Origin of the sequence: Bacteroides sp. AF20-13LB (assembly GCF_003603065.1) — a bacterium.
In the GTDB taxonomy this organism is placed as follows: Bacteria; Bacteroidota; Bacteroidia; order Bacteroidales; family Bacteroidaceae; genus Bacteroides; species Bacteroides uniformis.
The window spans coordinates 57,672-115,342 of record NZ_QTMH01000009.1 but is presented as its reverse complement, the minus strand read 5'-3'; the positions used below and the strand labels follow the sequence as shown (position 1 = coordinate 115,342).

General features: G+C 44.2%; 58 protein-coding genes and 4 pseudogenes (2 of these 62 cut by a window edge). 24 read left to right on the top strand and 38 right to left on the bottom strand.

What is annotated here, in order from left to right; translation table 11 throughout:
- The 4 genes and pseudogenes from DWX62_RS12165 to DWX62_RS22270 all read right to left on the bottom strand — a co-directional run.
- Positions 1-168, bottom strand: the start of a protein-coding gene (locus DWX62_RS12165; RefSeq protein ID WP_120172870.1) for a hypothetical protein. 330 nt of this gene lie to the left of the window's left edge; the window shows 168 of its 498 coding nt (coding positions 1-168); its start codon is at positions 166-168; its stop codon lies off the left edge, out of view.
- Complete coding sequence (locus DWX62_RS12160; protein ID WP_120172869.1) at positions 168-392, bottom strand: hypothetical protein; 225 nt, start codon at positions 390-392, stop codon at positions 168-170. Before DWX62_RS12160 ends, DWX62_RS12165 begins: the two co-directional genes overlap by 1 nt.
- Before the next feature lie 20 nt (positions 393-412).
- Positions 413-1,171, bottom strand: a complete 759-nt coding sequence (locus DWX62_RS12155; protein ID WP_279387161.1) for an AAA family ATPase — start codon at positions 1,169-1,171, stop codon at positions 413-415.
- Positions 1,172-1,318: 147 nt separating this feature from the next.
- A pseudogene (locus DWX62_RS22270) lies at positions 1,319-1,558 on the bottom strand (IS66 family transposase); the annotation flags it as partial.
- Positions 1,559-1,704: 146 nt separating this feature from the next.
- Here DWX62_RS22270 and DWX62_RS12145 point away from each other — a divergent pair.
- Genes DWX62_RS12145 through DWX62_RS12135 form a run of 3 tightly spaced genes read left to right on the top strand, consistent with a single transcriptional unit; the run spans position 1,705 to position 5,016 of the window.
- The gene (locus DWX62_RS12145; protein ID WP_120172867.1) at positions 1,705-2,949 is read left to right on the top strand and encodes a site-specific integrase; all 1,245 of its coding nucleotides are present in this window, start codon (positions 1,705-1,707) and stop codon (positions 2,947-2,949) included.
- Positions 2,950-2,961: 12 nt separating this feature from the next.
- Positions 2,962-3,945 (top strand): tyrosine-type recombinase/integrase, encoded by a 984-nt coding sequence (locus DWX62_RS12140; protein WP_120172866.1) that lies wholly within the window; start codon positions 2,962-2,964, stop codon positions 3,943-3,945.
- Between the two features lie 3 nt (positions 3,946-3,948).
- Complete coding sequence (locus DWX62_RS12135) at positions 3,949-5,016, top strand: tyrosine-type recombinase/integrase (RefSeq protein ID WP_120172865.1); 1,068 nt, start codon at positions 3,949-3,951, stop codon at positions 5,014-5,016.
- Positions 5,017-5,060: 44 nt separating this feature from the next.
- Here DWX62_RS12135 and DWX62_RS12130 read toward each other — a convergent pair whose 3' ends face one another.
- The 4 genes from DWX62_RS12130 to DWX62_RS12110 all read right to left on the bottom strand — a co-directional run bounded on the left by DWX62_RS12130 (position 5,061) and on the right by DWX62_RS12110 (position 8,092).
- Positions 5,061-6,698 carry a transposase gene (locus DWX62_RS12130; protein ID WP_120172864.1) on the bottom strand — a complete coding sequence of 546 codons (1,638 nt, stop codon included), beginning with the start codon at positions 6,696-6,698 and terminating at the stop codon, positions 5,061-5,063.
- A 72-nt stretch (positions 6,699-6,770) separates the two neighbouring features.
- The gene (tnpB, locus tag DWX62_RS21995; RefSeq protein ID WP_120172863.1) at positions 6,771-7,106 is read right to left on the bottom strand and encodes an IS66 family insertion sequence element accessory protein TnpB; all 336 of its coding nucleotides are present in this window, start codon (positions 7,104-7,106) and stop codon (positions 6,771-6,773) included.
- The gene (locus DWX62_RS21990) at positions 7,100-7,462 is read right to left on the bottom strand and encodes a hypothetical protein (RefSeq protein ID WP_120172862.1); all 363 of its coding nucleotides are present in this window, start codon (positions 7,460-7,462) and stop codon (positions 7,100-7,102) included. Before DWX62_RS21990 ends, tnpB begins: the two co-directional genes overlap by 7 nt.
- A gap of 306 nt (positions 7,463-7,768) precedes the next feature.
- Positions 7,769-8,092: an AAA family ATPase gene (locus DWX62_RS12110; RefSeq protein ID WP_120172860.1), complete on the bottom strand. Its 324-nt coding sequence runs from the start codon at positions 8,090-8,092 to the stop codon at positions 7,769-7,771.
- 706 nt (positions 8,093-8,798) lie between these two features.
- Between DWX62_RS12110 and DWX62_RS21980 the strand changes: the two genes are divergently transcribed.
- From DWX62_RS21980 to DWX62_RS12035, 15 genes are all read left to right on the top strand, one after another.
- Positions 8,799-9,968, top strand: a complete 1,170-nt coding sequence (locus DWX62_RS21980) for a hypothetical protein (RefSeq protein WP_165859015.1) — start codon at positions 8,799-8,801, stop codon at positions 9,966-9,968.
- Positions 9,969-9,971: 3 nt separating this feature from the next.
- Complete coding sequence (locus tag DWX62_RS12100) at positions 9,972-10,850, top strand: hypothetical protein (protein WP_120172859.1); 879 nt, start codon at positions 9,972-9,974, stop codon at positions 10,848-10,850.
- Positions 10,851-10,906: 56 nt separating this feature from the next.
- Complete coding sequence (locus DWX62_RS12095) at positions 10,907-11,524, top strand: DUF4313 domain-containing protein (protein ID WP_243636268.1); 618 nt, start codon at positions 10,907-10,909, stop codon at positions 11,522-11,524.
- Positions 11,525-11,539: 15 nt separating this feature from the next.
- Positions 11,540-11,695, top strand: coding sequence for a hypothetical protein (locus DWX62_RS21975; RefSeq protein ID WP_004326287.1), 156 nt, complete (start codon positions 11,540-11,542; stop codon positions 11,693-11,695).
- 15 nt (positions 11,696-11,710) lie between these two features.
- Entirely contained in the window at positions 11,711-12,055 is a 345-nt protein-coding gene (locus DWX62_RS12090; RefSeq protein ID WP_009121407.1) for a hypothetical protein, read from the top strand.
- 18 nt (positions 12,056-12,073) lie between these two features.
- Positions 12,074-13,051: a hypothetical protein gene (locus DWX62_RS12085; protein ID WP_120172857.1), complete on the top strand. Its 978-nt coding sequence runs from the start codon at positions 12,074-12,076 to the stop codon at positions 13,049-13,051.
- Between the two features lie 33 nt (positions 13,052-13,084).
- Positions 13,085-13,378, top strand: coding sequence for a DUF4120 family protein (locus DWX62_RS12080; RefSeq protein WP_117678447.1), 294 nt, complete (start codon positions 13,085-13,087; stop codon positions 13,376-13,378).
- A gap of 299 nt (positions 13,379-13,677) precedes the next feature.
- Positions 13,678-14,616 (top strand): hypothetical protein, encoded by a 939-nt coding sequence (locus DWX62_RS12070; RefSeq protein WP_120172856.1) that lies wholly within the window; start codon positions 13,678-13,680, stop codon positions 14,614-14,616.
- A complete protein-coding gene (locus DWX62_RS12065; protein WP_120172855.1) occupies positions 14,613-14,882 on the top strand; it encodes a hypothetical protein in 270 nt (89 codons plus the stop codon). Before DWX62_RS12070 ends, DWX62_RS12065 begins: the two co-directional genes overlap by 4 nt.
- Positions 14,879-15,691 carry a DUF4121 family protein gene (locus DWX62_RS12060; protein WP_120172854.1) on the top strand — a complete coding sequence of 271 codons (813 nt, stop codon included), beginning with the start codon at positions 14,879-14,881 and terminating at the stop codon, positions 15,689-15,691. Before DWX62_RS12065 ends, DWX62_RS12060 begins: the two co-directional genes overlap by 4 nt.
- A gap of 21 nt (positions 15,692-15,712) precedes the next feature.
- Complete coding sequence (locus DWX62_RS12055) at positions 15,713-16,432, top strand: N-6 DNA methylase (protein WP_120172853.1); 720 nt, start codon at positions 15,713-15,715, stop codon at positions 16,430-16,432.
- A gap of 26 nt (positions 16,433-16,458) precedes the next feature.
- Positions 16,459-17,349 (top strand): hypothetical protein, encoded by an 891-nt coding sequence (locus DWX62_RS12050; protein ID WP_004326295.1) that lies wholly within the window; start codon positions 16,459-16,461, stop codon positions 17,347-17,349.
- An 86-nt stretch (positions 17,350-17,435) separates the two neighbouring features.
- Positions 17,436-17,702, top strand: a complete 267-nt coding sequence (locus tag DWX62_RS12045; RefSeq protein ID WP_120172852.1) for a hypothetical protein — start codon at positions 17,436-17,438, stop codon at positions 17,700-17,702.
- A 44-nt stretch (positions 17,703-17,746) separates the two neighbouring features.
- Positions 17,747-18,511, top strand: coding sequence for a hypothetical protein (locus DWX62_RS12040; RefSeq protein WP_120172923.1), 765 nt, complete (start codon positions 17,747-17,749; stop codon positions 18,509-18,511).
- A 91-nt stretch (positions 18,512-18,602) separates the two neighbouring features.
- Positions 18,603-18,950: a hypothetical protein gene (locus DWX62_RS12035; RefSeq protein ID WP_120172922.1), complete on the top strand. Its 348-nt coding sequence runs from the start codon at positions 18,603-18,605 to the stop codon at positions 18,948-18,950.
- A gap of 47 nt (positions 18,951-18,997) precedes the next feature.
- Here DWX62_RS12035 and DWX62_RS12030 read toward each other — a convergent pair whose 3' ends face one another.
- From DWX62_RS12030 to DWX62_RS21970, 21 genes and pseudogenes are all read right to left on the bottom strand, one after another.
- Positions 18,998-19,453: a glycoside hydrolase gene (locus DWX62_RS12030; RefSeq protein WP_120172921.1), complete on the bottom strand. Its 456-nt coding sequence runs from the start codon at positions 19,451-19,453 to the stop codon at positions 18,998-19,000.
- A 47-nt stretch (positions 19,454-19,500) separates the two neighbouring features.
- Positions 19,501-20,004, bottom strand: coding sequence for a DUF3872 domain-containing protein (locus DWX62_RS12025; RefSeq protein ID WP_117652441.1), 504 nt, complete (start codon positions 20,002-20,004; stop codon positions 19,501-19,503).
- A complete protein-coding gene (locus tag DWX62_RS12020; protein ID WP_117652440.1) occupies positions 20,001-20,861 on the bottom strand; it encodes a toprim domain-containing protein in 861 nt (286 codons plus the stop codon). Before DWX62_RS12020 ends, DWX62_RS12025 begins: the two co-directional genes overlap by 4 nt.
- A gap of 6 nt (positions 20,862-20,867) precedes the next feature.
- Positions 20,868-21,425 carry a conjugal transfer protein TraO gene (locus DWX62_RS12015; protein WP_117892286.1) on the bottom strand — a complete coding sequence of 186 codons (558 nt, stop codon included), beginning with the start codon at positions 21,423-21,425 and terminating at the stop codon, positions 20,868-20,870.
- Positions 21,422-22,336 (bottom strand): conjugative transposon protein TraN, encoded by a 915-nt coding sequence (gene traN, locus DWX62_RS12010; protein WP_120172920.1) that lies wholly within the window; start codon positions 22,334-22,336, stop codon positions 21,422-21,424. Before traN ends, DWX62_RS12015 begins: the two co-directional genes overlap by 4 nt.
- Positions 22,337-22,382: 46 nt before the next feature.
- Entirely contained in the window at positions 22,383-23,687 is a 1,305-nt protein-coding gene (traM, locus tag DWX62_RS12005; RefSeq protein WP_118163688.1) for a conjugative transposon protein TraM, read from the bottom strand.
- A 252-nt stretch (positions 23,688-23,939) separates the two neighbouring features.
- Positions 23,940-24,563: a conjugative transposon protein TraK gene (traK, locus tag DWX62_RS11995; RefSeq protein WP_004326315.1), complete on the bottom strand. Its 624-nt coding sequence runs from the start codon at positions 24,561-24,563 to the stop codon at positions 23,940-23,942.
- 32 nt (positions 24,564-24,595) lie between these two features.
- Positions 24,596-25,609, bottom strand: a complete 1,014-nt coding sequence (gene traJ / locus DWX62_RS11990) for a conjugative transposon protein TraJ (RefSeq protein ID WP_117652432.1) — start codon at positions 25,607-25,609, stop codon at positions 24,596-24,598.
- 3 nt (positions 25,610-25,612) lie between these two features.
- On the bottom strand, positions 25,613-26,242 hold the full coding sequence (locus tag DWX62_RS11985; protein ID WP_009121388.1) for a DUF4141 domain-containing protein: 630 nt from the start codon (positions 26,240-26,242) through the stop codon (positions 25,613-25,615).
- Positions 26,239-26,598 carry a DUF3876 domain-containing protein gene (locus DWX62_RS11980; RefSeq protein ID WP_004294975.1) on the bottom strand — a complete coding sequence of 120 codons (360 nt, stop codon included), beginning with the start codon at positions 26,596-26,598 and terminating at the stop codon, positions 26,239-26,241. Before DWX62_RS11980 ends, DWX62_RS11985 begins: the two co-directional genes overlap by 4 nt.
- 43 nt (positions 26,599-26,641) lie before the next feature.
- Positions 26,642-27,256: a hypothetical protein gene (locus tag DWX62_RS11975; RefSeq protein ID WP_181986296.1), complete on the bottom strand. Its 615-nt coding sequence runs from the start codon at positions 27,254-27,256 to the stop codon at positions 26,642-26,644.
- A 5-nt stretch (positions 27,257-27,261) separates the two neighbouring features.
- Positions 27,262-27,708, bottom strand: a pseudogene (locus DWX62_RS11970) (conjugal transfer protein TraG); the annotation flags it as partial.
- 107 nt (positions 27,709-27,815) lie between these two features.
- A complete protein-coding gene (locus DWX62_RS11965; protein ID WP_117652430.1) occupies positions 27,816-29,630 on the bottom strand; it encodes a reverse transcriptase/maturase family protein in 1,815 nt (604 codons plus the stop codon).
- 574 nt (positions 29,631-30,204) lie between these two features.
- A pseudogene (locus tag DWX62_RS11960) lies at positions 30,205-32,274 on the bottom strand (TraG family conjugative transposon ATPase); the annotation flags it as partial.
- Positions 32,271-32,594 carry a DUF4133 domain-containing protein gene (locus DWX62_RS11955; RefSeq protein WP_117652429.1) on the bottom strand — a complete coding sequence of 108 codons (324 nt, stop codon included), beginning with the start codon at positions 32,592-32,594 and terminating at the stop codon, positions 32,271-32,273. The pseudogene DWX62_RS11960 and the gene DWX62_RS11955, both read right to left, overlap by 4 nt.
- Positions 32,595-32,597: 3 nt before the next feature.
- Complete coding sequence (locus tag DWX62_RS11950; RefSeq protein ID WP_009121384.1) at positions 32,598-32,990, bottom strand: DUF4134 domain-containing protein; 393 nt, start codon at positions 32,988-32,990, stop codon at positions 32,598-32,600.
- A gap of 88 nt (positions 32,991-33,078) precedes the next feature.
- Positions 33,079-33,738 (bottom strand): DUF4122 family protein, encoded by a 660-nt coding sequence (locus tag DWX62_RS11945; protein ID WP_117877796.1) that lies wholly within the window; start codon positions 33,736-33,738, stop codon positions 33,079-33,081.
- A complete protein-coding gene (locus DWX62_RS11940; protein ID WP_117652427.1) occupies positions 33,726-34,100 on the bottom strand; it encodes a DUF3408 domain-containing protein in 375 nt (124 codons plus the stop codon). The genes DWX62_RS11945 and DWX62_RS11940 overlap by 13 nt, the downstream gene beginning before the upstream one ends.
- Before the next feature lie 2 nt (positions 34,101-34,102).
- Positions 34,103-34,540 carry a DUF3408 domain-containing protein gene (locus DWX62_RS11935; protein WP_117652470.1) on the bottom strand — a complete coding sequence of 146 codons (438 nt, stop codon included), beginning with the start codon at positions 34,538-34,540 and terminating at the stop codon, positions 34,103-34,105.
- Positions 34,541-34,545: 5 nt separating this feature from the next.
- Positions 34,546-35,298, bottom strand: coding sequence for a ParA family protein (locus DWX62_RS11930; protein ID WP_004326326.1), 753 nt, complete (start codon positions 35,296-35,298; stop codon positions 34,546-34,548).
- Positions 35,299-35,783: 485 nt separating this feature from the next.
- Positions 35,784-35,942, bottom strand: a complete 159-nt coding sequence (locus DWX62_RS21970) for a hypothetical protein (protein WP_158561364.1) — start codon at positions 35,940-35,942, stop codon at positions 35,784-35,786.
- A gap of 96 nt (positions 35,943-36,038) precedes the next feature.
- Here DWX62_RS21970 and mobA point away from each other — a divergent pair, with 96 nt between their 5' ends.
- The 6 genes and pseudogenes from mobA (at position 36,039) to DWX62_RS11900 (ending at position 42,931) form a co-directional block, all read left to right on the top strand.
- Entirely contained in the window at positions 36,039-36,461 is a 423-nt protein-coding gene (mobA, locus tag DWX62_RS11925) for a conjugal transfer protein MobA (protein WP_040312737.1), read from the top strand.
- Positions 36,446-37,708, top strand: coding sequence for a conjugal transfer protein MobB (mobB, locus tag DWX62_RS11920; RefSeq protein ID WP_120172851.1), 1,263 nt, complete (start codon positions 36,446-36,448; stop codon positions 37,706-37,708). Before mobA ends, mobB begins: the two co-directional genes overlap by 16 nt.
- A gap of 62 nt (positions 37,709-37,770) precedes the next feature.
- Positions 37,771-38,691, top strand: a pseudogene (locus tag DWX62_RS11915) (YWFCY domain-containing protein); the annotation flags it as partial.
- 639 nt (positions 38,692-39,330) lie between these two features.
- The gene (ltrA, locus tag DWX62_RS11910; protein ID WP_120172850.1) at positions 39,331-40,983 is read left to right on the top strand and encodes a group II intron reverse transcriptase/maturase; all 1,653 of its coding nucleotides are present in this window, start codon (positions 39,331-39,333) and stop codon (positions 40,981-40,983) included.
- Positions 40,984-40,987: 4 nt separating this feature from the next.
- Positions 40,988-42,223 carry a TraM recognition domain-containing protein gene (locus tag DWX62_RS11905; protein ID WP_007560906.1) on the top strand — a complete coding sequence of 412 codons (1,236 nt, stop codon included), beginning with the start codon at positions 40,988-40,990 and terminating at the stop codon, positions 42,221-42,223.
- 294 nt (positions 42,224-42,517) lie between these two features.
- Complete coding sequence (locus DWX62_RS11900) at positions 42,518-42,931, top strand: hypothetical protein (protein WP_025018816.1); 414 nt, start codon at positions 42,518-42,520, stop codon at positions 42,929-42,931.
- A gap of 3 nt (positions 42,932-42,934) precedes the next feature.
- Here the strand turns inward: DWX62_RS11900 and DWX62_RS11895 are convergent, their stop codons facing one another.
- The 9 genes from DWX62_RS11895 to DWX62_RS11855 all read right to left on the bottom strand — a co-directional run.
- A complete protein-coding gene (locus DWX62_RS11895; protein WP_007560909.1) occupies positions 42,935-44,218 on the bottom strand; it encodes a sigma-54 dependent transcriptional regulator in 1,284 nt (427 codons plus the stop codon).
- Positions 44,199-46,526: a hybrid sensor histidine kinase/response regulator gene (locus tag DWX62_RS11890; protein ID WP_120172849.1), complete on the bottom strand. Its 2,328-nt coding sequence runs from the start codon at positions 46,524-46,526 to the stop codon at positions 44,199-44,201. The genes DWX62_RS11895 and DWX62_RS11890 overlap by 20 nt, the downstream gene beginning before the upstream one ends.
- Positions 46,527-46,706: 180 nt before the next feature.
- Complete coding sequence (locus tag DWX62_RS11885; protein WP_007560915.1) at positions 46,707-47,657, bottom strand: family 16 glycosylhydrolase; 951 nt, start codon at positions 47,655-47,657, stop codon at positions 46,707-46,709.
- Positions 47,658-47,683: 26 nt separating this feature from the next.
- Positions 47,684-48,892: a family 43 glycosylhydrolase gene (locus tag DWX62_RS11880; protein ID WP_007560917.1), complete on the bottom strand. Its 1,209-nt coding sequence runs from the start codon at positions 48,890-48,892 to the stop codon at positions 47,684-47,686.
- 8 nt (positions 48,893-48,900) lie between these two features.
- Positions 48,901-51,423, bottom strand: a complete 2,523-nt coding sequence (locus DWX62_RS11875; RefSeq protein WP_040312738.1) for a glycoside hydrolase family 2 — start codon at positions 51,421-51,423, stop codon at positions 48,901-48,903.
- Between the two features lie 71 nt (positions 51,424-51,494).
- Entirely contained in the window at positions 51,495-54,050 is a 2,556-nt protein-coding gene (locus DWX62_RS11870) for a glycoside hydrolase family 2 TIM barrel-domain containing protein (protein WP_007560921.1), read from the bottom strand.
- A 120-nt stretch (positions 54,051-54,170) separates the two neighbouring features.
- Entirely contained in the window at positions 54,171-55,658 is a 1,488-nt protein-coding gene (locus DWX62_RS11865) for an altronate dehydratase family protein (protein ID WP_007560923.1), read from the bottom strand.
- A gap of 42 nt (positions 55,659-55,700) precedes the next feature.
- Positions 55,701-57,143, bottom strand: a complete 1,443-nt coding sequence (locus tag DWX62_RS11860) for a tagaturonate reductase (RefSeq protein WP_007560925.1) — start codon at positions 57,141-57,143, stop codon at positions 55,701-55,703.
- 29 nt (positions 57,144-57,172) lie between these two features.
- Positions 57,173-57,671: the 3' portion of a zinc-binding alcohol dehydrogenase family protein gene (locus DWX62_RS11855; protein WP_007560927.1), read on the bottom strand. The gene runs 518 nt beyond the window's last position; the window shows 499 of its 1,017 coding nt (coding positions 519-1,017); its start codon lies off the right edge, out of view; it ends in the stop codon at positions 57,173-57,175.

Genomic DNA, 57,671 nt, shown 5'->3' with positions numbered 1-57,671 from the left:
CTCCAATGCAATCTTATTATATTCAGCTAATGCTATATTTGAAGAGTCTAAACATAATCTAAACTCATTATCCTGAATAAATACCATTAGTACATTAAACAGTAAATCAAAGTTCTCTTTCATACCTGCAAAAGATATAAAATCTACGTCAATAGTAAATCTATTCATTATTTCGCTTTTTTTGCTAAATTCTGAAAATAAGTCATATCATCCTCAAATTCTGTAATATAAAAATCTTTAGGCCACTCAAAAGAACCATCTTTTGATATCTTTATATTTTTAATTATAGCTGAATCATTATTTTCTTGATTTCTAGGTTCGATAAAATAAATAGCAACATCTTTACTGCTTAAAGCACCTTCAGAGATTCTCCTTCGCAAACGCTTTAACAAATACTCACTATGCGTTTCTATTAATAAACTTTTTTTACTTTCCCCTTCTTGTCCGCTGCTAATTTAAGTATATCAATAAATAAATCTGCCAAATCTGCTTGCATTTTGGGATGCAAATGTATTTCAGGTTGTTCAATTAATGTTAACGATTTATTATTTGACATAAAACCTTGGACTAAAATTGGTAATACCTGTGAAATTCCAAATCCCACATCGGTAATGTCTAAATCCAAATTATTTTGATTAATCTTTATATTATGAATAATATCTTTAAATTCCTTTACAGTTACTCGCAATCCAAATTTCTTAAGCCAAGCATTTACCCTTGAATTTACCTGAGTATTTTTTTTAAGCACTTCTGCTAAACTTGTACCACTTTGAGTATTCAAAGTGGTATTTATATTAGCTTCGTCTAAAAGATAATATCTTTGCGGGTAAGCTCGCAATGGACTAACATAATTTATATTTTTATTTTCAAAAGTTTCAGCAATAATATCATATGCTTCATTAAAAAATAAAGCAATATATCTAGACACTAAATTTTTAGATTTTTCATTGAGTTTTAATGAATCGTATTCAAAGGCATCCTTTAAAAAGTGTAAATGTTCTTTTATTACATCAACGTCTAAGATGTCGCTACTAATTCCTTTAGAATCAAGATGAATAAATCTTTTATTTCCAATTTCTACATATTGATCTTCAACTTTTATTTTCTTTGTTTGTGGATTATACTTTAAATTATACCCTAAAACTCCCGATACTGAATATAAGTCTTTAATAGGTTTTAAAAATGTAAAGAAATCACTATATATTGAAAACTTTTGGTGTATAGTCAGTTTGTACTCAATTTAGGGCATAACCCATTGTATGGGCACTTTTGCAAGTGCCTATATATTGAGATGTTAAAAATTTCACTTGTTTATTAACTATTGGCATATTGCCAATCCAATTTTGTCAGGTCGCATACTGAAAAAATCCCTGCAACCGTTAAAGATGTTAACAAAAAACTTTCCAAGGTAATCCCACGCCGACCGACCCTGCAGCTTCACCGTACTTATTATACTGTGATAAGTGGCCGCCATCTTCGCTCCCTCATCACTGCCAAAGTGGAGCATGCTATTTCGTTGGGTTGTCAGAGGACGGACTGCACGCTCGGCCAGGTTATCAAAACTTTTGGATAATCTGGCTTATCCAAACTTTTTAGTTATCCAAACTTATTGTTGTAATCACTTGATAATCCACTAATAATGGATTTAAAGTTTGGATAATATTTATAACTTATGGGCTAATATTAACCAAAACATATCAGCCTATGGACATATCTTACCTAAAATCCAATTTCCCAAAGTTAATTGAGCATCTGGAGACAAACAACTATCACAGGGATGCTTTCCGGCTCACAAGGCGATGCGTCAATCTAGTTTTAAGCTTAGGGCCAACATCTGAAAGTTATGAGGAAATCTTCTGGAATGAAGTCAAACGAAGAGGTTATAAACCAAACGAGCCCCGATTCAAAGCCTTCATGGTTTATCTGGGCAACGTGAAACGCTTCCATATAGAAGGGAAGTTGCCGGATCGTAAAGTCCATGGGTGTCTTTTCCCCAGGAAACCGCTTGAAACCCAACTTACAGAAGAGTACCAGGCACTTGTTCGCTTCCATAAAGAAGAACAGTTGAGCCATCAGTTCATCAGTGATAAATCAATATATATCAGAACACGTGCGCTTATAGGTTTTCTGTCCTATCTCCAGAATTCTGATATTTTCTCTTTGAATGATATTTCTGAGTCAAGTGTGTTGGCGTTCTTCCATGATGGAGAAAAGCAGAAACGCGGAAAAGATTTCTGTTCCCTTTTGAAACGTGCTTTTGAATTTATCAAGACTTATCATCAGGAAGAATATGTCAAGACCAATGTCACGAAAATCATCAATTGGCTTCCGCATATTAAGTCAGGTGAGAAACCTTATCCTTATCTTGAGAAGGAAGAATTTGAAAAAATCCGAGCAGTCCTTCTGGACGAGGGAAACAAACTTACTCATAGAGACAGACTTGTTGGTTGGATTCTTTTCTTCTGGGGACTGCGTGGAACTGATATCATATCGCTGACTACTGGAAATGTTGATTGGAGAAATGAGGCTGTAAGCCTGATTCAATCAAAGACCGGAGAACCTTTGTCTCTTCCAATGAATGTCCACATCGGTAATGAACTTTTCGATTATCTGACGTTGGAAAGGGCCAATGCCGAATTAGAAGGACCTATTCTCCTCCAGCAGAGATCAACGGACAGATCTTTGGGTACGGTTGCCGGGATTTTATCCAAGATTTTTAAGATAGCAGGTGTCCGACAAAATACGGTCGGAGGGTTACGGTTAATGAGGCACAACCTTGTAACCACTCTTTTGGGGCAAAGTACAGCATGTGAGGTCGTGTCTTCAATCGTAGGTCATAGATCTCCGGAATCACTCAAACACTATGCAGACTCCGGCATTGATCATCTGAGGGCTTGTGCTTTATCCATTGAGGATTACCCTATGCCTCCAAATTATTTTTCAATCTAATTATATCTGTGTATGGAAAGACCGTTTAAATCCTTCCTGGCTCTGGATATGGAGAATTTTATCGCAAGGAAGAAAGCAGAAAACAGCTGGAGCAATACATATTATGAGAATCTGCACTACTTCGACAATTATATCCACTCTCATTATCCCACATCCACAGAACTGACGCAAGTGATGATGGAGTGGTGCAAGCCACGTTCCACAGAAAAGGGGAACTCCTGCCGATACCGCACTACTCCCATATGGAATTTTGTATCCTATCTTCGTGACCGTGGTAAAACAGGTGTAACCATCTTACGATGCTACGCAAATGTGCCGGTTGAACTGGTACCACACTTCTTCTCGAAAGACGAATTATCGCGTTTCTTCAGAGAATGCGATATATTCTGGTATGAATATTACAAGAGTAAACGGACCTTACCCCGACTTATCAATATGCTTGAACTTCCAGTGTTCTTTCGTCTTCTTTTCAGTACAGGAATGAGAACTTGTGAGGCTCGCGAACTCAAGAGAGCTGACGTCGACTTCCAGACCGGAGTGGTAAACATTGAGAAATCCAAGGGTATAGACAAGCACCGTGTGGTTTTGCACGAAAGCATGTTGAAGTTGCTTCGTCAATATGATCAAGCGATTGGAAATGTGCTCTCTGAGAGAATTTATCTCTTTCCGTCAACAGGTGACAAACCCCATAGGGCGGCATGGGAAGGCTACCACTTCAGAAATCTGTGGCCGCGTATAAGCCAGGAATCAGCACGTCCTTATGACTTCCGTCATCATTATGCCACCACAAATATCTCACAGTGGGAAAAACATGGCTTTGAGTTCAGCGGAAAGCTACTCTTCCTCTCCAGAAGCATGGGACACAAGAACATACAGAGCACCTTCGGTTATTTTCATTTGACACCTATGCTTACAGACAAACTGAGAAAGAACTGTGGGGATGCCTTCGATGACCTTCTTCCCCCCAATCCGGAAAACGAACCTAATCAATTATGAATCATGAAAAAGAAGCAAAAATCTTGTGCAGGGATAAGTCTTCAGGCCAGACACCTTGCGGAATATATAAGCGACTGGATAAACATCTATGTTCCAAGAATGCGGGGATGTAGTTCCCATACTGAAAGAGCTTATAGGACATCACTCTCCTTGTATGTATCCTATCTGGAAGAAAAAGGATATACCCCATTTACATTAAGCATAGAATGCTTCACACCCGAGGTTCTCAACAACTGGCTCCTATGGCTTAGAGACAACAGAAATCTAAAGCCTGCAAGCTGCAATGGCAGGATGGGGGCTATGAAATGCATGCTTAAATATATAGGTGGTAGAGATGTGGCCTTTGCCGGATTATATCTTAACGCAAAAGAGCATGTTAAGAAAATGAGAGAAGAGAAGGTCCATATAATGGGGATGACAAGAAATGCCGTAAGGGCTCTATTTGCAGCTCCCGATACAACAACAAAACTTGGGGTCAGGGATCTCTTCCTTATGCTGATGTGTTATGGAGTTGCCGGGAGAATCGATGAAATCCTCTCTTTGAAAGTAAAAGACCTTCGGACTGATGTCAAAGATCCATACGCTATTCTCCATGGCAAAGGGAGTAAAATACGTTCCGTATATCTTCAATCGGGCATAATGAAATGGTACGAACGCTACATGAAACTCTTCCATGGAAAAACTCCTAATCAGGAGGATTATCTCTTTTACTCAATTGTCCATGGGCAGCGGTGTAAGCTGACCCAGCCTGCTGTAAGCAAAAGGATGAAACTTCATGCTGACAAGGCAAGACTCACTTGCAATGAAGTTCCCAATCCTATGCATGCGCATCTTTGGCGCCATACAGCCGCATGCCACTGGCGTGAAAATGGGATAAATATCGTGGAAATCAAGGAGTTGATGGGACATGCCAGTTTGACATCAACAATGGTCTATCAAGATGTTACCGATAAGCAGAAGAGGGAAGCAATAAAATCACTTGAAAACAATGTAACGCAGACAATGAAAAAGAAATGGACTATGCCGGACAATCGTTCACTGGCCGCCATGTTTGGTATTAATGTGGACTGAATTCTCCATCAATTATCCAAACTCTTGAAATGTCAAAGCTTGATTTAAGCGTAGATAGCTGAAGGAGTTTGGATAACTAAAAAGTTTGGATAAGCTGCATTGTTGTCTATCGGATAACTTCCATCCTTTATATAGGTAAAGAGGTTTGTCCAAAATGTATCCAGATAGTTCAACGCTTTCTGCAAATAAGGAGTAACAGTCGCAGGATCCTTGGACTTCTCTATACCAAGATGAGTGCGGAGATTTATCAGGATGCCTTTCGTCTCAAGACTTTGACGTTGTTTCCCTCTCTCCTCGTCAGTAAGATTATCCTTTGTATACTGGCGTTCCAAGTTGTACAAATCCTCTATATACTTAATGAAGATATCGGCATTCTTGTCGCCAGCCTGCTCGCTTGCCTTCACAAACTTCGCACGCGCATGTGCAAGACACACCTGATGGTCTGTCTTGGATAAATTGGGAGTCTCGGCTGCTTTCAACTCGTTGCCAATAAAGGTATAAGCATTGTAGCCGTCAGACATGACGCTCTTCAATTCTGCATCACCGATAAAGTCTGTAAGCACATCACGTCCACGGGAACCATTGTCGTAGAAGAAGATAGCCACACGCTCTGCCTTGTTCACAAGTACCCAGATGTAACATTTCTTGTAGTGGTCGTATTTGCGCACCTTGCACCAAGTCTCGTCACAGTTCACGATGGAGTCTTTCTCCAACGCTACTTCCTCCAGTGACTCAACGAGCTTGTCAAGATAAACTTTGCCTTTCTTCAACCAATTGCGCAGCGTATTTGCAGAAACGGTCATCCCCATATCCGTCAGCCATTGATGGAGAAGCCCGAATGTGACGTTCTTCACATACACCTCGTAGGCTATTGCCTGTAGAAACTCAGGTGTTGCCTTTGTTCCCTCGAACTTCGTCACAAATTCAGGATTCCCTGCTTTGGGGAAATAACCCCACTTCGGCTTCTTGCCTTTCTCAACGTAATGAACCATCTCGAAGCGTTTCTCAACGAGACTCATCTCAAGGTGGAAAACAGAGACCATCTTCTTGCCAAGGATTCGCCCTGGCACTTTAGCATCATCTGACTTGTACTCTTCTGCCGGTCCCTTAACGCGCATGGTCCTGTAAGTTTCGGGACGGTTGGACAAGTCATGTTCCTTCTTTGACGGCTTTTCCTCTTTGGAAGAAGTTTCGTTCTTGGAAACGCGGTTGTCTGGAAGAGAAGACGAAGTACCGTCAAAATCATCCTCGTCTTTACCACGGTCTGACTCTTCCGTTTTTGTAGATTCAGCCTTCTTTACTTTCTGTCTTTTGTCACCAAAGCGATTCTTGTCGGCAAACTTCAGCTTGGCGGTAAGGTCTGCCACCTTACGTTCTGCCGATTTTAATTTACGGTCCTTTTCCTTCAATGACGACTCTAAAGACGACACCTTAGACAACACGTCATCAAGCTTGGACAAGCGTTCATCATATTCCTTTTGCTTGTCCAGGAAATCCTGAAGCACAGCATCACGGGCACGAAGACCTAAATCCGCCTCACGGACTCGCTCGGCAAGGTAATTGATATAACGTTTTTGTTCTTCTGCTGTCATACCTTCACTGTAATCAAGAGCAGGGCGCGAGAACGATTCCCGTGCCAGAAGCTCTTGCTTTTGTTCTATGATATGTTGCAGTTCCTTCATCCGTAATGCTCTGATCTTCAACTACAAAGATAGTGAAAATATATGAGAAAAACGAATAAACAAGCAACATAATTATTTGATTTTCAATGTGCTAACTATTGGATTCTCCAATAACAACACCACATCTTTCCAGTCTATTCTGTAAACTCGTTCATCACCATTATGATCCACTTTCATAAACTGATGACCGGCTACAAACTTCTTCTCAAACAGGGTATATGAACGGTTGTCATAAGTGAACAGTCTTACTATACGACGGTCACGGGACATGACGATAAACACATCCCCGTCAGACGGCTCACGGTGGAGTTGTTCACGTATGATGGATAACACCCGGCTATGCTTGCATCGCATATCCGTAAAGTCACGGAGATAATAGAAGCGATTAATACCGGTAACACTCAGCATAGGCCCTCCAGTTTCTCTATCAGTCGCTTCAGCTCTTGATAGCTTAGATTCTTCTGGGAGATATGCAGTCCATTGGTCATTCGCAACTCCACGAGAATACGAACACAAGAAGGCTTCGTTACTGTAGAAGATGGTTCCTGAGAAGGGCCTTCCTGTTTCGGCTCTTCCTGAGCCGAGGTTGGAAGCCCATCCACCTTTACTTCCACGATCTTGTTGCGTGTATCTTTGTACCATTTATAGAATATATTATAAGGTACTTTATTACGTGAACAGAACTGTTCAATGGAGATGCCCTTCGGCATGGCCTCCGTCTGGTACTGGAAATAGAACCTTTCCAAATCTTCACTGCTGTACATAATTTTATATTTAAAGTTCAGCGGCGAAGATACTTTTTTCAAAATATAGCCCTAATTTGAGTACTTACGTATAGTCATTTTCTCATCAAGCAAATTGTCCATTAAAAAATTTTGATGAGAAAGTATATAATTAATAATTTTGGTCTTCTCATTGAGACTCTCTAAATCAATTGATTTATGTGTATATTCTATATTTTTAATCTCATTTATTATGTTCCTTGGTGTATAGATTCCATAGTCTAATAAATCAAATTGACTATTTTTCCCTTCTTTAATTCGATCAATTAGTCTTACTATTTGAGTCAATTACTGGTCAATTGTTTGCAAAAATAATCTTAATTTTTGAATATAAGGAGCGGCATTAAATGAAAATTCAAGATTTAAAATCTTGGTTAAATCTTTATCTTTAATAAGGTTTTCATCTTCGCCTAAATTTATAAATCGCCCATTTAGTTTTAAAGCTGATTCATAAGGCTCTGGATTGTTCATTGTTTGTTCAATCAAAAGAAATAATTGTAATAAACTACTTTTTCCAGAACTATTAGCTCCTAAAAGAATTGTTATTGGCTTTAGCTCTAAACGACCAGAAGAAAAAGCTTTATAATTTTTAAACGAAATAGAATTTATCATAGATTCCTTTTATTTAGTCATACAAAAATAAAATATACTAAGTTTATTAATATTCTCGCAAAGTTATTCTATATATAAAAAAAACAAACTTTTATTATAGATTTAAGTCAAAACAAACATAATAGACTTCTCTATACAGTTCTTTTTAATGCCTATGGGTCCTCCAAATATATATTATATAAAATAGTTGTCACAATTAGGTGTACTTACTTTATCTACCTATTGAACGATTAATATCACATAATATTTAAAGTTTTATTCATGCATCATCTTAGGGTAATTATAGAATAGAAATAACTGATTTTGATAAAGTGTTACCTTCTAGGAACACATGTTATGCACGTTTATTAATACTGTTTTTACATATAAAATCAATTGAACATAACAGCACGTATCATAAAAAATACTCAGACTTCTTTACAACTCATATGTATACAAGAATTATGAGATAAAAGTATTACCAAACAAGTTCGCAATATAATTTTCAACCATTATTTCATTTCTTACAGCAAATATCGCCCTTTGCCACTGACTGAGCAAGGCGGCCCTGTCGGGCTGGTTGGCTGGAAAAAAATCATCCTCGCTTCGCTCCGGTATTTTTTCCCGCCAAGCCTTGCACCGGTCATTGGCAAAGAACAGCCGGGCCAGTAAGAAATTGAAATACTGGCTCCACGGAGCCGGTCATGTCTAATTTAAATAAAAGAATATGACTGAAGAAGTTGGAAAGAAGGTATGTGAAGGTACAGTAGCAGACCTCATGAAGGACAAGACCGGAAAACAGACGGTTGTCACGTTGACAAGAAAGAATGCTTACCGAGTGAAGAAAATCAGAGAACAAGGGACGGATGACGAAGCCGTCCTTTTTCATTTCCGTAAACGCTGTACGGGAATGGGCTCCTATGTACACACCATCGAAACGGCAGACGGGGAAACAGAACTGCATCCAAATGAATTTGAAAAATGGGAAGCAGTGGAATTTCTGTATCCCGGCTATCTGGAAGACCTGCTTGATACAGCTTATAACGCATACAGATGGAGTTCCTTCGAACCTGAAGCAAGGGCGGAAACAGACATCATGCAATATGAAAAACAACTTGTAGAGGATCTGAAACAGATTCCGGAAGAAAAGCAAAACGAGTATGTCAGTGCATACCATAGCAAGTTCTCTGTCTTGCTGGGCAGTCTCTCACGATGTGCCAGTCCGATGGTGACAGGGCCTGCCAAATTCAACTGCCAGCGCAACAACAAGGCCTTGGACGCATACCAGAACAGATTTGATGAATTTCATGACTGGCGTAACCGCTTCAAGGCTGCCATGGAAAGAATGAAAGAGGCAGCCAAACCGGAAGAACAGAAACAGGAGGAGGCATGGAACCGCCTGAAGCGTGACATTGCAAGCAGCGCACAGACCATTCATGATATTGATACCGGTAAAGCAAGAGGATACAGCCGTGCCCTGTTCGTCAGCAGTATCCTTAATAAGGTAAGCACCTATGCAGGAAAAGGAGAAGTGGAAATCGTACAGAAAGCGGTGGACTTCATTACAGACTTCAATGCGCAATGCAAAAAACCGGTTATCACTCCACGAAACCGTTTCTTCCAACTGCCGGAAATGGCACGCCAGGCCAGACTGAAACTTCAGGAAATCAGAGAACGGGAAAACCGTGAACTGAAATTTGAAGGCGGAATGCTGATATGGAACTATGAGGCAGACCGTCTGCAAATCCTGTTTGACAGTATTCCGGATGACCAGAGGCGCAAGGAACTGAAATCATACGGTTTCAAATGGTCGCCGAGATACCAGGCATGGCAACGGCAACTTACACAGAATGCCGTATATGCAGTCAAAAGAGTGTTGAACCTTCAAAACCTATAAGACATGAAAGACCGATTGAAATATGTAATCGATTCCCGCTACTTCGACGGAACATGCCTGACAAGTATGAGTGACGGATTCCACAATGACTATGGTGGGGAAACAATCGAAGAACTGCGCATACGGGAAAACAATCCCTATCTGAAAGCCGTAACAACTTCTGATATAGACAAGAAGCTGCGGCTATACAATCAGTCCCTGTCCGAACCGTTCAAGGAAATCACCGAAGAAGACTACTATGACCTGCTGGATGTACTGCCACCCTTGCGCATGAGACAAAACTCGTTCTTTGTGGGAGAACCGTATTACGGAAATATGTACTCTTTCTGCTTCACCCGTCAAGGAAGATATTTCAAGGGCCTACGCTCCGTACTCACTCCGCAATCCGAACTGGACAGTCAGATAGACCGTCACTTGGAAATCATCAACCGGAAAGCCGTAATCTCAAAAGAGGAAACAAGCAAAACAATCAGCGGAGCCAGACTCATTCCCTATTATTTTTCACTGGACGGAAAACAGCCCGTATTCATCTGCAACCTTGTCATCCAATCAGATTCCAGACAAGCAAGGACGGACATGGCGAATACCCTGAAAAGTCTTCGCCGGAACCATTATCAGTTCTATAAAGGAAAAGGGCATTACGAAACTCCGGACGAACTGATAGACCATATATCAGGAAAGAAGTTCACCCTTGTTTCCGACGGACATTTCTTTCAATATCCTCCCGGCAGGGAATCCGCAACTTTCATTGGACACATCAAGGAGACATCAGAGGAATTTCTTTTCCGGATCTATGACCGTGAATATTTCCTGTATCTCCTAAAAAGATTGAGGACCGTGAAAAAGGAGTCCGCACAGGATATAACAAATATCAAATTATAACATTCGGGGAATGCGGTAAAATGACTGCCGTATTCCCTCATAAAAACAATACAAGTATGAACAAATCGAACACTCTATACTGGAAAACAGCCACAGATCCGGCTGAACGCATTGAGGTCAGACTCGTCCTGAACAGTTATATCGACAATGACAATCTGTATGTAGGACTTGAATCCCGGTCTAAAGATAATTCGGAATGCTGGGAATCCTACATGGACATCACCGTCAACCTCAATTCCCTTCCCCCGTTCCATGCCTATGTGGACAACCGGGACTGCAACAGACATGTGCATGATTTTCTGACCAATAACAGAATAGCAGAACCTGCCGGATTTGAATATCAGGGATTCAGAATGTTCCGCTTCAATCCTGACAGGTTGAAGGAACTCGCACCCGAACAGTTCAAGACAATCAGCGCCAAACTGCCACCACAGGATGACATGATAAAGGACATCATCTATCAGGAAAGACATTTCCCTTTGAGAACTGTTCAAGACATTCACGGAATATATCTTGTTTCAAGCAAGGAACTGGAAGAATCTCTGATCGAAGGAGTACGGAACCTGGATGCTGCGGCAAATGAACTGCTGGATGGCATCTGCCTGTTCTGTTCCACACAGGAACTGCGCTATCTTACGGATGCAGAACTGATAGAAACAATCTACGCACAATAAAAAGGAGGAACAAATATGAAAACTGGAGACATTGTATTTCTGAGACGTCCCTATAAGGGATACCGTGCCGTCGAACTGATGGAAAGACTGGAATGCCGCTGGCTGGTCAGGATTGTTGAGAGCGGTCTTGAACTGGAGGTATATGAAGATGAACTTATATCAGAATTTTAATACGGATAAAGTGTTATGGAAAAATATCAGTTTGCATTCCATTCGGAAATAATCGGCTATACCTCACCCCATATCGGCGAGGTCAGAAAAGCCATACACAGAAAAGTGGAAAAAGAAAAGTCTGCCGCCATAAAGAATGATATTGAGCTGCACATGTACAAGGTGCATGACGGCATACCGGTTCTCCTTAACACCTGCTACCTGTACGATGAAAAAGGATGTATGGTACACGGAAGTATCAAGGGAACCAAGGATTATCTGCTTGAGACATGGAGATACCATACAAACAGACATTCCAAAGGTTTCAGTTCCACAAGAATCAGGCCCTGCACGACAAGCAGGGCTTTTTCGTTTGTATAACTCTTAAAATCAGGAATCATGAACCAGACATTACAACTTACAGACTATATTCCACAGTATGTAAGCCTCTACTACGTGGACTACCGGGATGATCTTGATGAGCATGAAGACATCCAGGAGGAATGTATCCGTTCCAACAATATGGAAAAACTCTATGAAAAGGCATACGAATGGTATGAGGAACAGGAAAGCTCAAACATGCACGACTATCTGGAGGAGACAAGAAAGAATATGGAAACGGACAATTTAGCCGGAGAGTTTGAAGAGCATGAAGATGAAATCAGGGAACTTATCTACGACCGGAACGATTCCGACCCGGTAAAGGACCTGATACGCAACTCGTCCGTCACTAATTTCTTCTATTCGCTCGGAGTGGAAATCAGCGGATATCTGACCGGTTGTTCACTGCGGGGAGAATCAGTCGCCATGGCCTGCCATAAGGTACGCCGCGCACTGCATCTGAAAAAGGGGCAGTTTGACGAGAAGATTGAAGAACTGGTAGAGAATGCCACATACGGCGGAGAACTGCGCATCTACTTCAACGCCATGTTTGACAGGCTCATCAGTAAAGACCCTGAGAACGATTTCAAGAGCATCCGTTTCCACGGGAATGTAGTGGTGGCCATTGCCGACAGCCGGAACGGTTCCGGACATCATGTACGGATTCCGTTGGACATCACCTTCCCTTTCCGAAGGGAGAATCTGTTTGTCGATTCACAGGTACACTATTCCTATGCCAATGAAGTCTGCGGCATGACCAATGACTGGTGTGATTCCACAAAATGGGAAACGGGCATGAAACCTTTTACCGGATCGGTCCGAAAAAGCCGGATGGCTGAATACAAGAAACAGGAAGCCGCTTATGAGCAGACATTCCGAGACGGGAAATGTATCTTCGGTGACATGAACTACAAACGCCACCGTGACGTGCGGTATTCGAATGAGTATCCTGCCGGATGCAGATGCCCTCATTGCGGTACTTTCTGGATTGACTGAAAAAACATTTACCAACCAATAAATTCAAACGATATGAAAATCTGCTGTTCACAAGAGCATTACGACAAGGTCGTACAGTATGCAAAATCAATCAATGACAAAACCCTGGAAAACTGTCTTGAACGTCTAAAACAATGGGAGAAGAACGAGAACCGTCCATGCGAAATCGAACTCTATTACGACCATGCGCCTTATTCGTTCGGATTTTGCGAACGTTATCCGGACGGGAATACAGGCATTGTCGGAGGACTGCTGTATCATGGAAATCCGGACGAATCCTTTGCCGTCATCATGGAACGTTTCCACGGATGGAGCATACATACCTGACATATATGCGACAGTCTGTATTGGGGAGCCTCATGCAATATGGGGTTCCCTTTTTTTATGCCGGAGACATGATGACAGCATCCTCATTTCTTGCTGTAAAAATAGCTGTTTGCCGCGCAACTCCCGCAAGGCGGCCCTGCCGGGCTGGTTGTCTGGAAAAAAATCATCCTCGCTTCGCTCCGGTATTTTTTTCCGCCAAGCCTTGCAGGGATGCGGGCAAACAGACAACAGGGACAACAAGAAATAAGAATGCCTGTACCTTACAGGCAGACAATGTATAACAATAAATATCAGAAGTCATGATTACAGACCAGAAGACACAGAACAGGCTTCACGCGGATACCGGAACGGAACTGTTCTCCATCAGACAAAGGAAGGAAGCCGTCACAAGGATGCTGGACATTCTGAAAGAGACTCCGGAATACCTGCAGGTTATGAACCATATACCGGCTTATGCCATGGATGACGATACGTCAGAATGGTGGAAATCGGAAGAATCGGAAAATTTCATGAACTCACTCCTGGAAGTGATGGAAAGCTATACTCCGGACGGATACAGGTTCGGACCTAAATCCGGCACGGCCGACCTTTACGGCTACTGGGAAAGCAAGACCGGGCGGACAACCCTCTTCCATCTGCTTTTCAGTCTGGAAAGCGGATATGAATGGGGAAAAGGTCTTTCCCATGAGAAAACGGACGCATTCTACAAGGAAATAAAAGAGAAGTTCCATGAAGAAGGATTCGACACGGACAGAACAGGCTGTACATTACAGGCCATGTATCTTGTAAAAGGAAAGACACGCCTGTACGTGCATCCGATGGAAATAAGCGGCTACTGTGAAACACTGCATATTCCACAGATTACAGCCATACTGAAAAAAGGAGGCCGTACATTCCGTCTTGTAAAGGATAAGATAGCGGAAGAGGTGTATTCCTTCACCTATGAAGAAGAACTGGAATATTACCGTGCCAGATACGGAACGTGCATCCACCGGAATATACTGGATGCCTTCAGCAACCGCCACGCAGGGAAAGAGGACATACTTTCCATGATGGCATCACGGATAAATGTGGCTACGACATCACATCTTCACGGTATCGGATATGATTCGCCTGCATACAGGTTTGTGCATGAGGCATACGACAGACTGGTAAACAACGGAAAGCTGAAGGAGAATGCCCGGGAAATCGGTTGCTGCAACATCATAATGGCCATTTCAAATACCAACGCAATATGAGACTGAATTACAATGACATGCTGCTTCTGGCAATATGGGAATACAACAGGAGACAGGACGAGGATCTGACCCTGGAACTGTTTCAGGAAACATTCGGACAGGTTCCCGGCGCACATTTCCATGACAAATGGGTGCATTATTACAACAAGAACCTGCTGATGATGGCCGCCTATTTCAGGAGTGAGGAAGAAAACGGCCAGAAATTCTGTGATATGGTCACCCGACAGGTTGAACGCTATACACAAAACAGGAGGAGAACAGGATGAATACAAAGATAAGATATGACCTTGACAGTCTTGAACTGGCAAACGGTGACTTCGGGTATCCCATTACAGAAAAGGAAGTACGGAAAGTGAACCGTATGCTGGAACTGATTGAGAATGTCCGAAGCAGGCAGATGTGCCCGACAGAAGGAGACTGCGTGGAATTTGTCTCACGTTCTGGTGACTATTTCGGAAAAGCTCATATAGAACGGATAACAGGAAAATATGCGGATATATGCCTGATACCGGAAACGGTATTCTGTTTCGATGACATGGGAAAAGCCGCCTATGATACCACCGGAAGTCCCTGGACGCAGGTCAATATCCGGAACATGAAACCCGCAGGTACAGAAATCCGCATATTCAGGACATGGGGATTCGGGAAGCGCAGCAATACGGGCAGTCTCAGGTTTGATGCTCCGGTCAGGAAATGGGAATACAGAGAACCGAATCCGTTGTATGACGGTTACACCACCCGTAACTGGTTCCGCTATCATATCATGAAACACCGGGACAGGGAAAGGACAGGCGAATACACCTTCCGCAGCGTTTCATTTACGCTATACAGCCGGAGCGAGCTGGACGAGCTGGCCGCAATCCTGAAAGGCAGACTCTACAAGGGAATCCTGCCTGACTCTCTTGTACTTTGGGGATACCGCATGGATATTAAGGAAATATCACGTGAGCAGTGGAACGGTATGGGACAGCACGGACAAATCCGCATGAAATTCATGGGATACGGTCCGGTCAGAATCCACACGGACAATGAAAACCATACCGTAACAGTATACAGAATCAACGACAATCTATAACCAATTATAAAATAAAGGAATATGGCACGATATGAAATCTCCAACGAAGTCAGGCCGCTCGACAGGCTCATCACAGGCTTTGCCTCCTCATGCGGCTATGAAATACAGACCGTATTCAACGACCTGCTGCGTTTCATCATCCACGGCTTCTCTCCTGGAGCACCGCCAATAAGCAACTGGAAATACAAGCGTCAGCAAAACGCCTCGTTCATGGAAATGACAGCCGAATGGACACGTATCATGCAGAAACAAATCGGCAGGTCGGGCTGGTTCGACGCTTTCGGTGAACTCCACATGGCCTACTGCTCAAAACCGGGACAGCAGGCAAACGGACAGTTCTTCACGCCGTCACATATCTGTGAACTCATGGTCATGTGCGCGGCAGGTAAAAAAGAGACCGGACAGAGGATGGGAGACCCTACATGCGGCAGCGGAAGGCTCCTGCTGGCATACCATGCGCACAATCCGGGAAACTATCTGGTCGGAGAAGACATCAGCCGGACCTGCTGCATGATGACCGTATGCAACATGCTCATCCACGGATGTATCGGGGAAGTGATCTGTCATGACAGTCTCCAGCCGAAGGCATTCACCGACGGATGGAAAGTCAACCAGGCTCTGCCCTTGACGGGAATACCTTCTATAAGACGCATGAAGGAAGAGGAATACAGGAATCCTTTTCCGGAAAATATCGGACGCTTCAAAGAGGCAGTCCGTATCATCAACCTATTGGACAAATAATTACCAACCATTTAAAAAATATAATTATGGAAGCTTTAGCAACATTGAACAATCAGAGACAGTTTGATTTCCAGAACAACGGAATCGAAGTAATGGACCTTGAAACACTACAGCGTACCTACAAGGAGAACGACATCTACGGCAATCCGGTAAGGGGAATCTACCACTACCAGGTCATCCAGCGCATGACGGACATCTGCCGCCGTCACAACCTGAACTACGAGGTGGAGGAAATCTTCGCCGCCCAGAACAAGAACCGTACACAGCCCGGAGTGGTCATCCTGCCACAGGTGGAACAGACCTATGGAGAGAAGGCGGTAGAAGCACATGTACTGCGCAGGATCTTCACGACCATCCGCATTCTGAACGGGGATACCGACGAACTGACAACCACACTCGTGGTAGCCTACCATCAGGACGGAATTCAGGCAGCGATAGGTCCCTGCGTACGTATCTGCCACAACCAGTGTATCCTTTCACCCGAACGAAGCGTTGCCAACTACGGCAAGGACAAGGTGACTACCGAGGAACTGTTCGGAAAGGTGGATGACTGGATGCGCAATTTTGAGCGTGACATGGATGCGGACAGAAGCCGAATCCAAAGGCTCAAGGAAAAGGTGTTGACACCCGGTGAATTATACATGATTATCGGTATGCTGACGGCTCTGCGTGTATCGCATGACAGTGCAGACAAAAGACTGGCATCACAGGTGGACACCTATCCACTTAACCAGGGACAGATTTCCGTGTTTACGGAAGAACTGCTCAAACTCTCACTTGAACAGCCACGCATTACAGCGTGGGATGTCTACAATGTAGCGACAGAAATCTACAAGCCTGGAAAGACTGATTTTCCTGCCATGATTCCACAGAACGGAGCAATGGCCGATTTCCTGCTTTCATATAACCAGAATTAGAACCTGAAACCGAATACGACAGGCCCAGTTCCGTTACCAGCGGAATCGGGCTTTGTCATTTATCAACCCGAATAATCAGATAAGATATGGCAGCAAGTAACAGAATAAAGGCTGAAATGTATATCCTTTTCAGCTGCAACGCATGGCACGAATACAGTTCATTCGAGCCAAAGGCGGTCTTCTCTTCCATAGAAAAGGCAGCAGACTTCCTGCAAAAGAACAGAAGAGAACTGAAACTGGAGGAAGATGACATCGAATGTTTCAGACAGCACAGTCAGACTCAGGGCAGAAATACCAATTACCTGGTACAGTCCTGTCCCTACAATCCAGTCCGCAAAAAAGATCTGGAATGACAAAGAATCCCATTCATAAACAATCAACCAAATATCATCTGAATATGAATATTTTCCAAAAAAGAATTGAAAACCTGTGCGATGAAATCATCGGCAGGATACTTGCACTGATGAAGGTAAACTCGGTTTCCGAAGTCGTATTGACAGACAATGACAATCCGGTTTACGTAATATGGTTTGACAAGACCGGTGATCCGTGCGAATGTTCCGTACACAAGGTAACTGCTATCGGAGAAGGAATCACACTTGAAGTCTATGATAAGATAACCGGAGAAAATTACAAGGTCACAAGCCGCCATGAGGCGGTTCTGGCCAATCCGGTATGGCTTAACGACATTCTGGAAGCCATAACAAACACCTTTCAGATAAAAAATACAGGACTGGAAGAGAATGTTATATGTTGCAAATGTGGAGAAAATCATGTAGTCTGCAATGCATTCATCAATCCGAATACAAAACAGTTCTATAATTATGATGAAGAGTCATTTCTGTATGGATGGTGTGAGAAGTGTGACAATTATACCATTCTCTGCGACATAGAAGCCGTAAAAAATGATATTGAAAACGATTTCAAGAAATTTGTCAAAACATATGGGGAAAAGCCCGAAATTGCAGAGTGTAAGATTATATGGAAAGACAGCCTTAATACTGAATACGTAAACATCGCAATTACTGATGTACCTGAAGAATATGATAATACGATATTTTTCTACTGTAAAAATTTATCCGAACTGATAAATCTATCTGATTTTTCTAGTGAGGATTTTGTATTATTCCATTTTATGGATTTTAAATCGATAACATTATAAACCAAATAAAACTTGTCAGATATATCAGTCTTTCATAACTTTGCCCCTGGAAAATTAAAAACAGAAGACAATATAAGTCAGTAGTATTATGATGGAGAATTATCAGGAAAAGGCAAAAGAGAATTTTTATCGTAACCGTCCGTACGGCATTCATATTGATTATGCCCAAAAAGGGTTTGTATTGTTTAATCATTATATAAACAGTCTTGGGAAACAAGAAACTGGTTCCATAGAAGGACTTCCTCTTGAAAAATTTGAGGATGTGGACGCGATACCATTGAACGGTAAGATTATAAAAAATGGCAACCAGACAATAGACATCTATTTCTATACGGAAGATTCAAATCCTTACAGAAATATGAAACTGGATATGGATGCTCTGAAACAGTATAACCGGTTCATTTATCACCTGTCACTTTTTCTGAACAGAACATTATAACAGAACAGCCGTGAACTTTTCATAATTCACGGCTGTTCTGTTCTTTTTCATTGTATAAACAATAATCTGTATTCTTCTTTTCTTCTCCTTTCTATTGACGGAATTTTCTTTCCCTTATAGTGACAATATCGTATGAAATCCGCATAAATGTCTCGGTTACCGGCTTCCAGTTTCCTTATTAACGTGCTTTTGGGCATCCTGCCATAACCGAGCAACCTATATGGGCCCACCTGATAAGCAAGACAGGCTATCAGTAGCGAATCCTTTCCCAGATGACGGAACAACGCACACATTTCCTTCAGGTCTTTTCTCAGAATACTGTCTCCCTCACTTTCTGTCAGACTGACGGGAAACTTTTCCCCTTTTCTGATACGGTGACCGTATGCAACATACGGATAATGTTCCGGACCATGCCATCCTTCGTATTTCTTGATACACCTGACAGCCGTTTCCCAACGTGAGTCTTCCACATTCTCCTGTGCACGCAGGGAAGTTACCGTCATGGCCAGTACCACCAATGGCAGTACTGACCTTAGAAGTCTAACGGTTATTATAGGGCACCTCCTTCCTGAACTGACAAAGAATCTTCCACGGCATCCGTCTCTTCATCGCCTGCATCATTGAAGTCAAATTCCATTTCCGTCATGTTTCCCCAATTGTCCTCGACAACGACAATGAAGTTCTGCGCCTCGTCACATAGTGAAGTATAATACATCCTGAACTTCCGGTTCTCCAACAGATAACGGTCATTCGGTTTGAATTCAAGACCGTTGTCCAGTTTCAGGGAACCTTCCCCGTCATATTGGAAATAACGGATCGTATAGACCGTACCGTCAAAATCGCCCTCACTTTTGAGTTCACACCGTATTTCCGCCGTCTCATTCCTGTTCAGTTCCTTGGGAACCGGCATTGTTTCCACGGTAAACGGATAACTCTGCTGGATTTCCAGCTCGGATTCGCACGAGGTCAGTACAAGACTGACCAGAACTATGCAGAACATGGCAATCTTGCCTGCCAACCCAAATCCTTTTCTTATATTCTTTTCTGTCTTCATTTGTTTTCCTTTGTTTTTGTCAGATATTCATTCAAGTCCTTTAATCCATCATACAAACCGGAACAGTCCATAACCTTATTCCCGAAATGTATGTTCAAAGTCTCCAGTGCAGTAATCCCGGCCCGATCACGGTCAAGAAAGCACAGGATTTTACCGTAACCCTCCAGAACGGCATACGACCGTTCCAGATTGGATACAGAGTTCAGCACCAGGCAGTCCTCGTCCTTCACAATCCGCAATACCAATGCCGAAAGGAAATCCACAAATCCTTCAAACACACAGCACGTATCCTGTTTCTTTCCGGACAGGGACACACAGGAAATGTCCTTGGGAGAGATGCATCCCTTGAACATCGGGTTACGGAGTTCATAGCCGCCGCTCCGGTTCATGAAGCCTATGGCAAAATACCGTTTGCCCCGTATTCCGTATGCCACTTCCTTGCAGAATCTCCCGGCTATGGCCGGATCAATGCCTCTCTCTTTCAGGTAACCTTTCAATGCCTCATGACTCAGTTCCGTCACTTTCACGTCCTCGAATCCGGAAACGCGGGGTATCTTCTTACGTTCCTGTAAAGGCCGGAGGGGAAGGATGCCGGATTTCCCTGAAAGGAACTCCAGTTGTTCCATGAAACCGGTACTTCCGGTCAGTTCTCCGGCAAGATGGAAGATGTCACCTCCCTTTCCGAGGCCAAAATCAAACCAGACATTCCGCTGCGTATCCACCTTGAAGGATGCGGTTCTCTCATTTCTGAAAGGGGATCTGAACCAGACATCATTTCCTTTACGGGATACAGGCATATGCCCCAGATTTTCAAGAAAACCGACAAGGGAAATCTGTCTAATCTCTTCCAGTTCCATAACCCACTAATTTATCATAAAACGGATGCCGATTCCATACTGGGTATGGCAATGTCCGAGACTTCCGCCCCACAGGAAACGTTCACGCAAGGAAGCCGTCAATGCCACACGGTCGGCAAGGTATAGTTCCATCTCCAGCGTCAGGGCACAGCCGTACACAAAGGCATCGCCGTTTTTCAGAGTGGCCCCGTCATAGAGTTTTTTATCGGACCAGTTTACCGTCTCATATCCAGCCAGTGCCGATCCTCCCAGATTGAGGAAGAACACTTTTCCCGCATCGGAAAGGAAATTCAGGTAATATCCGCCTTCTGCCGTAAACTGCGCCGAAGGGATGGTCACATGACGGTAACCGTGTTTCATATGCAGGTAATCCGCTCCATATACCCATTTGTTCCCGCCTTTGGCATAGCTTGAAAGTATCATTCCCATATAGTATCCGTTATCGGAAGCCATACCTCCACGCATTTCCACACCCTGCATCCTTGGCAGAATCCGCTGGGCTTCTGCCTGTCCTACGGAAAGGACAAGCAGCAATGCCAGCATATACAATACTTTCGTTCTCATCGTACCTTCAGTTCGTTGATGGTTTCCGCACGCACCAGGTCTTCGTTGACCACCTCAAAACTCTGGTGACGGCCACCCTGTTTCTCATACATCTCCACAACCAGTTTCTTATCGTTCGGTATTGTAAACTTGGGAAGGGCAAATACCGTACATTCCGAATCCCTGCCGTTTACACGTGTCACATAATTGTAGGCACGCAGCGGATAAATCACCTGCTCCTGCATGGCCGTACGCTTCATCACCTTTTTGTCCACCACCTTGAACGTAATGAAATCCACGTCAAAGGGCACATTCGAGGAGTTCTTTACCTGGGTATGGAAATAAAGCAGGTCATTATGGGTGTACAGTCCTTTGAGCAGATACTGGATACCGAAACGCTTGCAGCCGATATGACGGATACAGCGCTTGTCATTCTCATACACGGATTTCATGATAAGACGTACCAGACGGGGTGACTCGTTATCCAGCTCGGTCAGATAGATTTCCATGGCATTGTTGGGACGGTTCACCGATTCTCCGTCATGGATGAAATCACACATCTCCACATTCAGCAGCAGCGGCTCATCGGCATACTTCACGTTGAAGGTATAGAAGTTCCCGTCTTCGGTTATTACAGACATATTGGTCTCCTCCCTGAAATTTCGTGTCGTGGCCTTTACTCGGATTACATTCTCGGCACCGTCGGCCTTGCCGGCTATCAGGTTTGTAGAACCAAGATCCACATACTTGACCGGAGCAGGGAAAATGACATGGACAGTCTTGTCATACGTTATTTCCAGTCCATGCGGCGGAATCATCTGGCTGAAACCGATCTTGCGGGTCAGCCCCTCATAATAATCACCGCTACTCTGCTGCGCCCAGGCAGCCGATACGCCCAGTAAAAGGGCAAACATCATCAGAATCTTCTTCATGTGCTTTTGTTTAATGGTTGTCTTTTCTTTCATAGTTTCCTGTATTTCATTTCTCCGGTGAATGGAGCAGTACCCGGTGTCCGGCCTTCAAAGTAATCTTTACCGTACGCATCCGTTTGGATATGTACTGGGAAACGCCCTGTATCACACCTTTTCCCAGATCGGAGGCAATCTGCGCCCCGGCATCTGTGGAAATGTTGATGCTGCTGTTCATCGAGGTTCCCATGTTGGCGGCAATCTCCCTGGCAGCGTCATATTCCAGTGAACCCGGCACCAGGATTCCCTGCTGTCCGTCTAGATCATAGACTTCTAGCTCCACCGGCAGGATAGTTCCCTTGTATTCCACGGCATTGACCATGATTTCCAGCCGTTCACCCTGTATGCGTGTGCCACCTACCAGTACGGTCCCTTTCGGTATGAAACGTCCGGCAACGGACATGGGCTCGGTAAGCCGCAGGCGCAAGGCCTGTCCGTCGGATACGGTCTGTGTTCCGTGTACACAGGCAGCAATGGTATTGCCTTCCGTTACTGTCTTCCGGCCGACAGCCGTATTGAAACCGGCATTGCGTTCTCCCGAAAAGGCGGATATGAACTCTTCGTCGCTCATAGGTCTGGAAAGCGAGGATACCACCTCATTGTGAACCTGTTTCACCGGTATGGCTTTTTTGTCCTCCGCTTTTCTGACGGGAGAAGGAGTCTCCACTGCCTGACGGTTATTGTATTTGGCGGCCAGTTCGTATGATTTTTCCATCAGGGCCATCTTTTCCTCCATGCCTGACAGTGGCTCCTGTTTCTGCTGCTGTTGCTGCATACGCTCCAGTTCCTCAATCCTTTCCAGAAGCCTTTCCTTTTCCGGATCGGTCCGCGGTTCATAGATGCTTCCCAGCGTACGGTTCATCTCACGGTAGGCTCCGGCCGAGGAACTGACCGGTCCGGCATTTCCTTTTTCTGTTTCCGTTTCCGTGTTTGTTTGCCTCTCCGGTGGAATGTTATCGGGAAGACGGACACTGTCTTTCCGTTCCTCTTTGGCAAACATGGACTCCGCAGCTTCAAAGAATGTCTTCCTTTTCCTGCTTTCCTGTTCCATCAGAGCCTTTTCATAGGCATCCTTCTTGTTTCCTTCCAGGCGGCTGTCCTCGGGAGAAGGGATTTCCGTATTGAATCCCTGTCCTTTATCCTGCCGCTCCCGTTCCTGCCCGGAAGGTGAGAATATCAGATAGAAACTTCCCAGACACAGCAGGAACATCAGCGGATACACCACAAATCCGGCGCGTTTGCGTTTCTGTTCCTCACTCAGCGGCTTCCTGTCCTTTGAAGACCGGAGCCTGAACGGTTTCATCAGCCGTTCCATTACTTTCTTGACTTTTTCTTTCTCCATTTCTTACAATAGATTGAATGAACTCCATACGGAGTGAATCCTTTTCCATAAATTCCATTCCGGACTCCCGATTATTACTGCCTATAAACGGTCTGCATGCCGTATAGACACATGCGGCGGTAAACGGGACAAACAGTATCCAGAGAACGGCCTTGCGCTGTTTAACGGTAAGTCTGTGGCAGAACCTCCTGAGTTGAAGGTTCGCCTGTCTCGTCAGGTTCCTTTTCATCGCTCTACGCTCCTTATGTCCTTGTTTTCCAGTATGGTCAGATGTTCGATGATAAAGCCGTTGGGGTTGTCATCGGAACGGGACGTATTCTGAAGCTGGCAGTCAGTCACCAGCGAACGTTCCGTCACATTACTCTCACGGATAATCATCTGGCGGGCATACGTCCTGGCCCTGTAGGGGTATCCGGAAAAGTCGCAGACCACGCTGTCCACCCGTACCACCTGATTGATATTACCGGAAATGAGACGGTTGTAATATCCTTTCTCGGCAAAATCCACATAGTAATGATAGGCGCTTTTGTCCGCCAGCTGCAAGGCACGGTTGATATTGTGCTCGATGGCATCCTTCTGTGGTGACAGCCCGAAAAAAAGCTCATGGAACCTTCTTACGTGCTCCCTGGCTTCAGCCGGACGGTTCTGTGAAAGATCCTGTGAAAGGGCAAGCATCAGTGACTTGCCGCCATCGAGTACATAAATTTTCTCACGCTGTTTCTCCGCAAAGCGGTATGAGTTCCACAGGGCAAAGACGGTCACGAGCGTGCAGCATCCGACAAAGACCGCAAGCATCAGGCGTATCCGTCTGAAACTGCTTTCAATATTGGTCAGTGATTTGAATTCCATCTGTTTTCATGATTTTAATGTTCCTGTTCAGTTTATTTTCCACGCAGACGCCCTCCGATATTTCCCAGTCCGGAACCTGCGGCACCGGCTGCAAATCCTCCGGTCTTGGTCGCGGTACGGTTGATGTTTCGGTTGTAGTTTCCGGCACCGCCTGCCTGCACAATCCATCCGGCCACGGTCGGCACGGTAAAATATCCGATGATACCTATCAGCATGAAGATCACATATACCGAATTGGAGTTGTCCAACGAATAGTTCGGATTGTTCTGGAGCTCCAGGATGTCGTTCTGCAGCATAAGTACCTGAATCTTGGCCAGCATACAGCTGAAAAGGTCACTCACGGGAAGCCACAGATAGACGGAAATGTAACGTGTGAACCACTGGCTGAGCGTGGACTGGAAACCGTCCCACACACTGAAGGCAAAGGCAATGGGACCGAGGATGGACAATACAACCAGAAAAAAGGTCCTTACCGTATCTATAAGCAGGGATGCCGCGGCAAAAAGCAGTTCCAGCAGACTGCGGAAGGCGTCACGGATATTCTTTTCCAGATTGTACATGCCCACTTCCATATACATGCCCATGCGGGTTGCCATGGCATCGGGCGACCATCCGAGCTCGTCCAGCTGACGGTCAAACTCCTCATCGCTGACCAGATAGGCCGTTTCCGGATTACGGAGCATGGCTTCACGTTCCAGCCTGTCCTTCTGTTCACGGTACTGCTGCATGTCCATCGTCTGCCCCTCAAGCATCTTGTGGGTTCCCTGCACAATCGGACTCAGCACCGTATTCATCGTTCCGAGTACCAGAGTCGGGAAAAGCATGATGCAGATGCCTATCGCAAACGGGCGCAGAAGCGGATACACGTCTATCGGTTCGGCACGGGCAAGCGACTGCCAGACACGGACGGCCACATAAAACAGGGCACCGAGTCCGGCAAGTCCCTTGGCCACATCCAGCATATCCCCGCAAAGGGGCATCATTTCATTGTAAAGGCTCTCCAGAATGGTATGGAGATTCGAGAAATCCACGGATAACAATACCATAGGTTACCAGTATTTGGAGGTGTCATTGCCATAGAGCTTCAGGACACGGTCAAGGTCATTCTTCTTGCGGGCACGCAGAAAACTCACGGCTATATTCCTGTTCGTATAGTAATTCACGAGATTGCGGTAACGGCGCATACTGGCATAACAGTCATCCACCACGTCCATACGGTCCTTGTCGGTCATGGAAAGGGTGCTGACGTTGATTACCTGCTTGAGGTCCTGCAACACCCCGTTGCTCTCTTCCAGAAGTTTGGTATAACCGAAAGCGATGGCATCCAGTTCTTCGGGAGAAAAGTTCTCGTCACCCAGCATCTTTTGGAAATTGGTCACGTAGATTTCCGACACGTCACCGACCATCAGGATGATCTCACTGACCTTACGGGCATCCTTCACCAGATTGTTGACGGACTTCAGGGCATCATAGTATTTCTTGTACTGCTGGTATATCTTCACCGTCTCCGCAAAATTCTGGGCGGTACTTGTCGCGGTTGAAGAGGTATGCACGATATTGTCCGACATGTTGATGATACTCTGGGCAAGGTTTCCCGGATCGGTCACCACCCACTGTGCCCGTATCTGTCCGGCAAGAAAAAAGGTTCCTGCACAAAGCAGCAGCAGTCTTTTTCTCATGGACGCACCTCCTTCCTTACATAGTCACCGTTCGGAGAAAAGGTCAATACGTCAGCCGCCTCATTGTAGGCGATGTCTATGCGGTAGCCGGTATTGATGAACAGGTTACCGTTTTCTTCCACCAGCAGATAGGTTTCCGGCTTCAGCTTCCGTGTCTTTCCGCTGCGGGCGAAAACCGTCACCTTGTAGGCGTCCCCTTCCTTATATATAAGGACATCGGGCTTGCCTTCCACACTGCTCCATGAACCGCACAGGCGGTCACAGTCCTTGAACCTGCTTTCACTACAGCTCTGCAACAGCAGTGATGCCGCCCCGATCAGGCAGGCGGCCAGTCTGTACAACTGTCTGTTTTTCATGTCTTGTCTTTTTAATGATGTTGTTCTTGTTTTACTGAATCTCTCAAAGTCCCATCTTGCGTCTCTTTGGCTTCGGACTGACAGGGATGCGGACTTTTCCGGTCGGCCTGTCCTTACAGGCTGGCTGCCGGCATTCCTTGCGGATAATGGCATCGTCCTTTTTGTTTGGGGACTTCAGGCCAACCATGGTTTCAAACCTGGCATAAAGTTCCTTATAGGCCTTTTCTGACTGTTGCCGCCTGATTTCATCCGGGGAATTCCGGTCAATGCCGTATTTCATGAGAAAACAGGAATTAATGAAAGGGCTGTCAATATTCTTCGGGTTGGCGATGAAACCTCCCAGCTTTTCCAGTTCCCCGTACAGCTTGTCGAGATACTGTACGGGAGGAGGGGAACAAAGCCGCTCGAAGACCTTCTCCACAGCATGTGTCAGTCTTACATCGACCTCTACGGCATCAGGTATCTCGCCTCTGAGCCTTCTTTCCCTGTAATCTTCCGGTTCCATACTTTCAAGCCGGTGATACAGCTCATAGTCTTCTGAAAATCCGTAATATTCACGGATATCCTTCGGTATGTCCCATCCGTTCATCAGGGACCAGTAGAGACATTCAATGGTCTCCTTACGCTTTCTTTCATCCGATTCAAAACTGTCATTCATAACCGTCATGCTTTACCGTTTGACCTTTTCCTTTCCCTTCTCATTTCCGCAATGCGTTTCACGGCCAGTTCCAGATTTCCGCCCAGTTCCCTGGCCAGCTTCTGCAATTCCAGCTTTTCCGACTCTTCCGTGGTATATACGGCATATTCCTCATCGCTGACTTCCGTGGCATACACGGCCGAGTGGGTACCGCCAAGACCGATCCAGACCTCACGGTAGAAACGTCCGGGATGGTTGGCTTGGTTAATGGACAGGATCTGTCCGCGTTCCTTGTCGGTCAGTCCGAGAAGCCGCTGGATATGGTCGAACTTGTTCATGTATTTCCGCTGGTCAAGAAGAATCTTGCAGTCACTGTTGTTGATGATAGCTTCCTTTACGACAGGGGAACTGATGATGTCATCCACTTCCTGGGTGACCACCACGGCCTCACCGAAATATTTTCTGACGGTCTTAAGTAGGCTAAGCACCCGGCGCCTTATCATATTTCTATGGCAGGTTTCCAAAAGCTCGCCCCCGAACCGGACTTACACCTCTCAGCGTATCCGGCTCTCCACTAATTTCAGTCTATCTTTCCGTCATGTATCTTCTTGTGACAACTCCTGCACACGGCAATCGTCTTGCGTTTACGGGCAATCATGTGTCGTTCCCAGCTTTCCTTGCCCTGTAAGTTCTTTAGTTTCCTTACATGATGCATAACAAGGTCGTCTGTCGCTTCACATAATTCACACTCACGGGCTTTTAGTCTTTCAACAAGGCTTGTCCGCCCTGCGGTATAAATTGTCCGTGGCATAGTGTCACATTCCGATTTATAGGTGGGCTTTTTTCGTTTGAACCCACCATTATAAAAGTATCTTTCCTTTACACCTGTTTTAGTCATGTGCTTTATGGTAAACCTACCGTTCTTGCGATATTTCTTGTTTACCTCACGTGTGCGGCACTTGTATTTGCCTGCAAACGTTTTGTACATGCTGTATTCCATGATGTAACTGAAATTATTCAAGGCATGGGCGCAGTTGTTAGCTATGGAGTAATAGTTATAGAAACCCACGATTTCTCGATTATAACTATCAAGGATTTCAAGGTCGTCATTGAATATCAGTCCCGATTTGCATTTCGGTTTCCATATTTCCTTTCCGTTACGGTTTGTCAGTTCTAAGACTCCCAAATTGAAAAGTTTTTTACGGACAGTTTCCATACTGACATTTAAGCAGACCCTTTTACCATAGGTTCTTCTTCTTAATCTACCCCGTTTATCCCTTTTTTGGTCGTTGGACTTTCTTACAGTGATTTCATATCCGAGAAATTTGGCAGGTCTTTCCGTGTGGGTGACAAGTGTCTTTTCATCGGACAGTTCCAATGCCAATTTATCAGCAAGGAAGTTTTTAATATCTTCCTTTATCTGTAGCGCATCCTGCTTGCTTCCGATAATTCCCACAAGAAAATCATCTGCATATCTTGCATATTTCATCCTTCTGTAATCGGCATCCATTTCTTCGCCGTTGGGATATTTAGCCCGTCCTTGTTCTATTGCTTTCAGTTCAAGGATTAGCTTTGTCCTTTGCCTTTCGTCTTTTACGGACTTCAATCTTCGCACAGTACGGCTTCTTGCATTTTTATAGTCCATACTTTCTCTACTGAATTTTCGTTTCTTCCCTTTGTCGAATTTGGCAGTGTATTCCTTTATATACTTATCCAGCTTGTCAAGGTATATATTAGCCAATATCGGGCTGATGATACCACCTTGCGGTGTGCCACTGTAAGTATTGTGGAATTGCCATTCTTCAATATATCCAGCTTTCAAAAACTTGCGTATCAATCGGATGAATCGTTCATCCGCAATGCGTTCCGAAAGAATGCTTATCAATACATCATGGTTTATATTATCAAAGAAGCCTTTTATATCTCCCTCTACAAACCATTTTGCACCGCTAAACTCCTTTTGGATATGAGTTAATGCAGTATGGCAGCTTCGATTGGGACGAAACCCATGCGAGGTATATTCAAAACTCCCCTCGTATATGGCTTCCAATACCATTCTTACCACTTCCTGTATCAACTTGTCATTGAAAGTCGGCACGCCAAGAGGTCTTTTCTTACCGTTTTTCTTCGGTATGTACACTCTCTTTGACGGTTGGGGCTGGTACGTTTCGTCTTTTAACGTATCAATCAACTTTTTAATTCGTTTCAGGCTCATGTTGTCAATGGTCTGACCGTCCGAACCTTTAGTCATGTTACCTTCTTTAGCATAAATACGCTGATAGGCAACATAGAACATTTCCTCATTGAACAAAATTCTGTAAAGGCGTTCAAACTTATAGCTTGCATCCTTACTGTGTTCTGACAGACTGTTTAATACTCTTTCTGGACTTCTCATAATGTCTCTCACATTTTCCGTTAATTGTATTAATAATTAGCTGCTTCCCTTCGCCATGTACAAGGTGTTACCTTGCTCGGACTACTATGGAAGCTCCGTTACCACTCCGAATTTTCATAGGTCAAACCTAATAGCCTTTCGGCACTTCGGGATAGGTAATCCCCGTTTATCACATCGTAACTGTTGGCATGATAGATTGTCGGATACGACTTCCGTCCTTTAATCGCTTACTGCGCTTGTGTCGTGATAAGTTCTTGCTACATTCATACCTATTCACTGAAGTATTATCACGATATGGCGGTTGATAGTTACCTTACGCCATAGCCTCAAGGGGGACCACTCAGACTATCGTTCAATCAATTCGGACTTTATCCTCATATCTATCTTTTCATCTCGCCATTCAGTCGCAGTTTGGTAACTAACTGACTTATGACTTTTCCGACATGCTACACTCCCTGCTCGGTTAAGTTTTCCCGAAACAGATAAGTCGGCTGATGATAGGTTATTTTTCAAAGAACACGTTCCTAATCTCTTGCCAAAGAGATATTTACGATGCAACCTTTACGGGCGCACAAAGATACTTTATGTACTCACTCATATTGGCGGACATCAGGGCTTTCCAGCATTCCTCAATGAGTATCATCTTACGGATGCCTTTCAAACGGCGCATCTTAGCGATGAAGGTTTCCATGATTATCAGCGTGACCACGGGCAGAAGCACCTTGTTTCCGCTGATATTGTCCAGTTCAAATACGATAAAGCGCTTGTTGGTAAGATCCAGTTCCTTGTCCGAATTAAGCAGGAAATCATAATCACCGCCACGGTAGAACGGTTCCAGCACGTTCAGGAAACCGTCGATGTCAAAATCCTTCTCACGGACTTTCTTCTCCTCAATCATCCGGCGGTAGTCATCACGCACAAACTCGTAGAATCCGTTGAAATCGGGTCTGACATCCCTGTTTTCCGTTATCCTGCGGATGTATGCGTTCACCGCTCCAGAAAGGGCCACTTCTTCAGAACGCCTTGGGGCTTCATCCTCACGTTTCCAGAGTGTGAGTATCAGTGTCTTGATGCTTTCACGCTTTTCCACGTCAAATTCCCCGGAATCCGTATAGAACGGATTGAAGGCGATGGGATTGTCCTCCTCATAGGTGATATAGATACCGTCCTCGCCATGTGTCCGGTCATGAATCAGGCTGCAAAGTCCCTGATAGCTGTTTCCGGTATCCACCAGCAGGATATGGGTACCCTGTTCATAATACTGGCGGACAAGATGGTTCGTTAAGAAGGATTTACCGCTGCCGGAGGGACCGAGTATGAACTTGTTGCGGTTGGTGATGATTCCCTTGCGCATGGGCAGGTCACTGATGTCCAGATGAAGCGGTACGCCGCTCTGCCTGTCCGTCATACGGATACCGAACGGGCTGGGCGAACTGCGGTAATTCGTTTCCGAAGCAAACAGGCAGACAGCCTGTTCCAGAAAGGTATAGAAACTTTCCTCAGCCGGAAAATCGCCCGCATTGCCGGGAATACCAGACCAGTACAGCACCGGAGTATCTATCGTGTTGTAATGGGGTACGCATCCCATCAGGGCAAGCTGGCTGCCGGTATCGTTCTTGATACGCCTTAACTCTTCCTCGTCTTCCGCCCAGGCCAGTACGTTACAGTGGCACCGTACCGGAACAAGCCCTTTCGTATGCGCCTCGTCAAGATACATTTCTGCCCATTCATAGTTCACGGCATTGCTGCGGCTGTATTTCGACAGGGACAGCATGTTGCGTGAGGTCTTTTCCATGCGTTGCAGGATTTCCTGCGCGTCATCGATGAACACGTACTGCGAATAGACATGGTTGCATGAAAGCAGGAGTCCTACCGGAGCCGCAAACGAAAGACGGCAGTCGCTACGGTCCGTGGATAAGCGCTCATAGCGCATGTCCGTGCCCACACTGCCGGGAAGGTCTTCCGTATCGGAAAGTACATGCAGGCAAAGACGTTTGTCACCGATGCGCATACGTTCCGGATCAAGGCAGATGTCCTGTAATACGGGGTGCGTGTCCTCCATACCGAGAGTCAGGTATCTTTCAATCAGCCCGGGACATTCTTCCGTTCCGACCACCTCTTCCGTTCTGAGACGCTTCATCCTGACATGCCCCGAATCGTTCATGATACGCTCGAACTGCTCCACCGCCTCCAGGAATTTCACGACCGAATCCCAGTCCGTGATTTCCTTGGGAAGGATATAGCCGCGGCACAGGGTACTGAAATCACTGCGGCGACGGGCACGTTCGCGTGTGGTCTTTGTCAGATACAGGAAGCAGCGGTGTCTGAGATACGGGCGTTCGTTGAAATGACGCTCATAGCTGCGGGACAGGAAACTTTCCGTCCCGTTTCCTTCGCTCCGGTAGTTTTCCTTGACGAACCAGTCCTGCTTGTACACGACCGAATAATTTGGAAGCACCTTCATGGCCTTTACCCAGGTACCGTGAATGGCTTCATATTCCGCCGCCGTCACCGTGTACAGTTCAGGCAGCTCGACCTCGAAGGCTACCGTAATGTCCGCATCCTTGCTTACGATGCAGTTGTTTTCCACGGCCAGAATCGGGAATCTGTCTTCCAGATCACAGGCCTTCAATACACTTCTCATTTCTTTCTCTTCTTTTTGGTTAATGCTCTGAATATTCTGCGACGGGCTGACAGATAGCGCGGATGGCGTTTCTCGGCCAGCATCTTCATCAGCCCATGCTCACCGTAGCGGGCATTCATGCGGAAAGTCAGCCATACGGCAAGGGTACCGGATATCGCCCCGAAAGACAGGCATACCAGCTGGCTGACACCGGCCATATACAGGACAACCACCGCAAGAAAGACCGATACAAGGCCTCCGGCAAAAAAGAACAGGTACTGTGATTTCAAGCCCTTGAACTCAATCGGACGGCCTGCTCCTTTGTTGATACGGTAATCCATGGCTTATAGGAAGAAGGAACGGAGAATGGTGGCGGCCACAATCAGGAAGATGCAGGCGAAGAACCAGCTTGCCGCAGTCTTGGACGTATCCGGGTCACCGCTGCTGAACTTGCCATACGTCTTGATACCGCCGACCAGACCGAGTACGGCTCCGATGGCATAACACAATTTGGTGGCCGGATCGAAATACGAAGTCATAAGGCTGGTAGCCTCATTGATGCCGGCAAGACCCTGTCCCTGTGCGAAGGCACCTGCCGCTGCCAGCACACATAATACTGAAAATAGGATTCTTCTCTTCATTGTTGAATCATTTTGGGGTTTGACATAAATGTTGAATTCGACTGCAAATATATAAGGCTTAAACCGCTGTGATACAACACCGTCATCAGGTGTCACCAGATGTCATCAGATGTCATTCAGGAAGCCTTACAGACATAAAAAAAGCATCCCGAAAAGATTTCCGGGATGCCTGAATATATCGGTGTCAGATATATTTCCGCCACTCGTCAGACGGTTCATTCCCATCCTTTACTTTAAGCGGTTTGGGATTGCCGTCCTCATCAAGATACCTGTCTATCAGTTCCTCTACAATCGCGGAATTCTCCATATTGGAAAGGAACACATCAATCAGGCTGGTCTGCCTGATGGAGAACAGGACACGGGCCGCCTGCATGGCCTTCTCATGGTCGGCTTCATCCTGATGTGTCAGATATTCGCCGAGTACTTCCATGTCCCTGCTGGACAGAACAGGTGATACGGATTCCACTTCGGGAGACTCCGCATCAAGGTCTTCCTGGACTTCCTGCAGGAGTTTCATTTTATCCAGCTGAAGGTTGCATTCCACATCTTCCTGCTGCACATCCTCCTCCTCACCGATAAAATTCCTTTCAAGTGGCTGGCTCATGAAGGGAGCGGCAGTCTTTCCGGCATTCTCGTCCAGATAGACATAACGGGTACTTCCCATCACTTCTGCATCTGAAACCGCAGATTCCGTTCCGGCAGCTTCTTTATTTTCCTTCTTCACGCAAGGTTTCCCATAAAGCAGGGTACAAACAGTTTCGATACGCCTTCTCCAGCCATACACGCTGTACAGCAAATAGCCTATACAGACAATCCGTACACAGAAGTATATCAGTTCTTCCATAAAGAATCCTTATAGAGAAAACATTCAAGTTCATTCTTCAGCAATTCTCCGTGGCGTTTCAAGTGCTCCTCCACGATATTGCTCACATAGACTGAAACACTCATGCCGGGAGCCATAAACGGAATAAGGCGGCTTGCCTTGTTGTACAAACCGCAACGGATACGAATCTGACGTCCTTTCCCGACTGGAGTATCGTTCAGATACACACGGCTATATTCGGGAAAGCAGTTCGCTATTCCTATTTTCTCATTCAACTCTCTGACCTGTCTTTTCAGTGAACAAATCTTATTGGACAGTAAATAAACGCAACATAACAGCAGACCGCAAACCAATACGGCAACAGTCAATACAATCCATATCATTTTCAGAATGTTTTTGGGGTTTTTCGGCGAAACAGCTCGCCAAGCTCTTCACTGTAAGTCTCAAGATGGTGTGCCAGCACATTATCCAAAAAAGCGGGCACACTCATGTCATCACTCAGAAGGGGAAGGATACGGGCCAGCCTGCAATACATGTCATAGCTGATATAGGTCTGCTTTCTGTGTACGGACTTCTTTCTGTCCAGAAACAGTTCCTTATACATTTCCACCTTCTCTTCCAGTCCGGGATCGGCGCGTATCGTTTTCCGGGACTTTTCCTGTCCCTGTGTCTTTACATCCGGTACATTTTTTTCCTTTTCTGTGACAGGAAGAACATTCTCGCCGACATCAGTTCCAGATTTACCGCAGGAAATGGATTCACTGGCCATCATGTCTTTCAAGGCATCCTCGTCCACCTTGAATATCTCTCTTTTCTTTGCCATAGCCATTATCCCGGAAATATGATACGTTCCATCTCCTGGGCAAACGCCTCAAGACGGCTGTCTTTCAGTAGTGATTCGGAAGGAGGAAGAAGGGTGCAGCGGAAATGCTGCCTGGAAGAAGGTGTCATTTCCTTGTTAAAACGTTCAAGATCCGGAAGTACGGTTTCAAAGACCTTCAACCCCATACGAAGCACTATTGCATTATACATTACATACAGTTCTTTTGAAGTACGGCTGTCCATACGGTTCCAGAATAAACGTATGTCCTTCAGGGGAGCTTCCGGATGCTGTCCGATAAAATCCTGAACGGTCGATACAAAGGAAAGGCTGCTCTGCATGACCATACGGTCCTTTACAATGGGAGTAAAGATAAAATCCATGTTCATGACGGACTCGAATACACCACGGGAGTTCACCGTTCCGGGAAGATCGAAGAATATCAGGTCATAGTCGCCTTCCAGTTTGCCGGGAATCTCTGCGGCTGCCTCCGGCGTGGAAGTGACGATCGGATAGGCCTTACGGGAACCGTCTTCAAACTGACGGCAGAAAAGTCGCTGGTGATACTCGCTTTTCTCAAGGTTCTTCAAATCCCTTCCCCTTAGTTTTTCCAGACTGAACTGGGGATAGTCACAGTCAACGACAGCAACTTTCAGACCTCTTACATAATTAAAATAACTGGCAAGAACCGCTGTTACCGTGGACTTGCCCACACCGCCTTTCTGATTGCTGAAGGCGACAAGAATCGGACGTTTGTTCATACCTTTTGTTTTTGGGGTTAATATTCACTTTTTCTTTCACTAATCTTACAATGGCATTACGCTATTGTGATACTATATTGCCATGTTATTATGTCCTCATGTTATTACAATATTATGTTGCCGCGTTATTATGTCCTTATGTTATTGCAATACTATGTTGCCATGTTATTATGTCCTTATGTTATTGCAATACTATGTTGTTACGTTATTATGTCATTATGTTATTGCAATGCTATATTGCCATGTTATTATGTCATTATGTTATTGTAATACTATGTTGCCATGTTATTATGTCCTTATATTATTGCAATACCATGTTGTTATGTTATTATGTCATTATGTTATTGCAATATTGCACGCTTAAATCGCGTCAAAAATAAGGTCTTTCAAGCATACAGGTAATATGTAACCAATACCATGACATCAGATGTCATCAGGCGTCATTATATGTCATACAATCCGCTATTTCACAACTGTTTACACGGTCATAATTTTGCAAAGTCAGAACCGATGAACGGCTTGGAACATCTTCCGACGGACAGCAGCACGCCGCTCACGTCGCGCAGCAATCCGCTGGAGGTGGATTCTCTGTTCAAACGAACAGAGCAAGTTGTGTTTTTGTACGACAGAAAGTATTCTGCCATACAAAAACCAACTTGCCCTCCCTAACGGTCGGGAGATTTTCCTCCAAAGTCGGAAAATCTGACGGAGAAAGAAAAATAACCCAAAAGCAGAAAAGCATGGAGAAAAAACAGGCAAGAAGGACAGGCAGAAAACCGAAGACTGATCCGGCGGACTACAAGTACAATTTCCGTCTGAACGCACAGGAGAAAAGCAGATTTGAAAGACTGTTTCTGGAATCCGGAGCAAGGGACAGGACAATCTTTATCAAGAAATCAATCTTTTCAGAACAGCTGAAGGTAATCAAGGTGGACAAGGTTTCCATGGACTATTACATCCGGCTCGGGGAATTTTACAGACAATTCCAGGCAATAGGCAACAATTACAATCAGGTCGTAAGGGCCGTACAGAAAAACTTCGGGGAAAAAAGGGCGATGTCCTTGCTTTACAAACTTGAAAAGGCTACCCTGGAACTGATACTGCTCAACAAACAGATTATGGCCTTAACTAAAGAATATGAAAAGAAATGGTTGCAAAGATAAGTCACGGAGAAAGTCTTTACGGGGCACTGGCCTATAATCATGAAAAGGTATTTCAGGGGACGGCGGAAATCCTTTCCGGACACCGGATGATTTCCGACCGCCCGGGACTGCCGAGCGAGGACATGCGTCTAGCTCTCCTTTCATTTGAAAACCATCTGACGGCAAACAGGAGGACGGATAAGCCGGTCCTGCATATCGCCCTCAGCCCGGCACCGGAAGACAGGCTGGACAATGACAGGCTGGCGGAACTGGCAGAGAAATACATGCAGAAAATGGGTTATGGTGACCAGCCGTTCATCGTGTACAGACATGGAGATACCTGCAACACGCACATACATATCGTGAGTGTATGCATTGACGATGAAGGAAGGAAAATCAATGACTCCTATGAACACCGCCGTTCAATGACAGCCTGCCGGGAACTGGAACAGGAATTCGGACTGCGTAACAGTGCGGATGCGGAAAGACGGAATCCGAAAGCGGAACTGAAAAAGGTGGATGCCTCACAGGGGGATATACGCCATCAGATAGGAAACACACTAAAGGCCGTACTGGAAAGCTACCGTTTCCAGACTTTCGGAGAGTATTCCGCACTGCTTTCCACACTGAACATTGAAGCCCGACAACTACTAGGCGATTACATGGGAACACCCTATACGGGTATCATCTATTCGGCTACAGATGATATTGGAAAAGTAGTCAGCCCTCCGATAAAAAGTGCAAGGTTCGGCAAGCGTTTCGGAAATACGGGACTGTCCGAACGTATGTTACGGCATACACAGGACTTCAAGGAAGGCAGATGGGCTCCTGCCATATCCGGCAAGGTCGTATGGGCCATGCGTAACGCAAAATCGGAACAGGAATTCAGGGAACTGCTGAAACAGGAGCACATTGATGTGGTATTCCGAAGGAACGATACCGGACGTATCTACGGTGTCACATTCATAGACCATGAACGGCGCGAGGCGTTCAACGGTTCACGTATGGGAAAGGAGTTTTCCGCCAACGTATTCAACGGCCTTGTCAACTGGTGGGAAGGAATACCCTGGCAGGACAGACAACAGTCCGGTCCGGAGGAACTTTGGAAACGGTACGGCCACCGTATGGAAGAAAACAGTGCGCTTGAACAGGCGGCAGGCATCTTCTCCTTTGAGGCAAATCCGGCAGTCGATTACGAGGAAGAAGCGTTCCGTCGCCGCATGAAACGGAAAAAGAAACCGCAGAAACGCAAATCACACGGTATCTGATCAATCAAAATGAGTCAACAACAGGGGGAACAACGGATTCCCCCACAATCATCTACATCATTATGCAACAGGAAGACGATTTGAGAGCCCTTGCCAAGATTATGGAATTCGGCAGGGCTGTCAGTATTTTTATTCTGGTAGTCCACGTTTATGTATACTGCTATCCCAGTATGAGTGCCTGGCATCTGAATCTGGATGTCATAGACCGGATACTGATGAACTTTGACAGGACAACCGGTATATTCGGCTGTATCCTTTGGACAAAACTGATGGCAGTGCTTCTGCTGGCCATATCCTGTATGGGTACTATCGGAGTCAAGGGTGAGAAGATTACATGGCAGCGTATATGGGCGGTACTCACTGCCGGGGCGGTTCTGTTTTTCATGAACTGGTGGCTGCTTGACCTGCCTTTTCCACACGAAGCGATTACTGCCCTGTATGTGGTGACACTTGCAGCCGGTTATCTATGCCTGCTCATGGCGGGACTGTGGATCAGCAGGCTTTACAGGCATAACCTGATGGAGGATGTGTTCAATATGGAAAACGAATCCTTCATGCAGGAGACAAGGCTGATGGAGAATGAATATTCTGTCAATCTGCCCACCAGATTCCAGTATGGCGGCAAGCTCAACGACGGCTGGATCAACGTGGTCAATCCTTTCCGCGCGACCATCGTATTGGGAACACCGGGTTCCGGTAAATCCTACGCAGTGGTGAACAACTACATCAAACAGATGATTTCCAAAGGTTTCAGTGTATATATCTATGATTACAAATTCGATGACCTTTCAACCATTGCCTATAATACATTGTTGCACAATATGGACAAATATAAGGTAAAACCGCATTTTTACGTCATCAATTTTGATGATCCGCACCGTTCACACCGCTGCAATCCCATCAATCCGGAGTTCATGACAGACATATCTGACGCATACGAAGCAAGCTATACCATCATGTTAAATTTGAACAAGACCTGGGTGTGACCTGTAAAGTCACGTAATTGATTGTTAGACAGCAATATTAATTGCATGATTTAACCCGCTGTTCCGTCAGCGGTAGCCTACTATAAGGTGCATCTCCAGTGATGGGTTGTGCCAAGCTTATAGGACAAAGTACACTTTCCGAAAGGACAAGACTGAACCGTGAGGGAATGTCAAGGACGGTTAGTATCATACCGTTGAGTGGCGAGGCTGGATAGCATGGTTAACGTAAGTGAACTGACTTTAGCCGTCGTAAGGTTTGAAGGAGCGCAAGATACTTTAGCTCTCACCAAAAGGTAAGCAGTCGGATAACCCTTGCCCATGTTGGGGTTACACGGACACAGCACTGCCGGCGGACTTGGCAGAACCTAAACTATCCGTTTGTCAATTACGTGGAACAGGGCAAGCCTGTATCTCTCTCGTAAGAATGCGAGTAAGCGAACCGCAAGGCAAGCCGAATGGGGTGCAGGTATGAGATAACGGAAAAAGCGAATGCCACCCTGTAATGGGGTGGATACGGATTGAATCAACATCACGGGTTGTTATTGGTGACATCATCCGACACGAAAGTGGGCAGACTTCCGTATATGGTAACTCTTTACAAGATAACTTTTAGAACTTTCAAAAGGAGGAAAGCAAATGAACGAAACTAAAACATCGTGTGCGCCTGCTGATAGTAGGAATCTAACTTGGGACGGCATGGACTGGTCCAAGTGTGAAGCCCATGTCCGAAAGCTACAAGCGCGTATTGTAAAGGCTCAAAAGGAAGGCAGACATAACAAGGTGAAAGCCTTGCAGTGGATGCTGATCCACTCTTTTTACGCCAAGGCATTGGCGGTAAAGAGGGTTACTTCCAACAAAGGGAAGAAAACGTCTGGAGTAGATAAACAGCTTTGGGATTCTCCCAAGCGCAAGTACAAAGCAATCGGTGAACTGAAACGTCGTGGTTACAATCCGCAGCCGCTTCGTAGGGTTCACATCAAGAAAAAGAACGGTAAACTCCGACCGTTGGGAATACCGACAATGAAAGACAGGGCGATGCAGGCATTATATCTCATGGCATTGGAACCGATAGCCGAAACGACAGGCGACCGCTTTTCTTATGGTTTTCGCAAGAAACGCAGGACAATGGACGCTATCCGTCAGATTGATACGGTTCTAAACCGCCAGCATTCCCCCGAATGGATTTTGGAGGGAGACATTAAAGGCTGCTTCGACCATATCAGCCACGACTGGCTTCTTAATCATATCCCTATGGATAAGACGATACTCAGAAAATGGCTGAAATGTGGAGCTGTATTCAATGGCAAACTATTCCCGACAGAAGAGGGTACACCACAAGGAGGTATCATATCACCGACACTTGCAAATATAGCACTTGACGGACTTCAACCACTCTTGGCTGAAAGATTCAAAAGATTATGGCGCAACAATAAGACATTCCACTACAAGGTAAACCTTATTCGTTATGCGGATGACTTTATAATCACAGGTCGAGATAAGGAGCTATTGGAAAACGAAGTCAAACCTATCGTGATAGAATTTCTCAAAGAAAGAGGGCTGACCTTATCCGAAGAGAAAACTACCATTACGAACATATACGACGGTTTTGATTTCTTAGGTTTCAATGTGAGGAAGTTTGGCAAAAGGCTATACACATCCCCGTCCAAAGATGCACAGAAACGCTTCAGGGCAAAAATCGGTGACATCGTTAAAGGACATAAAATGTGTAAGCAGGAATCGCTGATACGAATGCTTAATCCTGTAATCACAGGTTGGGGCAACTATTACCGATATGGTGCATCAACCGATGCTTTTCATGGTTGTGACAATCACATTTACAATCTCACGAAGAAATGGGCTTTACGTCGCCATCCAAAGAAACGCAAGTCTTGGGTTGCAGACAAATATTGGCATGAAATTCGGGGGCGTAAATGGACGTTTGCATGGAAATATGAAACCAAGAGCAAGAAAGTGAACTACCTGACCCTTAAAAGGTTGTCGGATATACATTATACCCCGTACAAGCAAATCAAAGGTGAGGCAAACCCCTTCGACCCGGAATACGATGATTATTTCTTTCAGCGAAAGGAGCAACAAATGCTGGAATCTCTCAAGGGACGTAAGTCTCTCTTATATTTATGGAACAAGCAGAACCGGATTTGTCCGTTATGTGGCAAGGAAATAGATTGTACAAAAGCATGGAACGTCAACGAAATATCTGTTGATGGTTCGATTGTACGGCAACTTGTCCACAACAACTGCTACAAGCGAAATAAACGAAAATGTTGAAAGTATGAGCCGATTTCTAACAACAAATAGAAATATTGAGTTGCTTGAGCCGTATGAGGGGAAACTCTCATGTACGGTTCTTAGGGGAGAAGGGGGCAGCAATGCCCTTGACTTACCCGATATTGAAAAACAGGGTGACTTCTTTGTAGAGTCTCCTATTATCCTTTTGGCAGCTATAATCTGGTATTTGAAAATATACAAAAATGGTATCTATTGCAGCTTCCCTCATGCCGTGGAACTGCTGAACAAACCTTATTCTGATTTGTTTACCATATTGACTTCCTATCCGGAACTGGAGAACTACCTTTCTCCTTTCATGGATGCCTGGAAGGGTGGGGCACAAGACCAGCTTCAGGGCCAGATAGCTTCGGCGAAAATTCCGCTTACCAGAATGATTTCTCCACAACTGTACTGGGTCATGACAGGCAATGATTTTTCTCTGGACATCAATAATCCGAAGGAACCTAAAATCCTTTGTGTGGGCAATAATCCGGACCGACAGAACATCTATTCCGCAGCGCTCGGACTGTATAATTCCAGAATCGTCAAACTGATAAACAAGAAAGGGCAGCTTAAAAGCACGGTCATTATAGACGAGCTTCCTACCATCTATTTCCGAGGACTGGACAACCTGATTGCAACGGCACGTTCCAACAAGGTGGCGGTCTGTCTGGGATTCCAGGACTTCAGCCAGCTTAACCGTGACTACGGTGAAAAGGAAAGCAAGGTGATTCAAAATACAGTCGGCAACATATTCAGCGGTCAGGTGGTCGGCGAAACGGCCAAGACACTTTCCGAACGCTTCGGAAAGATTTTGCAGAAACGGCAGTCCATATCCATCAACCGTCAGGATGTCTCTACATCTATCAACACCCAGCTGGACTCACTGATTCCAGCATCCAAAATTTCCAACCTCTCACAGGGTACGTTTGTCGGTTCCGTATCGGATAATTTCGGTGAGAAAATCGACCAAAAGATTTTCCATGCGGAAATTATCGTGGACCATGCCAAAGTAAGTGCGGAAGAAAAGGCTTATAAAAAAATCCCGGTTATCAACAGGTTCAAGGACAGTGAAGGAAATGACATCATGCTCCAACAGATACAGCGCAATTATGACCAGATAAAGGCGGATGCACAGGCTATCATCAACGATGAGATGGAACGTATCAAGAGCGACCCGGAACTATGTGAACGGCTGGGAATAGAAAGTGCAGAAGAGGAGAAAAGAAAAGCTGAATAGATACAGAATGACAAATAAATCCTGAATCAGTTTGATTTTCAGGGAACATTCCTTATCTTTGAAATTGAAATAGAACATAACGGCGGATTACGGGATGTTTCCGTCGATTATATACATAAGTCGCAAGATGTCTCGAACAGGAATCTGACAAATTCAAAAACACGGAGGCTATTGCGTGAGGCTTATGCTATACCTTATAGCGTGAGCCCATGCGAGTTTCTGTGTTGGGCTTTGTCAGAGCCTCTGTTCGAAATAAGCATGGGTTTCATGCTTTTATTTTTAACAAGCAGAGGTATGGCAAAAGTACAGATTATTATGCCCGTCACATTGGACGGATTTCTACCGGATAAAAATGAGGAACTGATGGAATGGCTCAGGACAGACCGGAACGGTTTCCCTTATTGGGAAGAGCGGGCTACATTTAACATGTATCCGCATTACGGTATGCTTGATTTGATGGATGCCAAGGAAAGACATGAAAAAGACTGCACATTTTTCATGAAGGTAGAAGATGAAAAAAGTGCAGAATATGTGGGTGGTGTATTTCTCTTCCGACTCGCAGATGAACTGGTCATTTACCTGCTTCCAATATCATACAAAAGCGGGAAAAACATAACCGGAAAGATTCAATTCGGACAATGGACTTTGCGTGAGTCCAAAACATTCCGAAACAATGTATGCAGACTGGTATACCGCCTTAAAGAATAAAGATTACTTCAGACCAAGTTTCTTCATTTTCTTGTACAGGGCTGTACGACTGCAACCGAGTTCCACTGCTGTCTTGCTGACATTACCATGATTTTTCTCAAGCAGGTTTCGTATCTTTTCCTTTTCCTGAATGATACGAATATCCGGATTGTCACTACAATCTACATTGTCCAGTCCCAAGTCACAAACATCCAATAATACATTATCCGCAACAATTACCGCACGTTTGATTTTTGCGTTCAATTCCCGCACATTACCAGGCCAGTCATATCCCAGCATGCATGCTTTCGCTTCTTCGGTAAATCCCTCATTCTTGACACGGATTCTACAGGAATGTTCTCTTCTGAAGAATTCGGCAAGCGGAAGAATATCGTCTTTGCAATCTTTTAATGGCGGTTGAACAATTTCGAGTTCTGCAAGGCGATAATACAAATCCTCACGAAAGCGACCTTCCTCCACCGCTTTTTTCATATCCTCATTGGTAGCAGAAATGATACGTACATCCGTATGTTTCACTTTATCACTTCCTACCGGATTAAACTCCTTTTCCTGAAGGACACGTAGAAGAAGAATCTGCATGGAATACGGCATATTACCAACTTCATCAAGGAATAAGGTTCCTCCATTGGCCGTCTCAAAATGTCCTTTCCTATCAGCAACAGCTCCTGTAAAAGCTCCTTTGACTACACCGAAAAATTCAGAAGCCTGCAAATCGTTAGGTATACTTCCACAATTGACGGCAACGAATGGTTTGTCACGTCTGTCACTATAACGGTGTATCATCTGGGCTATCACCTCTTTACCGCTTCCACTCGAACCAAATATCATAACAGAAAGATCCGACGGTGCCACACGACGAGCCAGTGAAGCGGATTTTCTTGCTGCTTCACTGGTACGTTCAACAAAAGAACATTCTTTACGTACAATAACAGGTTGTTTAAGCATGCTATGTACTAATTCTATCAGTTGCTCTTGATGAACAGGCTTTTGCAAATAATCCTTAGCACCGAGCTTGATGGCACGGACCGCATCCGTGATACAGGCATAATCTGTCATGACAATAAATGGAACTTCCACATTAGAACGCATCATCCATTCCAGAAGGCTGATACCATTTCCTTCCGGCAGACGTACGTCTCCCAACACAAGATTGATTTCGTTTTTCTTCAGAATACTACGTGCTCCGGGCTCGTCCATTGCGGTTAGAACTTCGTAACCGGCTTTTTGCAACCATTTTTCAATCATACCGCAGAGTATCATATTATCTTCAACTATGAGGATTTTCATATTTCTTCAGTTCCTTTTTTGTTTCTTCTATTAATTTTTTAAGCCACTCCATGATTTGTATTGCATGTTCATGAACAGTTTCGTTTTGGCTATCACTGTCATGCAATATTCTTTGAAAATCACGTAAAATATTATCTTTCTCGAGCATTTCCCATACAGGCATCATCCGGTGTATTATTTTTCTCATGGTCTCACGGTCGGTTATCCTGTCAGCAGATTCCATCTCCTCCAGTTCTTTTTCAGATTCCATAACAACGAGAGAAAGCATATGACTATAATCATCCGTATTCTCCAGTAAACTGGAAAAATCAAAATCTCCGGAAACTGAAACTTGTGTACGAGATACAATGGTGGATAAAAAAGCGAGCAGTCCGTGGATATTGAACGGTTTATGAATACAGCCTGCAAATCCTTCTTTTTCATAAATTCCGGAATTTCCATCACCACGGGCAGTCATGACTGCTACTGGAACAGTTCTAAAATTGCCGATGTCCGAATTGCGAAGCAATCTTAACAAACAGAATCCGTCAGTATCAGGCATTTGTACATCTGTCAAGACCAAATCATATTCAGAATTTTCAAGAGCGGCCACTACTTCACGTGCATTCTTACAGGTTTTACAGGATATACCTTTGCGCCCGAGCATATCTTCTGCTATTTTCAGTTGTATAGGATCATCGTCCACTACAAGAACATTCTTAGGCAATATAGTTATTGTATTATGGTCCGATTTGTCTTCCTCAACTAACTCATCCGTTTCAGGCAAAGGAAGTTCCAGCCTGAATACGCTTCCTTTACCGAGTGTACTTTCCACATCCATTTTTCCTTCCAAAACCTTAATTAATCCTTTGGTAAGAAAAAGTCCCAAACCAAAACCTTCAGAATTGACATCCTGTGCGGCACGCTCAAATGGAGCAAATATTCTTTTCATTGTTTCCTCGTCCATCCCTATACCGGTATCTCTAATTTCAATCCGAAGTTTTCCCTCTGAATATTCAGTATGAAAATTGACGTTTCCTCTGGAAGTAAATTTGATAGCGTTTGTAAGTAGATTGGCCAGTACCTGTTCGAGTTTGTCCGCATCACCTTTTACAGTTACATTTAATCCTTTGTGTTCAGAATATAAAATAAGACCTTTTGAAGTCGCTTTACGAGAAAACTCATCTGAAATTCGTTTTAAAAAACGGTTAAGATAAAAAGGTATATCATTATGTAAATCTCCAGCTTCATTAATACGGTAAGCATCCATCAGATTATTGACCAAATGCAAGACGTGCTGGCAAGAATGGCGGATGTCATCTAAATATATTTCACGCTTTTTCTTCTCTCGCGTTTCCGATACTAGATCGGCACAGTTATGGATATTACCAAGTGGGCCTCTAATATCATGTGAAACTGTCAGGATGATTTTCTTGCGCATATCAAGCAAATTCTCGTTTTCCTGAATAGCTTGTTGTAATTTGGCTTTAATTATTTCTTCTTTACGTAAATCTGATTGTATAATTAAAAATGAAATTAATATTATAAAAACCGCAATACTCATCATTACGATAAATAATCGGAAGGATTCTTGTTTGACTTCTGTTACCTCTGAGTTTCGTTCTGTAAATGACAACTGTACCTGATTATCTAAAAACGATACAAAATCATATAACTTCTGATTTAACATCCTATTATGCAAACGCAGGCTATCCACATAGGTTTCAATCTGATTGTTTCGCAAATCTCTGGCAGAAACCAATCTATTATTAAAATCTTGTATTTCATTAGTAATATAGGGAACTTGTATCTTTTCCTTCTTTCCAAATAATCCGGCAATTCCTTTCTTTTTCTGAGTTGTTGTCTTCACTTTTACTGTTTGAGTAGCTATTATAGGCAATTCATTAGTAAGAATACTATCAGATTTATTCGCAAATTGGATTGCTTTCATTATTCGAAACAAGTACATTTCTTTCGTTCTAAGCAATCCCCGTAAAGAATCAATTTGAACCGGACATAAAAAATCACCACTCCTTAATTTAATTTCAAGTAAAACACTATCTGTTTTAAAAAGGTGATTATGAAATATGTTATAATCAGACTCATCCCATGCTATAACCGATTCACCTAAAGTTGCCAACTTAGTAATATACAAATGAACTTTATTGGAATTCTCATAAGCTTCATTAATTTGAATTATCAGATTCTTAAGTTCTTTTAACCGACAACGTTCATTTATCATCGCAGTAACCATACTTATGACTATAAATCCAGTAATAAAATATCCAATAAATAGTCTTTTACGCAATAATGAAGTCATCAGGAACATTCTATTGATTTTTTGACATCATAATTTTATATATTTAACTAGTCATAGTATATATCATTCTCAAATATTTATTTCAAATTCAAGCAATAAAAAAGCACTTCATATTACAACTGAAACTCATTAATGAAAAAGTTGAATATATGAAGTGTTTATTAAATTACGATATAAACTATAAAAATCCTATTCTTCTGGGACCAGTGTATAAACCCTTATCCAGTCGACAAGGAAAGTGTGATCTTCCACATTTTTCAGTTCCTCATCCGTAGGGCTTAAACCTTTAACGGCCCTCCAGCTTTGGTCTTCCATATTTATTATGATGTCCATATCCTTAACCAACCCCGTGCCACCAGTGTAGTTGTTGGGATCAATAATATCCTTACCGCTTATAGTTCTGACGAGTTCTCCATCTACATAATATTCAAGTGTGAAAGGATCTTTCCAGAATACTCCAACACGATGAAAATCATCGCGCCACAATGTTCCCTTGTCATCCTTATACCATGAACCTGAATCCTTTGGCTGATAATCCTTGAATGGCTGACGGATGAATATGTGATGGCTTAAGTGAAGTCTGTCGGCACCATAACCTCCACCGTCTCTATCACCACCGTATGCCTCTATAATATCGATTTCCTGAGTATCATCAGGGCTAAGCATCCATACATCGGATGCCATGGTTGAATTTGAAAGTTTGGCGTATGCTTCTACATAAACCGGATATTTTACACGAGTCTTCGATGTAATACATCCTGTATAGGTTCCCGGGAGTTCCTTTGTGTTAGGTCCGCTTACAACTTTCTTTAGAGGGACATCTTCAGGACGGCTGGCTCTGATTTTAAGGAATCCGTCTGAAACGGAAACATGGTCTCTCTGCCATATTGTAGGAGCAGGCCCTGTCCAATGATTATGATAGAAATCAGTCCATTTGGCATAGAACTCTTTTCCTTTATCCTTTTCGTCAGCAATATAATTAAAGTCGTCCGACTGTGGATGAAGTTTCCACACCATACCGTCACCAGCATTAGCTGGTACAGGATAGATGTCCCACTCGTATGATTTATTATTTAAATTTTCTGCTGCACATGCAAATTGCAACGATGCTAAACAAATAGTAAACAGTTTTCTCTTCATGGTATCTTAATTTAAATTAGAATAATTTATTTACGTTCTTTTGATTCACCCTTAGCAGTATGTGTCTGCAATGTCCAAGTAGAAAATCTCATTATACTCTGGTAATCAGAACTGTTGTATATATGAGTAAGACCCCATCTCAATATTTCGGTAGGTTCTTTTTCGGCATCTGCACTACGGTTCAGACCAATGGCATGTGGTGCACCCTTTACTACAGACATTATCTCAAAGTTTATTCCGTCAGGCGACCACTGAAGTGTATTCTTTTCAGGACCATCGGTAGTAATAAGAGAAGCTATACCTCCTTTATAAGGCCAGACGCAGACTTCATGCCCACTGTTTGAAATAGGATTATATTCCGATTTCACATACGGACCCATAGGATTTTCAGCAATAGCCACACCGTGTTTGATTTCACGACCACCCCATGTTATTTCTTCTCCCATACGTTCTCCTTTGTAATACATATAGAACTTACCATTATAAGGTATTATACACGGGTCGTGTACCTTATGACTGTCGAAATCGCCTTTCGATACAACCTTGAATCTGTTATCCTCATCGCCTTCCCATTCGCCGGTATCAGAAGGTTCCAGTACTGGCTTGTCTGTCTTGGTCCACAGTCCTTCGGGGGAATCAGCACATGCCATACCGATAGTATTCTTAACACGGACTGTATAAGGAGATTTTACAGCCTGATAGCAAAGATAATACTTTCCTTTCCATTCCATTACCTCAGGAGTGAAAACAGAACGATCGTCGTAAGCACCCTTTTCACCACGCTTCACTGCAATTCCCTGCTCTTTCCATGTCAATCCATCCTTTGATGTGGCATACCATATATCGCATCTGTCCCACGGGAAAACCTTATCTTTCTCTATATCTCCAGCAAATCCCTGGGTAGGTCCATAGCTCTTTGAATACCACACATAATATGTATCACCTATTTTCAGCATTGCACTCGGGTCTCTTCTTACTACGCCCTCTTCATAAGCAAGATCACCTTTAAGTGGTTCCATCTTATACTCAAAGAACCATTTATTGTCGTGATTTTCCCATTTCATGGCACGTTTCATAGCTGCACTTAACTTATTTCCCTTAGGTATTCCCAATGAATCGGCCTTACGCTCATCATAATTCTGAGTGTCGTCAACGGCAATAGTCTGTGTATTGCCTGTATTTCCGCATGCTGCCAATAGCGACATCATGCCGGCTGCAAAAATAATTTTTCTCATACTAGACTTTATTTTATATTAATTGTTAGTTTATTCGACTGTAATTCACTTGTTTCTGCACTGATATTCAGTACCGATGTTTTTTCTGTTGACTGAAGCATCAGCATACATCTTCCCTGATATGTCATAATCTCCTTGCTTTGATATGGAGATACGTTCTTTACATTTCCATTGTCTATACCCAACAGACGGTACTCTCCATCGATGTTGAACTTAAGCATCTGTTCTGTTGTCTTTACAGGATTACCTTTTTTGTCTGTAAGCTGGGCTGTGACATGCAGAACATCCTTTCCATTTGCTGCGATACTTTGTTTGTCAACCGCTAGCAATATCGAATGTTCTTTGCCTGAAGTCCTTATAGCTGTAGTGGTATTACCTAACTTATTTTTTCCTTTTGCGGTAATAGTGCCAGGCTTGTACTGAACTGCCCATTTATAGATATGATCCTCAAAATCGTCTATATACTTCTTTCCCATCGACTTGCCGTTAACGAAAAGTTCCACTTCATCACAATTGGAATATATTTCTACTATTACCGAGTCACCTTTCTGATAATTCCAGTGAGAGTTTACATCATCCCAAACCCATAATCTTCTATCCCATTCATGTCCTTTCTTATCAGTAAAGCCATCTTTTACCTGGAGATACGAAGATTTGTCTGGAGTCTGTGAATATATAGCAATAAAAGGCTTGTCAGTCCACAATGATTTCATCATGTCGTACGAAGGCTTCACATAGCCGCACATATCCAGGAGACCACATCCTATTGACTTTTGAGGCCATCTTGAAAGGCGGCTTCCACTTTCTCCCAGATAATCGACTCCTGTCCATATAAACATACCCGGAACGAAATCTCTTTCAATCACCGCCTTCCATTCGTGCCACTGACCAAGATTTTCTGTACCCATTATAGGTTTGTCAGGATAATTCTTCTTAGCATAATCATACATCACGCGTCTGTAGCTGAAACCAGCCACATCAAGTGCATCGATATATCCTGTCTCAAAACTTATGGAAGGCAGGATGCAGTTGGCGGTAACCACTCGTGTAGTATCCATCTGGCGTGTCCATGCTGCTAATTTTTGCGCTGTACGACCAATGTCGTATGCTTGTTTAGGCTGGATTTTCCACATTTCTCTGATTTTTTCTTTAGAGTATGGAGGCTGGTTCCAGAAGTAATTACCGTTGGAATCGGCTCCAAAGAAACCTGTTGCCTCACGGCATCCGGTATAAGTCCATTCTATTTCATTACCTATACTCCACTGGAAGATACAGGCATGATTACGGCTTCTCCTCATTACGTTTTTCAAATCCCTTTCAGCCCATTCCTGGAAATGCTCACAATAACCATGAGTAGGATAGTCTTCTACCGTTTCCTTCATATTGAGCCTTTTATCTTTGGGATAATCCCACTCATCGAAGAACTCTTCCTGGACCAGAAGACCTATCTCATCGCACAAAGACAGAAACTCATCCGCTCCCGGATTGTGCGAAAGGCGGATGGCGTTACATCCTCCTTCCTTAAGGGTTTTCAGACGTCGGTACCACACATCGCGTATCATTGCTGTGCCAACTATACCGGCATCATGATGCAGGCATACTCCTTTTATCTTCATATTTTTTCCGTTAAGGAAGAAACCTTTGTCTGCATCAAAGTGGAATGTTCGTATACCGAACCTGACAGTGTTTTCAGAAATGACTTCATCGCCATTCTTAATACGGGTCTCGGCTGTATAGAGGACTGGTATCTCGACGCTCCACAAATCCGGCTGTTTTATCTCCGATACGATGTCGATAATTTTCTCCTCACCAGCATTCAGTTTTATACTGAAGACCTCAAAGGCTGCGATATTGCCTTTATTATCTTTATACACTATCTCAACAACAGCTGTTCTGGGTTCAGAGTAACTGTTGCGCACGGTAATTTGGTTGTTTACTTTAGCATATTTATCAGTAACCACGGGAGTAGTGACAAATGTTCCCCAAACCGGAATATGCAGTCTGTCGGTTACAATCATTTTCACATCCCTGTATATACCTGAACCGGTGTACCATCTGCTGTCGGCATAATGGCTGTGGTCGACCCTTACAGTCATGCGGTTATCCTCATTGGGATTGAGATAGTCTGTGACATCAAAATAAAAAGGAGCATATCCCGAAAGATGATATCCAAGTTTTTTGCCATTTATCCAATACTCAGAATTATTATATACTCCATCGAACACTATATAGCATTTCTGATTTGCGCTGATTGTTGTGGGAAATGATTTGCTATACCATCCTATTCCTCCCTGAAGGAAAGCTACACACCCTTCGCCAGAGATGGAGTCGTAAGGCAGACCAACACTCCAGTCGTGTGGCAGGTTCACTTTCTTCCATTCATCACCAGGGACATAAGAAGTATATGAATAATGAGCAGAATCTTTCAGTACGAATTTCCAATCTTTATTGAAATCAACATTTGAATCAGATGCTGAAACCTTTAGGGTTGATAATAGGATTATTAAAGCTAAAAGATTTTTATTTCTCATAATCTTAGGTTTTACATGTTTTTTTGATGTCATAAAACTATATCTTTCACTTATAATATATGAGGGGGATATTAATGTGATATAGGGTGGGAAATCAGAATTTTACATCTGCCCTGTATTCCACCGTCACCTACAACCTTTACAAAGGATGTTCCTTTCTTCCCTCTTATGGTTCTCAGGACAAACAGACACTTTCCGTTATATGTCCTTACACTATTGTTTATGACGTTGATGTTCAAATCTTCTATCGAAGGCGATCCATTGTCGAGTCCGGCAAGTTCAAACTTGTCGTCGAGGATTATCCTCACATCCGAAGGTATATCGACTACTGTGTTTCCTTTTTTATCTTCAATGGATACTTCTACATGGATAAGGTCATAACCGTTGTCGGTAGCTGTTTTGCGGTCGCAGTTCAGTGCCAGACGGCACGGCTTGCCGCTTGTGGACAAAGTGTCTTTCGACAATATTCTGTCGCCGTCCTTGCCTACCGCAAGGAGTGTTCCTTCCTTGTATGCCACCTTCCACATCAGTATATTATGCTCCATGAAATCGCTGCGTTTCTTTGTTCCCAACGATTTGCCGTTCAGAAACAGTTCCACTTCTGGGGCGTTGGTATATACCTGTACCAGTATGTCCTCGTCCCTGCGGTACTTCCATTTATCGCGTGTGTCGTACCACTCCCAGCGTCTGATCCATCCCGGGCGTGGAGTGTAGGTGAAACTTCCGTCAGCATCCATCTTGAACTCGCTTTCTTTTTCAGGTATTGTTACAATATGGGTTTTCGGTGTGTCTTTCCACAGACATTCAAAGAAATGGCCACGCGCTGTCTTGTTGCCCACGAAATCGAAGAAAGAACAGTCTCCACCCCTTGCAGGCCATGGACCGTTCTCGCCAAGATAGTCGAATCCTGTCCACACGAAGATGCCCGCTATGTACTTCTTGTCGGCCACGGCTGTCCATTCAAAGAGCTGACCAACATTCTCCGAACCGATAATAGGCTGATATGGATATAGCTTATGGTCGATTTCATAATATTTGTCTTTATAGTTATATCCCACTACATCAAGCACGTCTGTATATCCGGAGAGACGCGAAACTGACGGAACAACGACTCCTGAAGAGACGGGACGGGTAGTGTCCACATCCTTAACCCAACCGGCAAGGACAGCGGCTGTTTCAGCCAAATCGTCTTTTCCTCCTGACAGACGGTTGAACTCTTTCAGTATAGACTTGTTGTCTGTTTCCGGGTCGCCCGTATGGATAAGCCCCTTGAACCCTTTATTGTCTTTGCTCGATGCCCAGTAATATGGATAGGTCCATTCTATTTCATTGCCTATACTCCAGAGTATCACGCAAGGATGATTTCTGTCTCGCCTGATGAACGACTTGAGGTCGTGCTCGGCATGCGTATCGAAGTATCTGGTATATCCTATTGATATGCTGTCGGGCGCATCTTCCTTAGCTCGCTCAGTAATCCACTTTTTCTTTGCTACCTTCCATTCGTCGATAAATTCATTCATTACAAGAAGTCCCAGACTGTCGCACATTTCCAGCAGACTTTCCGAATGCGGATTATGGGCTGTACGTATGGCATTGCAGCCTATGGAACGAAGTTTCAGAAGGCGTCGCAACAGGGCATCATCGTATGCGGCAACACCCATACATCCCAAGTCGTGGTGTATGTTCACTCCTTTTATTTTTACGGATTTTCCGTTTAGAAGGAAGCCTTCATCCGCATCGAATTTAATGTTGCGGATACCAAATTTTGTTGTTTTCTTATCCATCACATATCCGTCAGAAGCAATCAGAGTAGTATGAAGCTCATACATCGAAGGCGTTTCAAGACTCCAGAGATGACAATTCTCCAGTTCAACAGATGCAGTGAACTCATTGAAATCGCCTTTCAGGGCAACAAAATCATCGGAAACAGAAGCTATTGTCTTGCCGTCGTACACTACTTCGTGCTTCACGGTGACTCCTTTTACACCTGTTCCAGCATTCTTCACCTCGCATACCACATTCACCATCGAACGGTTGCCTACCTGTGGTGTGGTAACGAATATTCCGTCTGAAGGAATATAGAGCTCGTTTCTTAGAATAAGACTCACATTCCTGTATATACCGGCACCGACATACCATCTGCTGTCGGCATACGCTCTTCTGTCAACGCAGACAGTTATTGTATTCATCGAACCTTTTGGTTTCAGATATTGAGTAAGTTCATATTCAAATCCCACATATCCGTTAGGACGGAATCCCAACAGATGCCCGTTTATCCAAACCTTTGAGTTATTATATACACCTTCGAAATGAATGAACACTTTTTTCCCATTCATATCATCCGAGGTGAGAAAATTCTTCATGTAAATCCCCACACCGCCAGGCAGAAAACCATTGCTTCCGGCTGTCTGAGTCTTGGTATATCCTTCGCTGATACTCCAGTCGTGAGGCAGACACACATCCTCCCACTTTATATCTGGACTCAGGAACAAAGTGTCCTGAGGCACGAAGCCTGCTGGTTTGCTGAATTTCCAATCGAAGTTGAAATCCACTTTAGTGGAGGTTCCGGCATAACAGAATCCGGACAGAAAGATAGTTAAGACTGTGATAATGTTTTTTATGGTCATATCGATTTTCAGATTAATATTAATGACAAAAATAATTTCAAAAGTGTAAAAACAAAAAAACTCTCCATTTATATTTCAGATATCAACGGAGAGTTTCATCATTTAAAAAAATAAAACATTTTATAAAGTTACTCCTTGCTTAAGGATAGCTATTTCCCGGTATCCCTTCTTTTCGTTCAGTGCCTGCTTTCCGCTTGCCACTTCCACCACAAAGTCTATAAAACGTCTGCTTAAAGATTCCATGCTTTCTCCCTCTACCAGAGTTCCGGCATTGAAATCAATCCACGTATGTTTCTGCTCGTACAGCGGTGTGTTGGTCGATACCTTCACGGTTGGAACGAATGTTCCGAACGGTGTTCCTCGACCTGTTGTGAACAGTACGATATGGCATCCGGCAGAAGCAAGAGCCGTACTTGCCACAAGGTCGTTGCCCGGTGCGCTCAACAGATTAAGTCCGTGTGTTGTGACACGGTCGCCATATTTCAGAACATCCTCCACCATCGAGCTTCCCGACTTCTGTGTACATCCCAATGATTTCTCCTCAAGTGTAGAAATACCTCCCGCCTTGTTTCCCGGCGAAGGATTTTCATATATAGGCTGGTCATTGCAGATGAAGTAGTTCTTGAAGTCGTTTATCATGGTCACTGTATCGTCGAATATCTCCTGCGTACGGCAACGGTTCATGAGCAGTGTCTCGGCTCCGAACATTTCAGGTACCTCCGTGAGGACTGTTGTCCCACCCTGGGCAACAAGATAGTCAGAGAACACCCCAAGCATCGGATTGGCCGTGATACCGGACAGTCCGTCAGACCCGCCGCACTTGAGTCCTATACGCAGTTTTGACAGGGGGACATCAGTCCGCTTGTCTTCCCTGGCTATGGCATACATCTCACGAAGAAGTTTCATACCCTCTTCTATCTCATCATCTACTTTCTGAGAAACAAGGAAACGGATCCTTTGGGTATCATAGTCACCTATAAACTCGCGAAAGGCATCAGGCTGGTTGTTCTCACAGCCAAGACCTACGACAAGGACAGCTCCGGCATTGGGATGAAGGACCATGTCGCGCAATATCTTACGGGTATTCTCATGGTCGTCACCCAACTGCGAGCATCCGTAGTTATGAGGGAAAGATATAATGGAGTCAACCCCCTCGCAATCTGTTTCCTTGCGAAGCTGTTCGGCCAACTGGTTTGCTATTCCGTTCACGCAACCCACCGTAGGGATAATCCATATCTCATTACGTATGCCGGCTTCTCCGTTGGCACGCAAATATCCTTTGAATGTACGGTTCTCGTTCGAAAAAGTCTGTTTCTCGAACTTCGGAGTGTAAGTATATGTACTCAGACCGGAAAGGTTAGTCTTAACAGTTTTCTCGTTCAGCAGATGTCCTTTCCTGACTTCTTTCACAGTGTGCGATATAGGGAAACCGTATTTTATCACCATATCACCTTCTGCAAAATCCTTCAAGGCAATCTTATGACCGGCAGGTATATCCTCAGCCAGTTCTATAAAATTGCCGTTTACCTCTATTATAGTACCCTTGGACAATGGGTGCAGTGCCACAGCCACATTGTCCGCAGGGTTTATCTGGATATATTCAGTCATAACAAACTAACATTTATAAATTGAAGAATACAGGTAGAAGTATCAATCTACAAGGTCTTTTACTGTCTGAAGCATTTCTTCGCTCTGGATTTTGTTGATATAGTAAATTACACGGTCTGCCAGTCCCGGGATGGTATTAAGGTCTTCACCCCAGATGGAAGTATCGGCGAGAACTGTCTTCACAAGATTTTCTACCGAGCCATCGTTCCACAAACTTGTAAGCATCGCCATGATTTCCGGTGCATCGTTAGGAACTATCTCTACACCATCGGCACGCTTTCCACCTTTGTAGTATACTATGATGGCTGCAAGACCGAGGACGAGTCCTTCAGGAAGAACACCCTTGCGTTTCAGATATTCCTTCACTCCCGGAAGGTCGCGTGTGGCATACTTAGGGAATGAGTTAAGCATGATTGATGTCACCTGATGATCCACGAAAGGATTGTTGAAACGTTCAAGAACGTCATCTGCAAACTTCTTAAGTTCTTCTTTCGGTAAGTTAAGGGTTTCCATCAGCTCGTCGAACATCACACGTTTGATGAACTTACCTATCACCTCATGCCGGCAAGCATCTCTCACGATATTGACGCCCGAAAGGAATGCCACCGGCGACAATACAGTGTGAGGACCGTTCAGGAGAGTCACCTTGCGTTCATGATATGGCTCCTCCGACGGGACGAACAGAACGTTCAGCCCCGCCTTGTTTGCAGGAAATTCTTCGGCAACCGATTCCGGTGCTTCGATTACCCACAGGTGAAAAGCCTCACCCTGTACAACTAAATTGTCATCAAAGTCTAGTTTAGTTTTTATGTTATCTATGTCTTTACGAGGGAATCCCGGTACGATGCGGTCCACCAGTGTGGCATATACACCACATACTGTTTCAAACCATGACTTGAACTCTTCACCAAGGTTCCACAATTCAATATACTGATAGATTGTTTCCTTCAGTTTGTGACCGTTGAGGAAGATAAGCTCGCATGGGAAGATGATAAGTCCTTTCGACTTGTCGCCGTTGAAATGTTTGAATCTGTGATAAAGCAACTGTGTCAGCTTGCCCGGATAAGAGTTTGCAGGAGCATCTTCGAGCTTGCACGACGGATCGAAGTTGATACCTGCTTCAGTAGTGTTCGAGATTACGAATCTCATCTCAGGCTGTTCTGCCAGTGCCATGAAATCATTATACTGGCTATATGGATTCAGGGCACGGCTGATGACATCAATCATTCTGAATGAGTTCACCACCTCGCCATTGTTAAGTCCCTGAAGATTGACATGATAAAGACAGTCCTGAGCATTGAGGGCATCAACCATACCTTTATCTATAGGTTGCACCACAACAACACTGCTGTTGAAATCTGTCTTTTCATTCATATTCGAGATAATCCAGTCAACGAACGCACGAAGGAAATTGCCTTCACCAAACTGTATGATACGTTCCGGACGTACTGCCTTTACTGCAGTCTTATTATTTAAAGCTTTCATTGTAATGTCAAAAATTAAAATTGATAAAATTAAAATTCAACCAACATTCTGAATACCTTACCTGGATTTTCCGACCATTTCTGCAGAGCCTCACCTGCCTCTTCAGGTTTCACTACGGCAGAGATAAGTTCGTTCATCGGGCAATTTCCATTCTGAAGATAATGTATCACGGCACGGAAATCCTCAGGCATTGCATTGCGCGAACCGCGTATGTCGAGTTCCTTCTGAACAAAATATTTTGTCTGGAAAGCCACTTCACTCTTGGCATAGCCTATACATGCCACACGACCTGTGAAAGCAACAATATCAATGGCAGTTACGTATGTGACAGGACTGCCCACAGCTTCTATCACCACATCAGCCATATAACCGTCAGTAAGTTCCCTTACTCTTTCAACCACATTTTCTGTCTTAGAATTGATAACCATCGATGCACCGAGACGTTTTGCCAGTTCAAGTTTCTCGTCATCAATATCCATGGCTATTACTCTTGCTCCACGAAGCGATGCCCTTACTATGGCACCAAGT

Coding starts and splice junctions, on each gene's coding strand:
- DWX62_RS12145 (WP_120172867.1), top strand. CDS start 1,705: ATGGACATATCTTACCTAAAATCCAATTTCCCAAAGTTAATTGAGCAT.
- DWX62_RS12140 (WP_120172866.1), top strand. CDS start 2,962: ATGGAAAGACCGTTTAAATCCTTCCTGGCTCTGGATATGGAGAATTTT.
- DWX62_RS12135 (WP_120172865.1), top strand. CDS start 3,949: ATGAAAAAGAAGCAAAAATCTTGTGCAGGGATAAGTCTTCAGGCCAGA.
- DWX62_RS12130 (WP_120172864.1), bottom strand. CDS start 6,698: ATGAAGGAACTGCAACATATCATAGAACAAAAGCAAGAGCTTCTGGCA.
- tnpB (WP_120172863.1), bottom strand. CDS start 7,106: ATGCTGAGTGTTACCGGTATTAATCGCTTCTATTATCTCCGTGACTTT.
- DWX62_RS21990 (WP_120172862.1), bottom strand. CDS start 7,462: ATGTACAGCAGTGAAGATTTGGAAAGGTTCTATTTCCAGTACCAGACG.
- DWX62_RS12110 (WP_120172860.1), bottom strand. CDS start 8,092: ATGATAAATTCTATTTCGTTTAAAAATTATAAAGCTTTTTCTTCTGGT.
- DWX62_RS21980 (WP_165859015.1), top strand. CDS start 8,799: ATGACTGAAGAAGTTGGAAAGAAGGTATGTGAAGGTACAGTAGCAGAC.
- DWX62_RS12100 (WP_120172859.1), top strand. CDS start 9,972: ATGAAAGACCGATTGAAATATGTAATCGATTCCCGCTACTTCGACGGA.
- DWX62_RS12095 (WP_243636268.1), top strand. CDS start 10,907: ATGAACAAATCGAACACTCTATACTGGAAAACAGCCACAGATCCGGCT.
- DWX62_RS21975 (WP_004326287.1), top strand. CDS start 11,540: ATGAAAACTGGAGACATTGTATTTCTGAGACGTCCCTATAAGGGATAC.
- DWX62_RS12090 (WP_009121407.1), top strand. CDS start 11,711: ATGGAAAAATATCAGTTTGCATTCCATTCGGAAATAATCGGCTATACC.
- DWX62_RS12085 (WP_120172857.1), top strand. CDS start 12,074: ATGAACCAGACATTACAACTTACAGACTATATTCCACAGTATGTAAGC.
- DWX62_RS12080 (WP_117678447.1), top strand. CDS start 13,085: ATGAAAATCTGCTGTTCACAAGAGCATTACGACAAGGTCGTACAGTAT.
- DWX62_RS12070 (WP_120172856.1), top strand. CDS start 13,678: ATGATTACAGACCAGAAGACACAGAACAGGCTTCACGCGGATACCGGA.
- DWX62_RS12065 (WP_120172855.1), top strand. CDS start 14,613: ATGAGACTGAATTACAATGACATGCTGCTTCTGGCAATATGGGAATAC.
- DWX62_RS12060 (WP_120172854.1), top strand. CDS start 14,879: ATGAATACAAAGATAAGATATGACCTTGACAGTCTTGAACTGGCAAAC.
- DWX62_RS12055 (WP_120172853.1), top strand. CDS start 15,713: ATGGCACGATATGAAATCTCCAACGAAGTCAGGCCGCTCGACAGGCTC.
- DWX62_RS12050 (WP_004326295.1), top strand. CDS start 16,459: ATGGAAGCTTTAGCAACATTGAACAATCAGAGACAGTTTGATTTCCAG.
- DWX62_RS12045 (WP_120172852.1), top strand. CDS start 17,436: ATGGCAGCAAGTAACAGAATAAAGGCTGAAATGTATATCCTTTTCAGC.
- DWX62_RS12040 (WP_120172923.1), top strand. CDS start 17,747: ATGAATATTTTCCAAAAAAGAATTGAAAACCTGTGCGATGAAATCATC.
- DWX62_RS12035 (WP_120172922.1), top strand. CDS start 18,603: ATGGAGAATTATCAGGAAAAGGCAAAAGAGAATTTTTATCGTAACCGT.
- DWX62_RS12030 (WP_120172921.1), bottom strand. CDS start 19,453: ATGACGGTAACTTCCCTGCGTGCACAGGAGAATGTGGAAGACTCACGT.
- DWX62_RS12025 (WP_117652441.1), bottom strand. CDS start 20,004: ATGAAGACAGAAAAGAATATAAGAAAAGGATTTGGGTTGGCAGGCAAG.
- DWX62_RS12020 (WP_117652440.1), bottom strand. CDS start 20,861: ATGGAACTGGAAGAGATTAGACAGATTTCCCTTGTCGGTTTTCTTGAA.
- DWX62_RS12015 (WP_117892286.1), bottom strand. CDS start 21,425: ATGAGAACGAAAGTATTGTATATGCTGGCATTGCTGCTTGTCCTTTCC.
- traN (WP_120172920.1), bottom strand. CDS start 22,336: ATGAAGAAGATTCTGATGATGTTTGCCCTTTTACTGGGCGTATCGGCT.
- traM (WP_118163688.1), bottom strand. CDS start 23,687: ATGGAACGGCTGATGAAACCGTTCAGGCTCCGGTCTTCAAAGGACAGG.
- traK (WP_004326315.1), bottom strand. CDS start 24,563: ATGGAATTCAAATCACTGACCAATATTGAAAGCAGTTTCAGACGGATA.
- traJ (WP_117652432.1), bottom strand. CDS start 25,609: ATGGTATTGTTATCCGTGGATTTCTCGAATCTCCATACCATTCTGGAG.
- DWX62_RS11985 (WP_009121388.1), bottom strand. CDS start 26,242: ATGAGAAAAAGACTGCTGCTGCTTTGTGCAGGAACCTTTTTTCTTGCC.
- DWX62_RS11980 (WP_004294975.1), bottom strand. CDS start 26,598: ATGAAAAACAGACAGTTGTACAGACTGGCCGCCTGCCTGATCGGGGCG.
- DWX62_RS11975 (WP_181986296.1), bottom strand. CDS start 27,256: ATGAATGACAGTTTTGAATCGGATGAAAGAAAGCGTAAGGAGACCATT.
- DWX62_RS11965 (WP_117652430.1), bottom strand. CDS start 29,630: ATGAGAAGTCCAGAAAGAGTATTAAACAGTCTGTCAGAACACAGTAAG.
- DWX62_RS11955 (WP_117652429.1), bottom strand. CDS start 32,594: ATGGATTACCGTATCAACAAAGGAGCAGGCCGTCCGATTGAGTTCAAG.
- DWX62_RS11945 (WP_117877796.1), bottom strand. CDS start 33,738: ATGGAAGAACTGATATACTTCTGTGTACGGATTGTCTGTATAGGCTAT.
- DWX62_RS11940 (WP_117652427.1), bottom strand. CDS start 34,100: ATGATATGGATTGTATTGACTGTTGCCGTATTGGTTTGCGGTCTGCTG.
- DWX62_RS11935 (WP_117652470.1), bottom strand. CDS start 34,540: ATGGCAAAGAAAAGAGAGATATTCAAGGTGGACGAGGATGCCTTGAAA.
- DWX62_RS11930 (WP_004326326.1), bottom strand. CDS start 35,298: ATGAACAAACGTCCGATTCTTGTCGCCTTCAGCAATCAGAAAGGCGGT.
- DWX62_RS21970 (WP_158561364.1), bottom strand. CDS start 35,942: ATGGCAGAATACTTTCTGTCGTACAAAAACACAACTTGCTCTGTTCGT.
- mobA (WP_040312737.1), top strand. CDS start 36,039: ATGGAGAAAAAACAGGCAAGAAGGACAGGCAGAAAACCGAAGACTGAT.
- mobB (WP_120172851.1), top strand. CDS start 36,446: ATGGTTGCAAAGATAAGTCACGGAGAAAGTCTTTACGGGGCACTGGCC.
- ltrA (WP_120172850.1), top strand. CDS start 39,331: ATGAACGAAACTAAAACATCGTGTGCGCCTGCTGATAGTAGGAATCTA.
- DWX62_RS11905 (WP_007560906.1), top strand. CDS start 40,988: ATGAGCCGATTTCTAACAACAAATAGAAATATTGAGTTGCTTGAGCCG.
- DWX62_RS11900 (WP_025018816.1), top strand. CDS start 42,518: ATGGCAAAAGTACAGATTATTATGCCCGTCACATTGGACGGATTTCTA.
- DWX62_RS11895 (WP_007560909.1), bottom strand. CDS start 44,218: ATGAAAATCCTCATAGTTGAAGATAATATGATACTCTGCGGTATGATT.
- DWX62_RS11890 (WP_120172849.1), bottom strand. CDS start 46,526: ATGTTCCTGATGACTTCATTATTGCGTAAAAGACTATTTATTGGATAT.
- DWX62_RS11885 (WP_007560915.1), bottom strand. CDS start 47,657: ATGAAGAGAAAACTGTTTACTATTTGTTTAGCATCGTTGCAATTTGCA.
- DWX62_RS11880 (WP_007560917.1), bottom strand. CDS start 48,892: ATGAGAAAAATTATTTTTGCAGCCGGCATGATGTCGCTATTGGCAGCA.
- DWX62_RS11875 (WP_040312738.1), bottom strand. CDS start 51,423: ATGAGAAATAAAAATCTTTTAGCTTTAATAATCCTATTATCAACCCTA.
- DWX62_RS11870 (WP_007560921.1), bottom strand. CDS start 54,050: ATGACCATAAAAAACATTATCACAGTCTTAACTATCTTTCTGTCCGGA.
- DWX62_RS11865 (WP_007560923.1), bottom strand. CDS start 55,658: ATGACTGAATATATCCAGATAAACCCTGCGGACAATGTGGCTGTGGCA.
- DWX62_RS11860 (WP_007560925.1), bottom strand. CDS start 57,143: ATGAAAGCTTTAAATAATAAGACTGCAGTAAAGGCAGTACGTCCGGAA.